Below are 42,639 nucleotides of genomic sequence, written 5' to 3'. Positions count from 1 at the left end.
ATGGAACTGGTCAAGAAGGTCAACGCCGGCGAAGCCGTCGAACCCCGCATCATCACCAAGGAAACCACCTTCACCCAGGAGCAGGCCAAGACCGTCCTGCCCGAACGCCAGTACTGACCCGACCACGGCCGCCCCACCCTCCCGCATGGGGTGGGGCGGCCACCCATCGCCGCTAGAAGGGCAGGCAGGTGACCGAGGCCATCCTGACGATGACGGGGATCAGCAAGGAGTTCCCCGGCGTCAAGGCGCTGAGCGAGGTCGACTTCCGGATGCTGCCGGGTGAGGTGCACGCCCTCATGGGCGAAAACGGCGCCGGCAAGTCGACGCTCATCAAGGTGCTCACCGGGGTGTACGACATCGACCAGGGCGGCATCGTGCTGGACGGGCAGCCGGTCTCTTTCTCCGGGCCGCTGCAAGCGCAACACTCCGGCATCAGCACCGTCTACCAGGAGATCAACCTCTGTCCCAACCTGTCGGTGGCGGAGAACATCTTCATCGGGCGCGAGCCGCGCTTCCTCGGCCACATTCGATGGTCCACTGTAGAAAGACGGGCGAGCGAGCTGCTGCGCCGCCTCCAGCTCGACATCGACGTGTCGGCGCAGCTCGGCACGTACTCGATCGCGGTCCAGCAGATGGTGGCGATCGCCCGCGCGATCGACATCTCGGCCAAGGTGCTGATCCTCGACGAGCCGACGTCCAGCCTGGACGCCGGCGAGGTGCAGCAGCTCTTCCGGGTCATGCGGCAGCTCAAGGACGAGGGCATCGCGATCCTGTTCGTCACCCACTTCCTCGACCAGGTCTACGAGATCGCCGACCGGATCACCGTGCTGCGCAACGGCCGGCGGGTCGGCGAGTACCGGACCAGCGAGCTGACCCTCATCGACCTGATCGGGAAGATGATCGGCAAGGAGCTCGAGGTCCTGGAGCGGCTCGAAGACCGGCCCAAGCGGTTCCAGGAAGACAACGTGCCGCTGGTCGACGCGCGCGAGCTGGGACGCAAGGGCGCGGTGGCGCCGTTCAGCCTCACCATCCACAAGGGAGAGGTGGTCGGCCTGGCCGGCCTGCTCGGCTCCGGCCGCACCGAGGTGGCTCGCCTGCTCTACGGCGCGGACAAGGCCGACCACGGGCAACTGGCCGTCGACGGCCGGCCGGTGACGATGCGCGGGCCACGCACCGCGATGGCCAAGGACATCGCCTTCTGCTCCGAAAACCGCCGCACGGAGGGCCTCATCGAGGAGCTCACCGTGCGGGAGAACATCATCCTCGCCATGCAGGCCACCCGCGGCTGGACCCGGCCGATCCCGCGCCGCCGGCAGGACGAGCTCGTCGACCGGTACATCAAGGCGCTGGACATCCGGCCGGCCAACCCGGAGGCCCAGGTCCGCAACCTCTCCGGCGGCAACCAGCAGAAGGTGCTGCTGGCCCGCTGGCTCATCACCGAGCCGCGGCTGCTGATCCTCGACGAGCCGACCCGCGGCATCGACATCGGCGCCAAGACGGAGATCCAGCGCCTCGTCGCGCAGCTCTCCGACGGCGGCATGGCCGTGCTCTTCGTCTCGGCGGAGCTGGAGGAGGTGCTGCGGCTGAGCCACAAGGTGGCGGTGCTGCGCGACCGCCACCTGATCGCCGAGCTGCCCAACGACGACACCCTCGACGTCGACCGCGTCATGGAAACCATCGCCAGTGGAGCCAAGCCGTGAACACCCTGGTCAAACATCGCCTCTTCTGGCCGGTCGCCATGCTGGTGGTCCTGCTGCTGTCCAACCTGATCTTCACGCCGAACTTCTTCAGCGTCGAGGTGCGCGACGGCCACCTGTACGGCAGCCTGATCGACATCGTCCGCTTCGGCGCGCCGCTGATCCTGGTGGCGCTCGGCATGACGCTGGTCATCGCCACCGGCGGCATCGACCTGTCGGTCGGCTCGGTGGTCGCGATCTGCGGCGCGTTCGCCTGCTGGCGGATCAGTGAGCAGGGCGACCAGAACAGCGTGGCCGGTGTGGCCGTCGCGGTCGCGCTGGCGCTCGGGCTGGCCCTGCTGCTCGGCGCCTGGAACGGCCTCCTGGTCGCGGTCATCGGCATCCAGCCGATCATCGCCACGCTCATCCTGATGGTCGCCGGCCGCGGCCTGGCCCAGCTCATCACCGACGGCCAGATCATCACGATCAACAGCTCGCCGTACAAGCGGATCGGCGGCGGCTACCTCTTCACCGTGCCGGTCGCGATCCTTATCGCGCTCGCGGTCACGGCGCTGGCCGTGCTGCTGACCCGCCGCACCGCGCTCGGCATGCTCATCGAGTCGGTCGGCGGCAACGCCGAGGCCAGCCGCCTCGCCGGCATCCACTCGCGGCGGATCACGATGATGGCGTACATCGTGGCGGGCCTGTGCGCCGGCATCGCCGGGCTGATGATCAGCTCGAACGTGTCCAGCGCGGACGGCAACAACGCCGGCCTCTGGTACGAGCTCGACGCGATCCTCGCCGTCGTCATCGGCGGCACGTCGCTGGCCGGTGGGCGGTTCTCCATCGCGGGCACCGTCGTCGGCGCGCTGCTCATCCAGACGCTCACCACGACCATCTACACCACGGGTATCCCGCCGGAGACCACGCTGCTGTTCAAGGCACTCGTCGTGACGATCGTGTGCCTGGTGCAGTCGCCGGCCTTCCGCGCCAAGGTCTTCCAAGGCCGGCGCCGACGACCCGCGGCGCCACCGGCCGGACCCACCGCCGCCACGACGGAGAAGGTCGAGGTGCCGGCATGACGACCTTCGCCGACGTGCGGTCCCGGCTGGCCCGGCCGCAGCAGCGCAAGTACCTGCCGCTCTACGCCACCCTCGCCCTGCTCGCGCTCATGTACGGCAGCGGTGTGGTGCAGTACGAGGCGTTCAGCGATCCGCAGGTTGTGTTGAACGTGTTCATCGACAACGGCTTCCTGCTCGTGGTCGCGGTGGGCATGACGTTCGTGATCCTGACCGGCGGCATCGACCTGTCGGTCGGCTCGGTGGTCGCGCTCACGACGATGGTGTCGGCCGCGCTGCTGGAGCAGGCGCACTGGCCTGCGCTCGTGGTGCTCCCGATCGCGCTGCTCATCGGCCCCACGCTCGGCTTCGCGATGGGCTGCATCATCCACTACTTCGAGATCCAGCCGTTCATCGTCACGCTCGCCGGCATGTTCCTCGCCCGCGGCCTCTGCTACACGATCGGCACCGAGTCGATCCGGATCAACGATCCATTCTGGACGAAGATGGCCGACTCGATCCACATCGGCGAGTACCGCATCTCCCCCAGCGTCATCATCGCGCTCGTGGTAGTGCTCGTCGCGGCGTACGTGCTGGCGTTCACCCGGTTCGGCCGCAACACGTACGCGATTGGCGGCAACCCGCGCTCCGCGCACCTGATGGGCCTGCCGATCGCCCGCACCCGCATCGGCGTCTACACGATCAGCGGCTTCTGCTCCGCCCTCGGCGGCGTCCTTTTCACGTTCTACCTGCCCTCGGGAAACAGCCTGCACGCGGTCGGCATGGAGCTCGACGCGATCGCCGCGGTCGTCATCGGCGGCACGCTGCTGACCGGCGGCACAGGGTTTGTGCTCGGCACCGTGCTCGGCGTGCTGGTGCTCGGGCTGATCCAGACCCTCATCACCTTCGACGGCCGGCTCAGCTCCTGGTGGACGAAGATCGTGATCGGCGCGCTGCTGTTCGCGTTCATCCTCCTCCAGCGGCTGATCACCCCTCGCAAGCGCTGAGACCCGCCGCCTTCGCGGCGGGTTTCTCGCGCGCTTCTGTGTTAGCGCAAACATACGGAGGTCTCGATGAAGCTCCTCCCCGCTCTCGCGCTCCTCGTCCCCTTCGTCGTCGCGACGCCGCCCGCCGTGGCGGCGGCCGACCCGGTCCTGCCGTCCGGTGCCGTGGTCGACGAGTTCGACGGCACCACGCTCGGCCCTGACTGGACGGTCCTGTCCCCCGACGACTCCCGTTGGTCGGTCTCCGGCGGCGCGCTGCGCCTGGAGACCCTCGCCGGCGACACGTACCAGGGCGTCAACACCGCCCGCAACCTCTTCCTCGTCGACATCCCGGCCGGCGACTTCGAGATCGTCACCCGGGTGAGCGCGCCGGTCGCGCTCGACTTCCAAAACGCCGGGCTGCTCGCCTGGCAGGACTGGGACAACTACGTGCGCGTCGGGCTCTGCCACGTCGGCTCCGCCGGTGGGCCGGTGATCGAGACCGACCGCGAGGTGGGCGCCGCGTTCAGCGCGAGCTTCGCGGCCCGGCCCGGCTCGACGGCCGAGACGCTCAAGTTGGCCCGCACCGGCGACGAGTTCGTATCGTCCTATTGGGACGGTGCCGCGTGGGTGGAGGCCGGGCGGGTGACCGCCGACCTCGACGTGCGGCAGGTCGGGCTGTTCGGCCTCTCGGCGCAGAACGGCACCGCGATCCGCGCCGACTTCGACTACTTCGCGGTCCAGGCGAGCCCGGGGCGACCGGTCACACCGGTGGGACCGTTCACACTGCGGGCGCCCGGCGTCAACCTGAGCGCCGACCGGTCCGGTGTGGTGCGGGTATCTTCCGATCCGCCGAAGAACGGCCTGGTGCTGACGCCGTCGGGTGGCCTGCTCAGGGACACCGCCAGCGGGCGGTACCTGCGCGCCGGCACACCGGTGCGGCTCTCCTCCACCGGTTCGGAGTTCCAGCTCACCGACGCCGGCGGGGGCAAGGCCGTGCTCACCTCCGGCGGCCTGAACGTCTCGGTCAGCGGCGGCCGCCTGGTGACCGGCACGGCGCCGCCGACCAAGTTCCGGGTCGAGGAGTTCGCCTCCGGGGACCTCACCGTGGACACCCGGTCCCGGGGCACGGCGGTCAGCCCCAACCTGTACGGCGTGTTCTACGAGGACATCAACCACGCGGCGGACGGCGGCCTCTACGCCGAGCTGGTGCGGAACCGGTCGTTCGAGTTCGACGCGAGCGACAACGCGTCTTATACGGGGATGACCGCGTGGAGCCCGGTGTCGCGCGGGGCGGCGGCTTCCCCCGTCGTCGCCGCGGAGGCTCCGCTGAACGCGAACAACCGCAACTACCTGCGGTTGGACGTTACCGGTGACGGCACCGCCGGGGTGAGCAACGCGGGGTTCAACCGTGGGCTGCCGCTGCGGGCGGGTAAGCGGTACGACCTGTCGCTGTGGGCCCGGCGGCCCGTCGACTCGGCTCCGCTGACCGTGACTGTCGAGGATGGAGGGTCGGTGCTCGGCACGGCCACCCTTCACGTGCGAGCCGGCGCGTGGGCGAAGTACACGGCCTCGTTCCGGGCGTCCGGCACCACCGACGCCGGGCGGCTCGTCGTCCAGGCGCCCGCCGGCCGGACCGACCTCGACATGGTCTCGCTGTTTCCGCGCGACACGTTCAAGGGGCGCAAGAACGGGCTCCGTGCCGACCTCGCGAAGATGGTCGCCGACCTCCAGCCGCGGTTCGTGCGCTTCCCCGGCGGGTGCGTGACCAACGTGGGCACCTACGACCCGTACTCGGTGAACCAGGACCGGCGCCGCATCTACCAGTGGAAGGAGACGCTCGGGCCGGTCGAGGAGCGGCCGACGAACTTCAACTTCTGGGGCTACAACCAGTCGTACGGCATCGGCTACTTCGAGTACTTCCAGTTCGCCGAGGACGTCGGCGCCGAGCCCCTGCCGGTGCAGTCGGTCGGCGTCAACGCGTGCGGGCAGAGCCGGCGGCTGACCGACGAGCAGAAGCTCGCCCAGTACGTGCAGGACACGCTCGACCTCGTCGAGTTCGCCAACGGGCCGGTCACCTCGCCGTGGGGCGCGCGGCGGGCGGCGATGGGGCATCCGAAACCGTTCGGCCTTGAATATGTCGGCCTGGGTAACGAGGAAGGCGACGAGTACTTCTTCACGACCTACCCGAAATTCGCCGCCGCGATCCGCGCCAAGTACCCGGACATCAAGATAATCAGCAACTCCGGCGCGATCTCGCAGGGCCCGTGGTTCGACCGGATGTGGCAGTTCGCCCGCGACCAGGGCGCCGACCTGGTCGACGAGCACTACTACAACAGCCCGAGCTGGTTCCTGGCCAACAACCACCGGTACGACACGTACGACCGGAGCGGGCCGAAGGTGTTCGTCGGCGAGTACGCCTCGCAGGGCAACACGTTCGGCAACGCGCTCGCCGAGGCGTCGTACCTGACCGGGATCGAGCGCAACTCGGACGTCATCGAGCTGGCCTCGTACGCCCCGCTGCTGTCCAACGTGGACTATGTCAACTGGACACCGGACCTGATCTGGTTCGACAACGACCAGTTGTACGGCTCGCCGAGCTACTACGTGCAGAAGCTGTTCTCCACGAACGTCGGCGAGCGGATCGTGCCGAGCGCGTTCCGCGGCGGCGGTGTGCGGCCGGTGCCCGACATCGCCGGCGCCGTCGGCCTCGGCTCGTGGAACACGCAGGTGCGCTACGACGACGTGAAGGTGACCGCGGCCGACGGCACGGTGCTCTTCGCGGACGACTTCTCCACCGGCGCCTCCCGGTGGACGCCCGGCCTGGGCACCTGGGCTGTGGAAGACGGCGCCTACGTGCAGACCGCGAACGTGACCGACGCCCGCTCGACGGCCGGCTCGGTCGACTGGTCCAACTACACGATGGAGGTGACCGCGCGGAAGACCGCCGGCGCCGAAGGCTTCCTGGTCATGTTCGGCGTACGGGACACCGGAAACTTCTACTGGTGGAACGTGGGCGGCTGGAACAACACCCAGTCCGCGATCGAGAAGGCCACCAACGGCGCGAAGTCGTCGATCGCCACCTCGGCCACCACGGTCGAGACCGGCCGCGACTACCGCCTCAAGATCCAGGTGACCGGTCGCACGATCACCACGTGGCTCGACGGACAACAGGTCAACAGCTTCGTCGACAGCGCCACGGTGGAGCCGCTCTACCAGGTGGTGTCCCGGGACGGGAAGGCGGTCACGCTCAAGGTCGTCAACGCGCAGGACACCGGCGTGCGCACCACCGTACGGCTCGACGGCCGCCGCGTGTGGCCGACCGCCACGGTGACGACGCTGACCGGCGAGCCGGGCGACGTCAACTCGCTCGCGCAGCCGACCCGGGTGTCCCCGGTGGAGCGCCGGGTCGGCGGCTTCTCGAACGGGTTCACGTACGACTTCCCCGCCCACTCGGTGACGTTCATCAGGCTGACGGAGAAGTGACCACGCGTCCGCGGGGCTGCCCGGTTGGTGGGCGGGTAGCTCCGCGGCGGGCCGCTGGGCGGTCCACCCCGCGCCCGGTTCGCCGGGCACCCCAGGTCGTCGGACGGGCTGACCGACCGCCTGCGGCAGGGAGTGGACCGCCCGGCGGCCACCCCCCGCACGGGCCCGGCCACCTGACCTTGGCATGAACGAGAGGTTGCCAGCGGGTGAATCGCTGTCCAGGATCGTGGGATGGCTGAACTTGACCGGCGTACCCTCCTCCGCGGCACCGCCGCCGCGGGCGGCGCACTGATCGGCGGGCCTTTCCTCGGGTTCGTCAACCGCGCTGGCGCGGCGGGCGCCACCGCACACGCGCCCCGGCTCGGGCCGATCCCCGACCTGCGCGACGGCAAGGTGCGACTCTGGCTGCCCGAGGGCTTCCAGTACCGCTCCTTTCACGACACCGAGTCACCCGTCACCCTCGACGACGGCACCGCGCTCCCCGGCCGCCACGACGGCATGGGCGCGTTCCGCGGCCGCGGCGGACGGTACGTCCTGGTGCGCAACCACGAGCTCAACAGCCCCGGGCCCGCCTTCGGCGACGCCACGCGGGCGTACGACCCGATGGCGCAGGGCGGCACCACCACCGTCGAGGTCACCCGGTACGGCGAGGTGGTGCACGCGTACACAAGCTGCAACGGCACGATGATGAACTGCTCCGGCGGCCGCATGCCGTGGGGCAGCTGGATCACCTGCGAGGAGACGGTCAACGGGCCCGACGTCGGGCCCGACTTCACCGGCACCTCCAACGTGCCGCTCACGCGGCCGCACGGCTTCGTCTTCGAGGTGCCGGTCGACGGACGATCCAGCGGCGAGCCGATCACCGCCGCCGGCCGCTTCGCCCACGAGTCCGTCGCCTACGACCCGCACAGCGGATGCCTCTACCTGACCGAGGACAACTTCGGCTGGCCGTCGGGCTTCTACCGGTACAAGCCGCGCCGCCACCCCCGCGGCAGCGGCCGGCTGGACAACCGGGGGCGGCTGCAAATGCTCGCCGTGCGCGGGCGACCCAACCTCGACCTCGCCGCCAGTCAGGCGCGCCGGGCCTCGTACAAGGTGGAGTGGGTGGACATCGACGACCCGGCGCCCACTTTCCCGTACACGCCCGGTCAGCCGGCGGCGACCACCAACGACACCGCGCTCACCCACGTCGCCCGGCAGGGCTGGGCCCAGGGCGCGGCGTACTTCTCCCGCCTGGAAGGCTCGGCGTACGACGACGGCGTCGTCTACTTCACCTCCACCCAGGGTGGCGGGCCGGCGGAGACGTCACTGGGCCCGATCGCCGACGGGTTCGGCAACGGCCACGGGCAGATCTGGGCGTACCACACCCGCTCGGCGCGGCTCCAGTTGCTCTACGAGTCGCCCGGCCCGGACGTGCTCGACTTTCCGGACAACGTCACGACCAGCCCCCGCGGCACGCTCGTCGTCTGCGAGGACAACGTCGCCGACAACTACGTGCGCGGGCTGACCAGCGGCGGGCGGCTCTTCGACATCGCCCTCAACCGGCTCACCAGCAGCACCGGCGCGGACCGGTCGAACGACGAGTTCGCCGGCTCCACGTTCAGCCCGGACGGGCACACCCTCTTCGTGAACATCCAGGCCAGCCGCGGGCTAACGTTTGCGATCTGGGGCCCGTGGCGCCGGATCGGCGTGTAGCCGCCGCTCCCGCTTTTCCTCCTCCTCGTCGACGGCCTCGGCGACCGCGGTCGTCAGGTCGTCGCCGGGGATGGCGATGCTCTCGGCCGTGTCTTCGAGCTGGTCGTCCGGGCGCCGGTCCGGCATCGTGCCCTCGCCCGCGTAGCCGTACGGGTTGGGCTCATGTGCTGTGCTCACCGCGCGTGGGTACCCTCCCCGACCGGCGATATGCGGCCGGCCCGACGAATCTGATCGCGGCGCGCGGGTAGCCATCCCCTGACCCGACGACGAGGGGGAACGCACGATGACTCAACACAAAGGGATCCGCACGGGCCCGGAAACCTCGCGGTCGCTGCGGTACGCGCAGGAGATCACCTCCCCGGACGACCGGCCGGAGCGCCCCGGCCGGAGCCTCGTCACCGCCGACCGCGCGGTGATCCAGCAGTGGGCGGACCGGCGCGACGCCGCACCGGCGACGGTGGACGGCACCGAACACGACGGGCGGGCCGGGGTGCTGACCTTCGTCTTCCCGCTGGGCGACAGCGACGGGCGGCTGCGCCGGATCAGCTGGGACGAATGGTTCAGGACCTTCGACGAGCGCCACCTCAACTTCATCTACCAGGAGGAGCGCAGCGACGGCCGGCAGAGCAACTTCTTCCGGCTGGAGAACCCCTGCCGCGAGGACGCCTGACCCGTGGCCGGGAGGCCCCGCGTGCTGCTCTACACCAGCGTCAGCGCGGTGGGCGGCGCGGAGGTCGCGCTGGGCCACCTCGTCGGCGGCCTCGGCGACGCGTACGACGTGCACGTGGCCGGCCTCCACGAACCCGTGGTGCGATGGCTGGCCGGGTACCGCCCCGGCGTGCCGGGACACGTGACCGGCGGCGGCGTGCTGGCGCACGCGCGGCTGCTGCGCCGCCTGCGCCCCGACGTGGTGCAGGCCAACCTCGAGGTGCCGTGGGCGTCGCCGACCATGCTGGGCGCGGCCTTGGCACTGCGGCGGCCGCGGGTCCTCGCCGTGCAGCACATGGCCGCGCGCACCGTCGACCTGGCGCTCCTGCTCCGCACGCGGGCGCTCGCGCTGCGGCTGGACGGCAACGTCGCGGTCAGCGGCGACGGGGCCAAGCGGATCGAGGACTTCTACGCCCTCGGCCGCGGCTCGGTGCACGTGATCCACAACGGCGTGCCGCCCCCCGTGGTCATAAGGACCCGCCCGCACCGCGATGTGGTCGTGGGCTGCGTGGGCCGCCTCGACCCGGTCAAGGGACAGGACGTGCTGATCGACGCCCTGACCCGGCTGCCGGGCGTGCGGGCCAGGCTGATCGGGTCGGGCGCCCAGGAGGCCGCGCTGCGTGCCCGCGCGGCGCGGCTCGGCGTCGCGGACCGGGTGGAGCTGACCGGCTGGAGCGACCGGGTGCCCGACCTCTTGGGCGATGTGGACATCTACTGCCAGCCGTCCCGCTACGAGACGCTCGGGCTGGCCCTCGTCGAGGCGATGGGCGCCGGCCTGCCCTGCGTCGCCAGCGCCACCGGCGGCGTGCCCGAGCTCCTCGACGGCGGCCGCTGCGGGCGGCTCGTGCCCACCGGCGACCCGGCCGCGCTCGCAGGGGCGATCGGCCGCCTGGCCGCCGACCCGGTCGCCCGGGAACGGCTCGGCCGGCGGGCCCGCGAGCGGACCCTCGCCGCGTTCACCGCCGCGCGGATGGCGGCGCGGTACGAGTCGCTCTGGGCGCGGACGCTCGCCGCTCCCCCGGCCGCACGGCTCCGCCCGCACCCGCCCAAGCCGTGAGTCACTCATAGGAGATCGCCCGCAGCACGTGACCCTGGCCGCGCGGGCCGCCGGGAGCAGCGGGCCCAAACCGGGCAATGCATTGACTGCCGTCGGCGTTCTGCCCTAGCCTTCGGAGGAGGAAACCGCTTTCTTCAGGAGGTGTATGGACGAAACGCCCTGGTCGACCCGCGTGGACGGTGCGATCCGTCCGCGGCTCTCCGCTCGTTGACCTGGGCACTCTTGCGCATTCCAGACCGGCAAGAGTTCCCACGGAAGGTCACGACAGACAATGTCAGTTCGAAAGATCAGTAGATGGCGTGGCGGCATCATCGTCGGGGCGGCCGCCACCGCGCTTGTCGTCGCCGGCATCGGCGGCGCGCACTTCGCCGCGGCCGACGCGCCACCCGCGACGGGTCAGGTGACGCTCACCGAGACCATGGCGGTCAGCGGCACGTTCGACGGCACCAACCGCCGCTTCATCGGCGGCGGCGACCTCGGCGGCGGGGGCCAGGACGAGGGGCAGGACCCGCTGTTCCGCCTCGCCAACGGCGCCACGCTGGAAAACGTCATCATCGGCGCGCCCGCGGCCGACGGCGTGCACTGCCAGGGCACCTGCACGTTGCGCAACGTGTTCTGGGAGGACGTGGGGGAAGACGCCGCCACCTTCCGGGGCACCGGCGCGACCGTCGTGATCGAGGGCGGCGGGGCGAGCGGCGCGGAGGACAAGGTGTTCCAGGACAATCGGGGCGCGGGCGGCTCGGTGACGATCCGCGACTTCGAGGTCGAGGACTTCGGCAAGCTGTACCGCTCCTGCGGCAACTGCTCCACCCAGGCCCGGCGCGACGTGGTGTTGAGCAATGTCACCGCCACCGCGCCCGGTGACGTGCTCGTGGGCATCAACGTCAACTTCGGCGACACCGCGCGGCTCTCCGGGGTCACCATCAACGGCGGTGACATCGGGCTCTGCGACCTCTTCGAGGGCAACGACAGCGGCGACGAGCCGGAGAAGGTGGGCGAGGGTCCGAACGGCACCAACTGCGTGGTCTCCTAAAGGGCCATCCCGCCGGTCCGGGCGCGATCACCCGGACCGGCGGACCAGCAGAACCGAAGCAACCATCACCCTGACCGGCGCGGCGGCAACCGAACCGATCGCCCGGACCGGCCGAGCAGCAGAGCCCAAGGAACCATCACCCGGACCGGCGCAGCAGCAGCCAGTTCACCGCCCACAGGCCGACCCCCGCGAGCAGCAGCCACAGCGCCAGCACGTAGATCGACGCCTCGCGCGTGATCGGCAGCAGGAAGACCGCCGAGACGAGGGCGCCCAGGACCAGTACCACCGTGGGGGCCCGGAAGTGCTGATGGGCGACCGGATCGCGGCGCAGGACCAGCGCGGAGGCGTTGACCAGCAGGAAGACCGCGGTCAGCAGCAGCACCGTGGTGTCCGACAGGTCGCCCAGGTCGTCGACGGTGGCCAGCAGCAGGATCGACAGGCCGCTCGTGAACGCGATCGCCACCCACGGCGTGCGGCGCGTGGACAGGCGGCCGAAGGCGCCGGGGAGTACGCCGCGGCCGGCCATGCCGTACAGCAGGCGGGAGGCCATCAGCATGTTGATCAGCATGGTGTTGGCGACCGCGAAGATCGAGACGGCCGAGAAGATCTCCTCGACGGGCAGGTCGGGCGCGCCGCGGCGGACCACCTCCAGCAGCGGGCCGGTCGACTCGGTGAGCACGTCGAGCGGGACGGTCATGGCGGCGGTGAAGGCGACCAGCAGGTACACGACGGCGGCCAGCAGCAGGCCGGTCACCATCGCGGGTGGGAAGGTGCGGCTGGGTTCCTTGGTCTCCTCGGCGAGGTTGACCGAGTCCTCGAAGCCGAGGAACGCGTAGAACGCCGTCGCGGCCCCGGCCAGCACGCCGGTCACCACGCCGAAGCCGGACCCGGCCAGCTCGAACGCCTGCGCGGGCGCGCCGTCGCCGCGGGCGAGCACGACCGCGCCGATCCCGATGACGAACAGCAGGCCGGCGAGCTCGACGACGGTGATGGCGATGTTGACGCGCACCGACTCGGCGACGCCCCACAGGTTGATCGCCGCGACCAGCAGGATCGCCGCGACGCCGATGAGCACGGTCGGCGGTGACTCGACGCCGGTCAGGCCGGTGAAGTAGTCGCCGCCAACCCGGCTCGCGGCGAAGGTGGCCGAGGTGACGCCCGAGGCCATGATGGCGAACGTGACGAGGAACGTCAGGAACGGCAGCCGGAACGCCCGGTCGGTGTAGAGCGCGCCGCCCGCGGCCTGCGGGTACTTGGTGACCAGCTCCAGGTAGGCGAACGCGGTCAGGAACGCGAGCGCGAACGCCACCAGGAACGCCAGCCAGATCGCGCCACCCACCTCGCCGCCGACCTCGCCGGTCAGCGAGTAGATGCCGGCGCCGAGGATGTCGCCGAGGATGAAGAACGCCAGCATGGGCCGGCTGATCACGCGCCGCAGGCCGGTGTCGGCCTCTGCCGTCGAGGTCACCTTCCCCTGGTACCCAATTAGGCGGCCGTCGATGCGGTCAGGTCAGGCGGACCGACAGCCCCTTGCCGCCGAACTCCTCGCATACGAACACGGGCTCGGCCGGCGTGCTCCGCTCCTCGTCGTACCGGTAGCCGATCTCGGCGAACTCGCGGATCGCGCCCTCCTTGACCCGCCCGGTCACCAGCCACCGCGCGAACGCACCACGGGCGATCTTGGCGTGCACGACCACGAACTTCGCCACCCCGGACGCCGCGTCCACGGTGAGGAACCGCGGCGTGACCACCCGCGCCGGGTCGACGTGCGGGAGGACGGTCCGGCTGTACTCGCCCGCCGCCAGGTTGACGATCCGCCCCTTCGCCGGCAGCTGCTCCGCGATCGCGGTGCCCCAGAAGGTGTAGAGGTTGCCGCGCGGAAGCCGGTAGCCCATCTCCAGCCGGTACGGGCTGATGCCGTCGAACGGGCGCAGGATGCCGTAGAGGCCGGAGAGGATGCGCAGGTGCTTGTCCGCGTACGCGCGGTCGGCCGCCGTGAACGTGTCGACCTGGAGCCCGCTGTAGATGTCGCCGACGAACGTGGCGGCCGCGGGCGCCTGGCGGTCCGGCTTGGTGCTCCACTCCTCGTGCGTGTCGCGCACCTTGGCGGCGAGGTCGGCGGAGACCTTCATGACCCGGGCCAGCTCGGCCGGCGAGAGGGTCCGCAGGTACCCGACGAGCTCCTCGGCCCGGTCGAGGAGGGCGGGCGTGCCGGTGGGGGCGAGCCCCGACGTGGGCGGGCGCATCGTCTTCGAGCTGTGCATCAAGATGATCATTTGGTTGGCGGTACCTCCCGAATCGAGGCTCATTATGCGGCCCGGACGGCCCGCTGCCCGGTCCCGGACACGGCCCACACCAGCGGCGGCGAGCCCTCCGCCGGATATCCGCACCGCCTCACCGTCGACGGCCGCTCGCCTCGTGCGTCCAGATGAGACAGTCGTGCCACACGTCCTGGGCCGGGTCGTCCGCCGCCCAGGTGCGGCAGTGGCGGGGCATCCGCTCCTCGTAGCGGTAGCCGGCGCTCTCCGCCAGCCGCAGCGAGGGCGCGTTGTCCGGGTCGATCTCCAGCCAGACGCGGGTCAGGCCGGCGTGCGCGTGTGCCCAGGCGGTGACCGCCCGCACCGCCCGCCGGCCGAGCCCTTCCCGGCGCCGCTCCGGCCGCACCCAGTAGGCCAGCTCCGCCGCGCCCGGCCCGGAGGGCATGAGGCCGAGCGCGGCGACCAGCCGCGGCCCGTCGAGCACGCCGTAGGAGACCTGCTCCGCCTCCCACGCGCGCAGCGCCGCCCGCGCGTCGTCCTGCGAGTAGGGACCGGCCGGACGCGGCCCCCACAGGGCGGGCCGCCGCTCCGCGCGGGTCGCCTCCACCACCAGGTCCGCGTCACCGGCGACCAGCGTCCGCACGCGCAGGCCGTCGAGGTCCAGGTCCATCGTCGGGTACACGTCACTGCGCCCGCGCGTACCGGGACGGCGGCTCGCCGACGAGGCTGGCGAAGTCGCGGGTGAGGTGCGCCTGGTCGGCGTAGCCGAGCTCGGCCGCCAGCGCCACGAGGTCGAGGGCGGCGCCGGACGCCGCGCGGGCGGCCGCCTCGTGCAGCCGGTGGCGGCGGATGACCCACTTGGGGCCGACGCCGACGTACTCGGCGAAGAGCCGCTGGAGCCGCCGCACACCCACTCCCACCACCGCGGCCAGGTCGTCGACGCGGGTGATGCCGGGCTCGGCCGCCGCGCGGGCGACGGCGCCCGCGACGAGTGTCGCCGCCGCGTCGGGATCGGCCGGTGCACGGGTACCCAGGAAGTCGTCCATGAGTGCGGCGGCGGCCGGGTCGCCGGCGGCGAGGACGGCGTCGGCGAGACCGCGCGCCTCCGGGCCGAAGACGGCCTCGACCGGCAGGAAGCGGCCGGTGATCGAGGAGACCGGCGCGCCGAGGAAGGGCCGGAACCCGCCGGGGTGGAAGCGGGCGCCGAAGACGCGACCCGCGCCGCGCAGCACCTCGGCGAAGCGGCCGCGCGGCACGCCGGCCACCCGGCAGCGGCCGGCGGTGAAGGTGACGTTGACCGCGGGGTACGGCAGGACGCGCTGCTCGTACGGCTCTTCGCCGCGCAGGTCCCAGCTCACGATCCAGTAGTGCGCGACGAACGGGCGCAGCGCCGGCGCCGGCTCCACCGTGCTGAACCGGAACTTGCGCAGGCCCGCGGCCGGGTGCAGGATCGCCGGCATCCTGGCAGGTTAGCAAGGTCGCGTTTGTTCAAGACCGGGCCGGGCGCCGGCGCCTAGCCTGCCGGGATGCGCGATGCACTGGAGAAAGCGATCACCGAGACCTCGGCCGTGCTGCGGGGCGTCGAGCCAGACCAGCTGGGGCTGCCGACGCCGTGCCGGGACTGGGACGTCCGGACGCTCGCCAACCACCTGCTCCAGGTGGCCACCGCACTCGGCCTGGCCGGGCGGGGCGAGCCGATACCGGACGGCGTGTGGGGCCGCGAGCTGATCGCGGACGGGTGGGCGGACCGTTTCGGGTCCCTCGCCGTGCCCGCCACCACGTCCGACTGGGCCGGCGCGGCACCGGTGATCGCGGCGATGCTGGCCAGCGACGTCGTGCTGCACGGGTGGGACCTGGCGCGCGCGACCGGGCAGGAGTACCGCTGCGACCCGGCCGCGGCCGAGGTGGCGCACCGGTTCGTGGCGGAGACCGGGGAGCAGGGCCGCCGGATGGGCATCTACGCCGAGCCGGTGCCGGTGGCGGCGGACGCGCCGGTCCTGGACCGGGCGCTCGGGCTGAGCGGCCGGGACCCGGGCTGGGTCCCGGCCGCCGCCGGCTAGCCGATCGGCACTCTCGGGCTGACCCGTGAACGCGACCACGGCGTCGGCTACATGACGGCGTACTCGATGGCGGTGGCGGCGGTGGCGAGCAGCTGCGCGCCGCCGGACACGACGGCGACCAGCGCCGCCCCGGCCAGTGCGGTGGACGCGACGGCGATGCGGCGCAGGCGCAGGCGTGCGGACATGGATGACTCCTTCCGGAAGGGGCTGCCGACAGCGTAGAAGCCGCGGCCGCAACTGTCCTGAGTAATCCGGGTGCCCGGTTAGGCTGCCGGTGAAAGCCCAGGTGAGGAGCGTTACGGATGTTCGACCGCAGCCGACTGACCGCGTTGCTGGCCCGCGAGCGGGCCGCCTACGCCGACCGCCACCCGCGCTCCGCCGCCGCGTACGCACGGGCCGGCAACCTCTTCGGCCGGGTGCCGATGACGTGGATGAACAAGACCGCGGCCGGCTTCCCGATCCACCTCGCGACCGCACACGGGGCGCGGGTGACCGATGTGGACGGTCACGAGTACGTCGACTTCTGCCTCGGCGACACCGGTGCGATGGCCGGCCACGCGCCCCCGCCGGTGGTCGAGGCGGTCACCCGGCGGCTGGCCGAGCGGGGCGGCCTGGCCACGATGCTGCCCACCGAGGAGGCGGCCGAGGTAGGCGCCGAGCTGGCGCGGCGCTTCAGAGTTCCACAATGGAGTTTCACGTTGACCGCGACGGACGCCAACCGGTGGGCGATCCGGCTGCTGCGCGCGGTCACCGGCCGCCCCCGCGTGCTGGTCAACAGCTACTGCTACCACGGCTCGGTCGACGAGTCGCTCATCGTGGTCGGGCCGGACGGGCGGGCGCGCAGCCGCGAGGGCAACGTCGGCGCGCCGTACGACGTCACGCGGACCAGCCGCGTCGCCGAGTACAACGACCTCGACCGCCTGGAGCGGGAGCTGGCGCACGGCGACGTGGCGGCGGTGCTGATGGAGCCCGCGCTGACGAACATCGGCATCGTCCTGCCCGAACCCGGCTACCTCGCCGGCGTCCGCGAGCTGACCCGCCGGCACGGCACATACCTCGTCAACGACGAGACGCACACGTTCTCCGCCGGGCCGGGCGGGGCTACCGCCGCGTGGGGCCTCGAGCCCGACGCCGTCACGATCGGCAAGGCGATCGGTGGCGGCGTACCGATCGGCGCGTACGGCCTCACCGAGGAGCTCGCCGCCGCGCTGAGCGGCCGCTCAGACCTCGACCTCGTCGACATGGGCGGCGTCGGCGGCACGCTGGCCGGCAACCCGCTGTCCCTCACCGCCGCCCGCGCCACGCTGGGCGAGGTGCTGACCGACGAGGCGTTCGCCGGGATGGTCGAGGTGGCGACCGGGTTCGCCACCGGAGCCCGGAAGATCATCGAGGGGTACCGGCTGCCGTGGTCGGTGACCCAGCTCGGCGCCCGGGTGGAGTACCGCTTCGCCTCCCCCGCGCCCCGCACCGGCGGTGAGTCGGCGGCGGCCGCGGACGGCGAGCTGGAGGACTACCTGCACGCCTACCTGGCGAACCGGGGGATCCTGCTCACCCCGTTTCACAACATGGCGCTGGCCTGCCCGCGGACCACGCCGGCCGACGTGGCCAGCCACCACGAGGTCTTCGCCGCCGCGCTGGGTGAGCTGGTCGGCTAGTGCGCTGACCGCGACCTTCACCTGGTGAGCGGCGGCCTTCGGCCACCGCTCACCCCGGGCCGGCGAAGCCGGCCAACGCTTGTGGCCCACCGCGCTCAGAGCACGTGGGTGGCGCCCTCGGCGGCGACCCGCCGGTCCAGCCCGTCGCGGTCCAGGTTGGCGCAGAGCACGATGGACGCTCCCGCCGCCAGCGGCGCGAGCAGCCAGGTCACCGGCTCGACGTGCGCGCCCGCGTCGACGAGGACGCGGTCGCCGGCGCGCAGCCCGAGCGAGCCGGCGATCTCGGCGGCGATGCCGCCCCACTGCCGGTAGCTGGTGCCGTCCGGGCTGGCCGCGTCGGTGTGACGCACCCGCGGCGCCGGGCCGTCGCCGGGATGGCGGCGCACCTCGGAAACGTAGTCGAGGTATCCCGCCGGCACGTCGTCGAAGGCGAGGGCCGCGCCGCCGGGCGCCAGGCCGTGCACGTAGCGGTGCCGTGCCTCGGGCACCTGCTCCAGCCAGCTCCCCAGGCGCTGTCGGGAGACGAACATGGCGTCGAACGGCCCGTCCTCGCCGGGCCCGACCTGTGGAAGGCCCGCGGTCGCCCACGACCGGTACGACACGGTGACGCCCACCGACCAGGCGCCGAGCAGCACGGCCGCGGTCTCCCAGTGCGGCGGCAGCAGCACGGCCGCCCGGTCGCCGGCGACCAGACCGCACCCGTCGCGCAGCAGCCCGGCCGTGCGGGCGGCCCACTCCCCCAGCTCGACGGCGGTCAGCGTGGTGCGCTCGCCGGTGGCCCCGTCGCAGTAGGTGATCAGGGCCCTGCCGGTGTCCGGCTGTGCGGTCAGGCTGGTCGGCAGCATGCCCGCCAGCCTAGGCCCTGTCTCCCGGGTCGGCGGGACAAGCCCTTGGGCAGTCTTCGCGGACCTCCGCCATCCTGACGCAGCGTCACCAGCCCGGGGCCGGGACTCCTGTTGCTTTCCGGATCGCCGATCCGGGAACAGACATTGTGGACAAACGCTGACCAGCGGCGGACGGGTGAGGCCTGCTCCTCGTCGCCGCCGGCGCGTTCGTGCTGACCCGCGCCGGACGACGCCGAGCGGCGCCGGACGACGCCGAGCCGCGCCGCATCCCGCCGCCCGGCGCTGAGTGACGGCTCAGTCGAGCTCGGCCGCGCGGCCGATCAGCGTCGCCAGTTCGTCCACGGCCCGGTCGCCGGTGTCCTCACCGGCCCGGCGCGCCACCGGGAGGAGCGCGTCGAACGACACCGTGCCGGTGCCGCGCAGCACCTCGGCGAAATACCCGGCGGCGTAACACATCCGCAGCCGCGGACCGGCGGCGTCGAAGCGGGCTCCCAGATCGGCGACGGTCAGCGACTCGTACGCCTCGGACGCCTCCCGCGACCCCGGATCCAACCAGCGCGCCCGCACCTGCGCCACCCGCGCGCCGCCGTCCGCCTCACCGGTGAGCCGCACCTCGTAGAGCGCGGTCACGCTGTGGCCCGGCCCCACCTCGCCGCCGTCGACCGCGTCGTCACGGAAGTCCTCGTCGGCGACCGCGCGGTTCTCGTAGCCGATCAGCCGGTACGACCGCACCGCCTCGGGCTCGAACGTCACCTGCACCTTGGCGTCCAGCGCGCGCACCGCGAGCGTGGCGGGCAACCGGTCGACGAAGACCTGGCGGGCTTGCGCGCGTTCGCTGACGTACACCACGAATCCGTCGCCGCGGTCGGCCAGCCGCTCCATCAGCGCGTCGCCGTACTCGCTGCCCACACCGACGCCGAGCAACGCGATCTGCTTGCCGGCCTCCTCGCTCACCCGCCGCAGGATCGCGTCGGCGTCGGTGTCACCGGTGTTGGCCAGCCCGTCCGACAGCACGATCACCCGGTTGGTACGCCCCGGCCGGAAGCCTTCCCGGGCCACCCGGTATCCGAGCACCAGCCCCGCCTCGAGGTTGGTGCTGCTGCGCGTACGCAGCGCGTCGACCGCCCGGTGCAGGGCACGTGCGTCCGAAGCCGGCGTCATCTCGGTGACCACCTCCGCCTCACCGCTGAACGCCACGACCGCCACCGAGTCGGTCGGCCGCAGCTCGTCGATCAGCGTGTGCAGCGAGTCCTTCACCAGGTCGAGCCGGCCGGGCTCACCCATCGAACCGGAGACGTCGACCACGAACGTCAACGCCGCGTCCTCCCGCGTCTCCGAGTCCTCGCCGCGGGTCCGTAAGCCCACCCGCATCAGCCGCGTGTCCGAGCCCGCCTCGTGGAACTCGGGCATCCGCGCACCGTCCACGTGCACCGCGAAGCCGTCACCGCGCGGCTCCGGATAGTCCTGGTCGAACGCGTTGACGAACTCCTCCGGCCGCACCGCCCCGGCCTCCGGCTTACGCCCGTCGGTGATGAGCCGGCGCGCGTAGCCGTACGACGCGGTGTCCACGTCGATCGCGAACGTCGACTGTGGATCGTCGCCCACGGCCGTCTCACCGTCACCGCACGGCCCCGCGCTGGGGGGCCGCTGCCGCCCCTGCTGCGGCGCCTCGGCGCCACTGCCGCCATCGCCTCCCCCGCACGCCGAAACGCCCAGCACCGCGGCGACCCCCAGGACCATCGTGAACCGTCGAAGCGTGACCATCGTGCCCTCCCCGTACCGGCGACCTGATGGCCATTGGACGGATCAATCGGCGTGTGGGACGCTGCCGTGGCCAAGCCGAGACCCAAGCGTGAGCCTCGTGACCAGCTCGTGCGTAACCCGTGACCCGCATATGGTTGCGATGTACACCAAGCGCCGAAGACCTTTCTCCAAAACGGATCTGCCCCAAATCTCAGACTACGAAGGCGGGGACCCGGGCGGGAGGAGCTCGGCGGCGCGGTCGAGGAGGGCGCGGCGTTCCGGCTCGGCGTGGGTTTCGGCGGCGGCCCGGCGGAAGAGAGCGGCGGCGCGTTCCCGGTCGCCGGCGCGGGCTGTGAGGTCGGCCTCGGCGGCGACGGCGAGCGGGTATCCGTCCAGTGCGCCGCCCGCCCGTGCCTCGGCGAGCAGCGCGAGCCCGGCCGCCGGGCCGTACGCATAGCCGTGCGCCACCGCGCGGTTGAGCGCGACCACCGGCGAGGGTGATTGGCGGGCAAGGGCGTCGTACCAGGTGGCGATCGCGGACCAATCGGTGGCGTCGAACGTCGGGGCGGTGGCGTGGCAGGCGGCGATGCGGGCCTGGAGCGCGTACGGGCCGCCGTCGCCGGCGCGGGACAGCACGCCCAGTGCCTCGGTGATCGCGGCGTGGTCCCAGCGGGTGCGGTCCTGCCGGTCGAGCGGCACGAGGTCGCCGGCGCTGTCGCGGCGGGCGGCGCGGCGCGAGTGCTGGAGGAGGCAGAGGGCCAGCAGGCCGGCGATCTCGGGCTGACCGGGCATCAGGTCGTCGAGCAGGCGGGCCAGCCTGATCGCCTCGTCGGCGAACGCCGGTTCGCCGCCGCCGTCGTACCCGCGGGTGAACAGCAGGTACAGCACGGCCAGCACGCCGGGCAGCCGCTCGGCGAGGGCGGGGCCGGCCGGCACCGCGTACGGGATGCGGGCGTCCGCGATCTTCGTCTTGGCGCGGGTGAGGCGGCGGGTCATGGTCGACTCGGTGACCAGGAACGCGCGCGCGATGTCGGCCGTCGGTATCCCGCAGATGGTGCGCAGGGTGAGCGCCACGCGGGCGTCGAGCGCGAGCGCGGGGTGGCAGCAGGTGAAGATGAGCCGCAGCCGGTCGTCCACGACCTCCTCCTCCCCCGCCGGCGGCGCGGCGTCGGTGGGTGCGAGCGCGGCGAGCTCGCGCAGCTTGCGGCGTTCGACCGTGGCGCGGCGCAGCACGTCGGTGGCCCGGTTGCGGGCCACGGTCATGAGCCAGCCGGCCGGGTTGGCCGGCACGCCGCCGGCCGGCCAGCGCTGGAGCGCCTGCACGAGCGCCTCCTGCGCGCAGTCCTCCGCGAGCGTCCAGTCGCCGGTCACCCGGATCAGCGTCGCGACGATCTGCGCGTGGGACTCCCGGGCGGCGGCCGCGGCGGCCTCGACCACCGCGTCCGCCGCCACGTCCCGATCCCTCACCGCGGCGGCCTCGACCACCGCGTCCGCTTCCCCGTCCCGACCCGCGGCCGGGGCGGCCTCCACCGCCTCGGCCGCCCCCGTCGGGGTGCCGGCCGGGTCAGTCAACGACCGCGTACGGGCGCAGCTCGATCCGGCCGCCCCGCGCCATCGGGTGGGTCCGCGCGACCTCGATCGCCTCGTCCAGGTCGGCGCACTCCAGCAGGTCGTAGCCCACGATCACCTCTTTGGTCTCGGCGAACGGGCCGTCCGAAACCAGCAGCTCGCCGTTGCGCACCCGTACCGTGGTGGCGGAGGTGTCCGGCGCGAGCTGGTGGCCGTCGAGGCGCCGGCCGCTCGCGTCGTTTTCCGCCACCCAGGTGTAGATGTCCGGCTTGTCGGGGCTCTTGTCGGTGTCCGGCTCGGTGTCGGTGCAGACGAACATCATGTACTTCATCTCGGCACTCCCTCTCGTCTGGATCTCACCACCCTGACGAACGGCCGACGCGATACCGGACAGCCCGCGCCGAAAAATCTTGGCGCTACTCGGCCGGCGGCTCGAACAGCGGCCGCACCTCCACGCCGCCGTCGATGGTGGCCGGGTTGAGCTTGGCGATGGCGAGCGCGCTGTCGAGGTCGGGCGCCTCCAGGATGAAGAACCCGGCGACGACCTCCTTCGCCTCGATGAACGGCCCGTCGGTGACCACGTCGCCGCGGATCGAGGTGGCGGTGGTGCTCGCCTGGAGCGCGAAGCCGGTGTCCACGGTGCCGCCGAGCGCGGCGACCTGTGCGCCGTAGCCTTCGAGGCGCTCCATGTACTCGGCGGAGATGCTCATCGGGTCGGCGGGCGCGGGCGAGTAGATGAGGACGGCGTACTGGGGCATTTGTCTGCTCCTAGATCTCGTTCGTGTGTTCCTACGTCTCCCCGACGTGCGACCTCCGCCGGAATCGACAGCCACCCGAAAAAAGATCCTAGGCGCGGACCGGGGCACGGCCGGCGGGGAGGCCGGCCGTGCCCCTGGTGCCCCGAAGAAGCTAGCTGGTGCTGCCGGTGACGTTGCTCCCCGACTTGGTGACGTAGTAGGTGGCCGTCGTGCCGCTCCAGAAGTGGAACGTCAGCGTCACCCGCTGCCCGTCGTTGACCTCGGCGAAGAACTCGGGCTTGAGCGTGATCGTGTTGGCGCTGTAGTTCGGCGCGAACGTCACGTCGTACTCCTTGAACGAGGTCCAGTTGTGCGGGCCGGCGTTGCTGCCGTCCGCGTACTTGGCCTCCATCGTGGCGAGCTGGTCGCCGCGGAACTGCGCCGGCACGTTGAACGACCCGGTCTGCCCGGTGGCGTTGGACAGCACCGGCGGGTCGTACGTGATGACGTTGATCCGCCACGGCACGCCGGCCGAGAAGCGGGCCTGGATGGTCGCGTTCACCCCGTACGCCCGGGAGCCGACCAGCCGGGTGACCGCGGCCGGGGTGAGCGTGAGGGTGCTGCCGGAGACCGTGTAGTCGGTGCCGTTGGCCAGGTCGGTGCTGCCCTGCCGCAGCCCCTGGAACGACAGCCCGTTGAGGTTGAGCGTCAGGCTCTTGGCGGTGATCGCCCCGGTGCGCGGCACGTAGATCTGGTCGCTGGAGGCGGTGCCGGAGCGGGTGGTCCAGCTCGACTTGATCTGGTTGATCAGCTCCGGGTCGCTCCACTGGAACGAGGTGCGGCCGAAGTGCTGGCCGTTGTCCCACAGCTGGGTGGTGATCCGGCGGCTGCGCGCGTAGTGGCCGAAGAACTCGAAGAACTTCAGCTTCTCGCCCTGCTGGATCGTGCCGGTGTGCCGGTCGAAGCCGAGCAGGCCGTACTCGCCGACGATGACCGGGATGTTCCGGTTGACGAACGCGTTGAAGACGCGGTCGAACGCGCCGGTCAGATCGGCCTGCGCGGTGGCGTCGAAGCGGGTGCCGCCGGCCACGTTCACGCTGAACGGCCAGTACCCGTAGTAGTGCACGGTGGCGATCAGGTTGGGGTCGTTCGCGGCCTGGAACCAGGCCAGCGCCGGGTCGACCCGGGCCGCGTCGGCGCTGGTGTGCAGGGTCGGGATGACCAGCAGCCGGGTCGCGTTGCCACCGCCGGAGGCGCGCACGATGTTGCGGAACGAGGTGTTGAGCTCGTTGAGCAGCGAGATGCTCTGCGCCTCGTCGGACGCGCCGGTGAACTGCGGCTCGTTGACGCTCTCCAGCGTGAGCTTCGGCGACGCGTCGCGGAACGCGGCGGCAAGCTGGGTCCACAGCGCGTTGTAACGGGCGAGCACGTTGGTGCGGTCGGTGGGCATCGTGTTGATCCACTGCCACGAGTCGTGGTGCAGGTTGATCATCACGTAGAAGCCGTCGGCGAGGGCCCAGTTGACCACCTCGCGGATCCGGTTGAGCCAGGCCGCGTCGATCGTGTAGTTGGGCGCACCGCCGTGGTGGTTGCTCCACGTGACCGGGATGCGGATGCTGTTGAAGCCCTGCGCCCGGATGTTGTCCAGCAGCGCCTCGGTGACCCGCGGGTTGCCCCACGCGGTCTCGTCGGCGCCGACCGCGTCGAAGGAGTTGCCGAGGTTCCAGCCCGGCTGCATCGCGGCCACGGCGGCCATCGCGTTACCGGCCGGCGGCGGCGTGGTCGGCGAGGTGGTCGGTGGCCGGGTCGTCGGCGTCGAGGAGGTGGGGGGTGGGGTCGTGCCACCCACGCTCCCCGTGCAGGTGACCCCGTTGAGGGCGAACGACGTGGGCGCCGTGTTGGTGCCCGTCCAGGATCCGTTGAACCCGAACGACACGGTCGCGTTGGTGGCGAGCCCGCCGTTGTAGCTGACGTTGGTGGCGGTGACCTGGTCGCCGGAGGAGGTGACGTTGGCGTTCCACGCCTGGGTCACCCGCTGCCCGGCCGGGAAGGTCCAGACCAGGCTCCACGCGCTGATCGGGTCGCCGAGGTTGGTGATGCCCACGTTGGCGGTGAACCCGCCGGGCCACTGGCTGCCGGCCGTGTAGGTCACGCGGCAGCCGACGGCCGCCTGCGCGCTCGTGGCCATGATGATGCCGGTCGCGGCCACGAGTCCGGCGGTGGCCGCCGCGACGACTCCGTGCCGCCAACGTGTTCGCCTCATTGGGGTGCCCTCCTCTGTGTCCAGGCGCACGCGGATGCCGGGCGCCACCCGCGCGCGCCGTGAACACTAAGTTGGACGTCCAAACTTTGTCAATTGGCCGTCACCGATACGTGAGGTCCGAGCTGGAGTAGAAGCAGTTGGTGCTGTCCGCACCGGTGCCCACCTGGCTCGGTTCGTCGCCGCTGTTGTTGCCCTGGTACTTGCGGCAGATGACCATCGCGCGCGACGAGTCGTTGACGATGGTGATCCCGCTGAAGCGCGCGGTGTCGCCGTAGTTGACGTTGATGCCGGCGACGGTGTTTCCGGGCCGGGTCAGCGTCACGTTCCGGATGACCACGTGGCGCCCGTGCTGCGTGGAGCAGTTGCCGCAGGACCGGTAGAACGTGCCGAAGTTGGTGGCCTGGAAGTTCTGGATCGTCAGCGTGCCCGGTCCGTTGTGCTGGAAGACCTTGTCGCCGGCGCTCCGCGCGCCGCCGCCGTCGACGAGGAACTGCGGCGAGCCGCTGCCCCGGAACGTGGCCGCGTCCTCGCCCACGTCCTCCCACCACACGTTGCGCAGGGTGCACGCGCCGGCGCAGTGCACGCCGTCACCGGCCGGACCGCCGATGATCACGTTGGACAGGGTGGCACCGGCGGCGAGGCTGAACATCGGGTCCTGGCTCTCCTCCTGCCCGCCGTCACCGATGCAGCAGTAGCGGCGCATCCCGCCGTCCAGGCCGCTGGCCGGCACGTTGATGGTGCCGTTGACCGCGACCTGCCCGGTCGGCGTCGGCCAGCTGCCCGACGGCGGTGGCCCGGTCGTCGGCGTCCCGCCGCCCACGTTGATCAGCTGCCATTGCTGGTTCCACCCGTTGAGATCGGTGAACTGGGCGATCGGCGCCCCGTCGGCGGTGGACCACTCCCACAGGTCCAGGGCCTTGTTGCTGTGCCGGCTGATGAACCGCACGTACCCGCTGTCGGAGTCGACGAGCCGGAAGTGCTGGCGGGTGTTGTTGTTGTCGGTCATCTGCACCAGGCGGGCACCGTCGGTGGCGTTGGGGACCTCCAGCACCTTGCCGCTGTGCGCGGACCTGACCTTGTAGTAGCCGCTGCCCGCGTCGACGAAGCGCCACTGCTGGACGGCGAGGTTGTTGCGGGTGAACTGGGTGATCGGCGCGCCGTCGTTCGTGGCCCAGTTGTACAGGTCCATCGCCTTGCCGCTGTGCCGGTTGACGAACACGTAGTTGACGCTGGTGCTGACGGTCGCCGCCGACGCCGTGGTGACGCTGACGGTGGTGATCGCGCCGGCGGCGACGAGGGCGGTCGCGCCGGCGACGAGCGCGAGGCGACGCCCGCTGCCGGTGCGTCTCAGTTGGATCATCGCGTGGGCTCCTCTGTGGTAACGGTGAGCGAGATGGTGGACCAGTACTCCGGTAGACGCCCAAGGGCAAGAACAAACAACGAAAATCCTCGATCTGGGTACAGGAATACGCTTACCTAAGGAGTTATGCAAGAGATAGTTGAGCGTCTTTACTTACTAACCTCGTTGTGTCACCATCGTGCCGGCCGGATCGATCGGTAGTGAGCGGTGCAGCCATGACGCAGAGTGAGATCCAGGCCGCCCCCGACGTCACCGCGCTCGTGATCGGCGCGCAGGCCGGCGACCGCGACGCGCTCGACACGCTCATCGCGACCCATCTGCCGGTGATCTACAACGTCGTCGGCCGCGCGCTCGGCGGCCACGCGGACGTGGACGACCTCGTCCAGGACACCATGATCAAGGTGATCCGCGGCCTGCCCGGACTGCGCGAGCCGGACCGGTTCCGGGCCTGGGCGGTGACCATCGCGTACCGGCAGGTGCAGCGCCACCTGCGGGACCGCCGGCGCAGCCTGCTGCGGGTCCGGGACGTGCCCGGCGAGCTGCCCGACCCGCGCGCCGACCTCGCCGACGAGGCGGTCAGCGCGGTCACGCTCACCGGGCAGCGGCGGGAGCTGGCCCAGGCCGCCCGCTGGCTCGACGACGGCGACCGCCAGCTGCTCGCCCTCTGGTGGCAGGAGGCGGCCGGCGAGCTGACCCGCGCGGAGGTGGCGACCGCTCTGGCCGTCGACGCCAAGCATGCCGCGGTACGCCTCCAGCGCCTGCGCGAGCGGCTCGACGCGGCCCGGGGCGTGGTCCGGGCGCTCGGCGCCCGCCCGCGCTGCCCCGAGCTCGCCGGCCAGCTGCGCGGCTGGAACGGCGCCACCGCTCCGCTGTGGCGCAAGCGCCTGGTCCGGCACACCCGCGACTGCGCCCGCTGCGCCGGCCACCGCCACGGGCTGGTGCCGGTGGAGCGGCTGCTGCTCGGCGCCGCCCTCCCGGTGCCGGCGGCACTCGCCGCGGGTGTGCAGGCGGCGGCCGGCACGTCGTTTTCGGCCGGCCCGGGACTGCTCGGCTACCTCCAGAACAAGCTGCTGGTCGCCGCGACGGTGACGGCGGTGGCGGGCGGCGGCTTCACGTACGCGGTGCTGGAGACACCGCTGCCGGCCGTCGAAGAGCCGGCAACCGTCGCGACACGGGCCGCGCCGCCGCCGCCGGGCGAGGGACCGATCGTGGTGGCGCCCGACGGATCGGACCGTGGTGACGGGAGCCTGGCCCGGCCGTACGCCACGCTCGCCAAGGCGGTCGCCACCGTCCGACCCGGACAGACGATCGCGCTGCGCGGCGGCACGTACCGGCCGGCGCGGGGCACCGTCATCGAGACCGACGGCGAGCCGGGGCGCCGCATCACGCTGACCAACTACCGCGGCGAGCGCCCGGTCATCGACGCGAGCGCGATCCCGGCCGGCCAGTGGGCGGTCACCCACCACGGCGACTACTGGACCGTGCGCGGGCTGGAGATCAAAGGCTCGTCGAGCCACGCGTACGTCTGCCGCTCGTGCCGCGGCAACGTCTTCACCGGACTGTCCATCCACGACAACGTGCGCTCCGGGCTCACGCTGCGCGACGAGGGCACAGTGGACAACCAGGTGCTGGACAGCGACTTCTACCGCAACTACGACCCGAAGGACAAGGGCCGCTCGGGCGTGGGCCTGGCCGTCAAGTTCGGCGGCGGCACCGGCAACCTGGTCCGTGGCTGCCGCGCCTTCGACAACGCCGACAGCGGCTTCGACGTCGGGCACTTCGCCGACCCGGTGCGGCTGGAGCGCAACTGGGCGTACGGCAACGGCGTCAACCGGTGGAACGCGGCCGAGTGGCAGGCCAACGCCGACGGATTCCACCTCGGCGGCGGCAGCCCCGCCCCGCCCGCCGCGCACGAGCTGCGCGACAACGCCGCGTGGGACAACGTGGGGCACGGGTTCAGCGACGGCGGCAACCCGGGCGCGCTCCGGCTGGCGCACAACACCGCGTTCCGCAACGGCGACATCGGCTTCCACCTGCCCACCGCGGCGGCCGTGCTGACCGGCAACGCCGCCGCCGGCAACGGCACACCCACCGAGATCGGCGACGACGAGGCCCGGTCGGAGGGCAACACCTGGGACGGCGCGGCGGTCCGGTTCCGCTCCACCGACCCGGCCACGGCACAGGGAGGCCGGCGCCCGGACGGCTCCCTGCCGGCCACCCGCTTCCTGACCACCGACTCAGGCATTGGCGCGAAGACGGGCTAGTCCACAATGGAAGGAGCTTCGGCGATGAAAATCCTCATGACCGTCGCCCTGGTGGTCACAGGTGCGACCGCTACGGCAGAACCACCCTCCCTCGAACCGCGCCTCGTCGCGAGCGTCGACACCAGCGCGGGCGGCACCGGGGCGCGGCTGCTGATGGGCGACGTGAGCGGCGACGGGCGCCTCGACATCGTCACGATGCAGCCCACCTACTCGGCCGACGACCGGTTCATCGGCCGCCAGGTGCAGGCGCTGGCCGCGTTCGACGTCGAGGGCGGCCTGCTGTGGCAGGTCGGCACGCCGGACCCGCGGGTGACCAACAACGGCACCGACATCCCGGCCGAGATCTACGACCTCGACGGCGACGGCGACAACGAGGTGCTCGCCGTGATGGAGGGCGAGTTCCGGGTCTTCGACGGGCGGACCGGCGAGCTCACCCGCGCCTTCCCGGTGCCCGGCCCGAACGCGTGGGACACCATCGTCATCGCCAATACGCGCGGGCTGGACCGGCCGCGGGACATCGTGTTCAAGGACCGGTACGAGCAGGTGTGGGTCACCGACAGCGAGGGCGACCTGCTCTGGACGCACCGCGGCACGGTCGGCCACCGGCCGTACCCGCACGACTTCGACGACGACGGCCGGCAGGAGCTGCTGGCCGGGTACGACTTCGTGACACCCGACGGGGAGCTGGTCTGGACCGCGGACATGGCGGACCACCCCGACTCGATCGCGGTCGGCGACATCGACGGCGACGGGAGCGAGGACATCGTCTTCGGCGGCGCCGGGCTGGGCGGCGACAGCACCAACGCGTACCGGTCGGACGGCACCGTGCTGTGGAAGAACGTCGACGCGGTCGAGGCACAGCAGATCGGCCTCGGCGACTTCCGGCCCGACCTGCCCGGACTCGAGGTGGCCGGCCTCGACCGGGTCGACCGCACCGCGACCACCGGCAAGGACTCGCTCTACCTCGTCTCCGCCACCGGCGAGACGCTCTGGAAGGAGACGCGGAGCACGCTCGGCTGCTGGGGCACCGTGCTGGAGCCGCTGCACAACTGGGACGGCACCTACCGCGACCTGCTGCTCGCCTGGAACCGCGGCTGCGGCGAGGTGGCCGGCATCTGGGACGGCGCCGGCCAGCGGGTCGCGACGTTCGGAGTCGACGGCCGCATGGTGCGCGCGGACGTCTGCGGCGACGACCGCACCGAGGTGGTCGACTACGTGATGGGCGACCGCGCGTACCTGTACGCGAGCGACGTCTGCGACCTCGCCGCGAAGGTGACCGGCCGCCCGCTGCCGCAGGCGAAGAAGCACTACAACTACAGCCGGTACACCGCCGAGGAGATCCCCACCGACCACGCCAAGGGGCGGCGCTGGACGGCGGCGCCGGCCGGCTGGCGGGTGGACCTCGGCCGGCTGCGCGAGCTGACCGGCGTGCGGGTCGCGTTCGCCACCCGCCGGCACGCGGCCGAGTACCGCGTGGAGACCTCTGTGGACGGTCGCAGGTGGACGGTGGCGGCCCGGGACACGACCGACACGGCGGGCCTCGGCCGGGTGGAGTTCACCGGGCTCGGCCGGCACGTGCGGGTGGCCGTGGACCGGTGCGCCGGCCCGGCCCGCCTGACCGCCGCGTCCGTCCTGGGCACCCGCTAGAGCGGCCACGGCGGACATTGCGGTAGCTCGCATCCGGTTCGAACAAGGGCCGGCGGCCGAGGCACCCGCTAGACGAGGTCCTTGCCGAAGGAGCGGACGTCCGGCTCGTCCTTGTAGAAGCCGAAGTCGGCGATCCGGCTGTACCCCGCGGTGAGGTACAGCTGGATCGCCTCGGGCTGGCGGCCGCCGGTCTCCAGCACGATCCGGCTCCGTCCGGACGCGCGGGCGGACCGCTCGACCTCGGCGAGCACCGCCCGCGCGATCCCCCGCCCACGGGCCGCCGGCGCGGTGTACATCCGCTTGACCTCGGCGGTCGTGCCGTCCGTGCCGTGGCCGCGCCACGCGCCGGACGCCACCGGCTCGCCGTCGAGGTAGGCGACGAGGAACGCGCCGTGTGGCGGGTCGAAGTCGGTCGGGTCGATCGGGGTCGCGTCGCCGTCGCCGTCGTCGTACCGTTCGCGCAGGTCGGCCAGCGCCGCCGCGACCAACGCCTGGGCGTCCGGGTCGAGGTAGCCGACGGGCCTGATGTCGATCTTCTCCACCGGCCCATCCTGCCTGGTCGCATGCTCGGTTCCGGTACCGGGAATGGTGTCGGGTACGTCATACACCGGCCCGCCGTCGCTCCCCGCGCGGACGGTGGGTGCGGCCGTGCACCCGCGGCCGGTCAGGCGTCGAGCACCGCCGCGAGCGCGCGCCGCAGGCGGCCGCGCCAGCCGCCGCCCATGAGGCGGCGGGCGAGCTGCTGGGTCGGGTCGTCCGGGTCGAAGCCGCTGTGCTCCAGCAGCACCCGGGTGCCGCTGCCCTCGGCGGCCAGCGTCCACGACACCTCGGTACGCGCCGCGTCCGCGTGGGCGGCGTCGGCCCAGCTGATCCGCAGCCGGCGCGGCGGGGTCACCTCCAGCACCTCGCAGGCGATCACGCCGGAGAACCCGGTCGCGCCGACCGGCCGGGCCCGGAACGTGAACCGGTGCCCCGGCTCGGGCCGGAAGTCGTTGGGCATCAGCCACTGCGCCATCAGCTCGGGCGTGGTCAGCGCCCGCCACACCTTGGCCGGCGGATGCGGAAGGAACTGGTCGACCCGGATCGCCTTCAGGTCCTCAGTCATCGCGCCTTGCCCACCCCGCTCCGTCGCTCGGCGCTCGTCCGCCGTCGTGCTCGAGGTCCGTAGCCTCGCGACTCTCGCTCATCCGGTCGACGACGTCGCCGAGTGCGGCCAGCCGGTCGCGCCAGAAGCGCTCGTACGGGCTCAGCCAGTCGACCAGGCCGGCGAGGGGCGTGGCGGTGACCCGGTAGATCCGCCGCCGGCCCACCGCCCGCTCCTCCACCAGCCCGGCCTCGCGCAGCGCCCGCAGGTGCTCCGACACGCTCGGCCGGCTCATCTCGAACAGGCGGGCCAGGTCGCCCGCGCTCCGGTCGCCGTCGAGCAGCGCGTCGAGGATGTCCCGGCGCGTCGGGTTGGCCAGCGCACCGAAGAGCTGGTCGAGCGGGCTTTCCTTGACGCGTCGCGGCACCGGGCCAGCATCTCACCCGTGGAGGACGTACCCGTTGCCGTCCGGGTCCGCGAACGTCGCCTGGCGCCCCCACGGCGTGTCGCTCGGGCCGTCGACGTCGACCCCGGCCGCCCGCAGCCGGGCCACGTCGGCGTCCACGTCCGAGCTGGCCAGCATGGTCCCCTGGCCGGTGCCGGCGGTCGCCCCCGGGAAGGGTTTGTGGAGCACCAGCGCCGTGCCGGTCGCCGGGCCGACCTCGAGCCACCGGTTGGGGCCGAAGCTCTGGTCGGTCTTCACCTCGAAGCCGAGCACGTCGACGTAGAAGTCGCGGGCCTTGTCCTGGTCGGAAACGAAAACGGTCATCGTTCGCACGCTGTCGATCATCATGCCGGAGACGATACGTAGGAGATTTCCTACGCGTCAACCCCGTCGCGCGGGGTACACGTTCCCTATGAAGCTGGATGCCGCGGGTGCCCTCCTCGAGGCCGACGTGGCCGTGCCCCCGGAGCCCCGGGGTTTGGTGCTCTTCGCACATGGCACCGGCAGCTCGCGGCTAAGCCCGCGCAACCGCCTGGTCGCCACCCAGCTCGGCGCCGCGAGCTTCGCGACGGTGCTGACCGACCTGCTCACGCCCGAGGAGGAAGACAGGCGGTTCGACGTCGACCTCCTCGCCGGCCGGCTGACCGGCATCCTGGACCGGCTCGCCGAGCTGCCCGAGGTACGCGCGCTGCCGGTCGGCCTCTTCGGCGCCAGCACCGGCGCCGCCGCCGCGCTGCTGGCCGCCGCCGCCCGGCCGCAACGGGTACGCGCCGTGGTCTCCCGGGGTGGCCGCCCCGACCTGGCCGGCGCGCACCTGGCCGGGGTGACCGCGCCGACGCTGCTGGTCGTCGGCGAGCGGGACGCCGAGGTGATCGCGCTCAACCGCGCGGCGGCCGCCCAGCTCACCGGCGAGTGGGCGCTGCGGATCGTGGCCGGCGCGGGCCACCTCTTCGAGGAGCCCGGCGCGCTGGAAGAGGTGGCGAACGCCGCACGCGCGTGGTTCGGCGTCCACCTCGGCCGCGGCCGGGACGACGCGGGACCGGAAGGCGTCGTCATGGAGGGCGGCGGCCATGCGTGAGGCGAGGTTCGCCGATCGCGACCAGGCCGGCCGGGCGCTGGCCGAGGCGGTCGCCGCCGAGGCACCCGAGCTGGTCGGGCGGGACACGCTGGTGCTGGGCCTGCCCCGCGGCGGCGTACCCGTGGCCCGGCATATCGCGGAGGTGCTCGGCGGCGAGCTCGACGTGCTCGTCGCGCGCAAGATCGGCCTGCCCGGACAGCCCGAGCTCGGCATCGGCGCGGTCACCGCCGGCGGCCCGCCGGTCTTCGACCACGACGCGCTGCACCATTTCGGCCTCGACCCGGAACGCCTCGCGCCGGCGGTCGAGCGGGAGCGGGCCGAAGCCGAGCGGCGGCTGCGCCGGTACCGCGGCGACCGCCCGCCGCCCCGGGTACGCGACCGCGTGGTCTTGGTCGTCGACGACGGCCTCGCCACCGGCGTCACCGCGCGGGCCGCGCTGCGGGCGGTGCGGGCCGGCGGGCCGGCGCGGCTCGACTTCGCCGCACCGGTCTGCGCCGCCGACGCCGCGTCGGTGGTGGCCGGGGAGGAGGCGGACGGCGTCTTCTGCCTGCTGCGGCCGGTGGACCTCACCGCGGTCGGCGCCTGGTACCTGGACTTCGCCCAGCTGACTGACGCCGACGTGGAGAAGGCCCTGGTCAGCCCTGCGTAGACAGGAACCCGACGGCCGTCGCGGTCCACCAGCCGGCCTGCGACAGAAGCGCGGCCAGCCCGCCGGCGGCCAGCACCGTCCACGGTGGACGCGACTCGGTGTACGCGGCGAGCCGGTGCTGGAGCCGCCCGACGCAGAGCCCGTTGAGCGCGACGGCCAGGACGGCGGCGAGCTTCACCCGGGTCAGCGTGGCGTCGGTGTCGGGGCCGAGCAGCGCACCGCTCGCGACGAGGCCGGCGAGCCCGAGCCAGACCAGAAGGTGGGCGTTGTGGGTGGTGCGCAGCAACGTCGGCAGGTCCAGCCGGCGCAGCATCCACTGTAGACCGAGCCAGTCCATGGCGAGCACCGCGCCGAAGCCCACGACGAGCGCGGCGAGGTGGCAGAAGAGGGCGAGGCGGTGCACTTCGGCGCTCACCTCGATGTGCGGGGCGGTCCAGACGACCGCCACCCAGACGACCGTGATGGCGGCGGCCGCGCGCAGGAAGATCGGCCGCGCCCGGCCGAGCGTCACTCCGGCGTGCCGGGGTGTGTAGGGCTGGTCCTCGGGCGGAGCGGGGGTGGCTGTGGACATGCGCGCCTCCGGCGGCGACCGCGCCACTCCACGAGGCGGAGCGGCAACCTGGATTTGTGGGTGCCCAGATGTCGCCCGTTCCCGCCCCGCCAGCCTAGACATATAGATGACGGTAAATCAAGGTTGTTGAGCGGTTGACTAGCTCTACTCGCGCAGGAAGCCCAGCAGGGCCGGGTTCACCTCCTCCGGGTGGGTCCAGCCGATGTTGTGCGGGCCGCCCTCGACCGGCACCAGGCGGAGGTCTTTGACCAGACCGGGCAGTCGCCGCGCGGTGTTCGGGTACGGCAGGATCCGGTCCTCGGTGCCGTGCACGACGAGCACCGGCACGTCGATCTTCGGCAGGTCGTCCCGGAAGTCGGTCAGCCAGGTGTCGACGCACGCGTACGACGCGTACGGCGAGCCGTCGGCGGCCACGTTGAAGCTGGCCTGCCACGCCTGCGGGCTGATCCGTTTCGCGTCCAGCTTGTCGGTGTTGTAGAAGTCGTCGAGGAATGCCTTGAAGTAGGCGTACCGGTCGGCGAGGACCGCCTTCTTGATGCCGTCGAAGACCTTCCCGTCGACACCGTCCGGGTTGTCGCCGGTCTTGAGCAGAAACGGTGGGATCGCGCCCAGCAGCGCCGCCTTGCGCACCCGCGCCGAGCCGTACGTGCCCAGGTAGCGGGTCACCTCGCCGGTGCCCATCGAGAAGCCGACCAGCACGGTGTCGGTGAGGTCGAGGTGCTCCATCAGCGCATGGAGGTCGCCGGCGAACGTGTCGTAGTCGTGGCCGAGCGTGGGTCGGCTCGACTCGCCCCAGCCCCGCCGGTCGTAGGCGATGACCCGGTAGCCGGCCCCCAGCAGCTCGCGGTGCTGCCGCTCCCACGAGCGCCCGTTCAACGGGTACCCGTGGATCAGCACCACCGGCTGCCCCTGACCGTGGTCCTCGTAGTAGATCTCGATGTCGGCGCCGTTCTCGGTGCCGACCTTCAGTCGTGACATGACGGTCCTGCCCTTTCCTCGTAACGGCCTCCGCCCATCGTGCGTGCGGGCCCGTCCCGATTTCCGGCGTTCGACCGCCTTTCGGATTCTCCTGCGCGCCTTGCCGGCGGGACGCGATACTGCGCGCGGCGTCGCGTCCCGCCCGCGGGCCTCAGAGCCGCGCGTCGAGGGTGGCCAGGCGGCCGGTGGTGACCCGCACGTTCGGGTACACCGCGTCGGGACGCACGTCGTCGGCGAGCGTGCCGGTCGGGAGCAGCACCTCGTCGAGCAGGGTGGTGCCTCCGGCGGTGACCCCCACCGGGTCGGCGGTCCGTTCGGTGCGCTCGCCGGTCGCCCACTGCACCTGGCCACCGGACTGGTACATCACCTTGTACGTGCCGGGCCACACCATCCTGAACCACGTGCCGTCCGCGGCGGTGGCCTCCAGCGGCCACGTCCATGTAGTGCGCCGTCGCTCGATCGGCTATGCGTTGGCGTTACGGCCCCGTCTTCTCGATCGCGTTTACGGCACCGTCATCTCGATCGCGTTACGGCACCGTCTTCTCGATCGCCGCGGGCCCCTCCTCGGCCAGCCGCCGCCGCGCGTCCTCGACGTTCTCCGGCGTGGGATCCTTCCCCTCCGCGACCACCAGATCCTCCGGCTCCCACGGCTGCTCAGCCCCGGTCCGCACCCGCTCCTCCGGCGCCCGCCCATCCCTACTCTCGGTCATACGTTGCCCCTTACCCCCGCGCGCCCGCTCCACTCCCGCACGGACAGATCGTGGTACATCACCGCGGTGATGGCGACAGTCGAGTACCACGATCAGGGGCGCCAGCCGGCCGCAAACAGCGCGGCCTTTACCTGGTCGACCACCTCGTCCGGCCTGTGCCGGATCATCCACGCGGGAAAGCGGAGCAGCCGCTCACCGGCGATCGCGATCTCGTTGTGCTGGCGCATGTCGGCGTACCACGACCGGACGTCCATGTGCTGGGCGCCGTCGATCTCCACGTGCCCAGGACGGCCAACGCAGATGACCCACCCAGCAACGCGGGCGGGCCGAGCCCGATGGCGAGCGCGGCGACCCAGAGGCGCTGCCGCACCGCCATCGGCCCACTGTGGGTGAGGTAGACCCCGGGATGGGCGACCTGCCACCGCCCCGTCGCCAGACGGTGCCGGACCGCCCCTTCGGACAGACGAAGCAACGCCTGACGGCGGCTAATCACCCGTCCTGCACGAACAACAGAAAGTCCAGATCCGCCACACCAGAAGCCTGTCGAAGGTGGACGGTAGGCGCGAGGGCTGTGGACAACGGCAGATCGTGGTACCTGACCGCAGTGATAGCGACAGTCATGTACCACGATCTGGGTTGGGTTTGGGCCCTTAGCCCGCTGCGCAGGAGCGGATTTGGGGGCGGGCGGCGCTGTTGCCGTTCATCATCGTGGTGAAGCCGAACGTGTTGCCGCTGCCGTTGGAGCGCACCGTCATCACGGTGCCGCCGCCGTCCCAGCTGAACGTGCCGTTCCAGGTCGTGGTGACGCGCTGCGGCGAGGTCAGGCCGACCACCACGGTCCAGTTGCTGGCGCCGCTGACCGTCACCGACGTGTTGTAGCGGTCGCCCCAGACGTTGGGGTAGGACGCCGTCGCGGTGCAGGTGCCGCCACCCGGCGGCGGGGTGGTCGGGTTGCCCGGGTTGCCGCCGCCGTCGGGAGCGACCGCGCGGCCCGTCGACGGCGAGATCATGCCGGGGCACAGGTTGCGGCTGGAGAGGTTCGCCATGATCTGCGGGATGGCGTCGCGGGTGTTCTGGATGCCGTCGTGCATGAGGATGACCTGGCCGTTCTGGAGGCGGCCGGCCGCGGACACGATCGCGCTGACGCTCGCGCCGTTCCAGTCCTGCGAGTCGACGTCCCAGATCACCTGGCGCAGGCCCAGCGACGAGGCGACCGACTGGAGGGTGGAGTTGGTCTCGCCGTACGGCGGCCGGAACAGCTGCGGCCGCACGCCGGTGGCCGACTGGATCGCCGAGTTCGTCTGGGACAGGTCGGACTGCATCTGCGCCTGGCTCATCGAGGTCATGTGTGCGTGGTTCCAGCTGTGGTTGGCGACCCACATGCCGGCGGCGACCTGGGCCTGCGCGACCGACCGGTTGTTCTGGACGTTCTGCCCGACGTTGAACATCGTGGCCCGCGCGCCGTTGTCGCGCAGCACGTTGAGCAGCGCGGTGGTGCTGCCGGTGGGCCCGTCGTCGAAGGTGAGCCCGACGTAGCCGTTGCAGGCGGCGGCGCTGGACGGGACCGCGGCGGTCGCGATGGCGACGCCACCCATCGCGATGGCGGTGGCGAGGACGGCCAGCCGGGCGGTGTGGCCCAGCCGGCGGGGACTGCCGGACTTACCGAACATCTCGATGCCCTTCTTCGGTGGGTGATGCGCGGGCAGTGGCGCCCAGCGTGGGGTCCGGGCGCGTGTCGACGGCGCGACGCAATATCGATGAGTCGCGATCCTCTGGAACGTTTCGAAGTATGACCCGGAGGTTTTCGGAGCACAAGACCCTTGTATGTCAGCGGTATTCCGGCCACGGGGCGTCGCCGTGCGTGAAGCGGAGCCGAGCGATGGAGAAGTCGATACCGCAAGTCTTCCGGAAGGCCGGTGCGATATCTTCACGCATGCGTTTGTGGCTCCTCCGGTGGCTGGCGCGGGTCGCACCGCGGCGGTACACGGGACGGTTGATCCCGGCCCTTCGGCGGCGCTCGGTCCGGGCGGCGGCGCGTGCACGCCGGCCCGAAGCCGTCGCGGCGGCCCTGGAGACGGTGGCGGCGGCACGCCGGCCCGGAGTCCCGGCACCTACCCTTGTCGTGGCTCTCGCCACCGCGTCGCTGGGGCTGCGCGAGGCGGGCGAGGCGGACCGGGCCGCCACGGCGCTCGACGAGGCGCTCCACCTCGGCGCACAGCCCGCGTCGACGGAGGACGGAGCGGCCCTGAGCGCCCTCGCGACGGCGCTCTTCGCGGCCGGCCGTCCGGCGGAGGCGCTCGACGCCGCGGAACGGGCGGTCGCCCGGCTGCGCGGCCACGCCTCGGCCGACCTCGCCGGAGCGCTGGCCCAGCTGGGCGTCTGCCTGAGCTGGCACGGCCGGCACGAGGAGGCGGTGGCCGCGCATCGCGAGGCGGTGGACCTGTACGGGCGGCAGCCGGTCCGGCGCTGGCTGGTCCAGGCCGGCTGGCAGCTGTTCGCGGAGCGCCGGCTGGCGTTGGCGCTCGCCGAGACCGGCCGGCACGAGGAGGCGCTGGCCGCTGTCTCGCACGTGATACCCCTGCTGGCCTGGGAGGCGCGGTTCAACAAGGGCAATCCCATGCCCGGCCCGCTGCTCCGCTCCGTCGCGAGCTGGCAGGCCGCGCTCGGGCGCACGGACGACGCGCTGACCAACGGCCGGCGAGCGGTCGAGGCGCTCCGCGGAAACGTCGCGGTACACGGCGTGGCCTACGAGCCGGAGCTGGCGCGGGCGCTGACCGATCTCGGCGAGCGGTTGCGCCACGCTGGGCAGCCGGGCGAGGGCGAGCCGCTGGTGCGTGAGGCGGTCGCCCTGTGGCGGCGCCTGCCCGACTCGGACGCGGGGCTGCTGGGGGCCTTGGGGGTGCTCGGCGACCTGCACTGGTCGGTCGACCAGGACCGCGGGCACGCGACCCAGCGGGAAGCCGTCGACGTGGCGCGGCGCCTGGCGGTGGATCCGTCGTACGAAACCACGCTCGCGCGGCATCTAGTCGTGCTCGCCGCCCGCGCGTCCCGGATCGGGCTGCGCGCGGACGCGCTGGCGGCGGGCGAGGAGGCGGTCGCCCTCGCCCGGCGGCCACCGGTCGAGCCGGCGACCCTGGCCTTGTGCCTGGCGGAGCTGGGCGCGCTGCTGCTACGCGTGGGCCCGGTCGAGGACGCCGAGCCGCCGCTCGAGGAGGCGGTCGCGCTGCTCCGGTCGCTCGCCGCCGACGATCCCGACACCCACGAGCCGTCGCTGGCGAAGGCACTGGGAAATTTCGCGCTCGCCCGCACCGGCCCGGCCGAGGTGCCCACACTGGACGAGGCGGTCGCGCTCTACGAACGGATCGGCCGCGACGGCCGCGTGGCGGCGCGGACGCCGCTCACCGTGCTGTTCACCAGGCTCGCCCGCGTACACGCGGCGGGCGGCCGGCCGCCGGAGGCGGTCGCGGCGGTGGCGCGGCTCGCCGCCGTCGCCCCAGGCGCGGAGCTGACCGAGTCACGCCGCGCGGAGATCGCCCAGGCGCTCCGCGACGTGAGCGAGGTCGCGCCCGGCGAGCCGGCGCCGCCGGCACTGGTGGCGCTCCTGGAAGGAGCGAGCCGCCGGGAACAGCCGGCATGACGGACAAGCGGCAACTGTCCGGTTGTCCGAACTCGACCGTCCCCGAAGCGACAACGGTGGTTGTCCATGGCCGTGGGGTGGAATAACGTCCTTTCGTTGCCCGCGTATTCGGTTGGATGCGTGGAGTGACCGAGCTCGTGCAAGGACGCGCGAGAAAGGGGAGGACCTTGTTAGGCCGTGGATCCAGCGGGGCGACTATGTGGACAAGTAGGAAAAGACGGGCGTTAGTTTCCATACCAGTGCTGGTCATCGCCGTGGCCGGTGTGTCGGTCACCTCGGCCGGCCCGGCGGCGGCCGACCGCCCCGCCAACTTCACACCCACCGACCGTGACTTCTACATCAACTACGTCGACCCGAAGGTCGAGCGCACCACCGACGGCCGCGAGGTCGTGACCACGGAGGGCAAGCGCAAGGTCAAGCGGGCGCTTCCCGACCCGGTCGCGGAGTACGGCCGCAAGTTCTCCGAGGGCAACCCGGTCGCCGCCCGCGGGCTGGCCAAGACCGAGGCCGAGGCGATCCGCACCGGCAAGAACCCCCGGGACATCCGCTACAAGCAGGCCGACCAGACCCAGGTCGCCAAGCTGCTGACCATCCTCATCGAGTTCAACCCGAACGCCAACGACGACTTCAGCGGCGTGATGGTGCCGCAGGCGACGTTCGACGACGCCACGACACCGCAGAACGAGCGGGACTGCGTGCCGGGCAACGTCCAAAATGGACCGCTGCACAACAACATCCCCAACCCGGCCGAGGCCTCGCACCCGGACAACAACAGCTTCTGGGTGCCCGACTTCTCGCCGGAGCTGTACAACGACATGCTGTACACAAAGGACGGCATCACCGAGCGGGTGCGGCCCGACCTGCGCGGCCCGGACGGCAAGAAGGGCATCAACCTGCGCGGGTACACGATGAGCAACATGTACCTGGAAATGTCCAAGGGCGCGTACACCGTGGACGGTGAGGCGACGCCGTGGGTGACGGTGCCGCACTCCGAGGCGTGGTACGGCGCGGACACCTGCACGCAGAACGCCGAAGGCGTGTGGGAGGCCGGCGCGAGCCAGGACATGAACGGGCACCCGGACAACCCCTCCGGCCCCGGCGCGCTCGGCGTCGACGCGGTGAACGTCCTCGCGGCCCAGAACCCGGACTTCCCGTGGGCCGACTACGACATCGAGGACGTGTCGGACGCGGACGGCGACGGCAACGTCCTCGAGCCGGACGGCGTCGTCGACCACCTCGTGCTCGTGCACGCCGGTGAGGACAAGTCGGGTGGCGGCGGCGCCCAGGGCCCCTACGCGATCTGGGCCCACTCCTCCGCCATCGTGCCGGGTCACACCGTCCCGGGTACCGACGTCCAGATCAGCAACTACATCGTCCAGCCCGAGGACTCCGGCGTCGGCGTGTTCGCCCACGAGTACGGCCACGACCTCGGCCTGCCCGACTGGTACGACACCGCGTCCGGTGGTGACTCCGATGTGGACTTCTGGGACCTGATGGCCTCCGGATCGCACACCGGCCCGATCTTCCAGGGCATCCCGACGCACATGGGCCTGTGGGACAAGTTCGTGCTCGGCTGGGCCGACCCGCTGATCCTCAACCCCGGCGACGACCCGGCGAAGGTCAAGATCGGACAGACGTCGCGCACCCCGGTCGGCACCGAGGACGGCGTGCGGGTCAACCTCCCCACCAAGGAGGTCACCCTCTCCACGCCGCACAGCGGCGCCAACCAGTGGTGGACCAACAACGACCAGTCCTGGGCGGACGTGCGGCTGACCCGCGAGATCGCGGTTCCGACCGGCACCGACGTGCGGTTCTGGCTGTGGGACAACTACTCGATCGAAGAGGACTGGGACTTCGGCTTCGTCGAGGTGTCCACCGACGGTGGCGCCACGTGGGCCGAGCAGAAGATCTTCGACGCGGCGGGCAACCTCGTCTCCACCGACGACGACTACGCCGACCCGAACGGCCGCATGCACGACTACGGCGACAAGAAGTACGGCCTCACCGGCTCCACCGGCGGGCAGTGGCGGCACGACTACGTCAGCCTGAACGCCTTCGCCGGCCAGACCGTCCAGCTGCGCCTGCGGTACGCCACCGACGCCGGCTTCGAGGACACCGGCTGGTTCGCGGACGACTTCTCGGTCACCGCGGACGGCACCACCACGTGGTCCGACGACGTCGAGAGCGGCACCAACGGCTGGACGCCGACGGTCGAGACGTTCACCAACACCACGGGCACCGGCTGGGGCATCTCGCCCGGCGAGTTCTCGTTCGCGCACTACTACCTCGCGGAGTGGCGCAACCACGACGGCTTCGACGAGGGCCTCAAGTACGCGTACAACACGAACTACCTGCGCGACGGCGCGTGGAAGGTCGACCGGGTGCCGTACAACGCGCCGGGCATGCTGGTGTGGTACCGCGACACCAGCTACGGCAACCTCAACCACGTCCTCAACAACGTGTTCGACCCGCCGAGCATCGGCGCCAAGGGCGGCCTGCTGATCGTCGACTCACACTTCGACCCGCTCCGCCGCAAGGGCGTGGCGGCCGACAAGGACCCGTCGGCGCTCAACAACCTCCCGTCGCGGCCGCAGTCCTCGAACGCGGCGTTCGGCTTCGGCAACACGTACCCGTTCAAGGAGTGCTTCGAGGCGCCGGGCGAACCGTTCAGCGGATACTGCACCAGGTTCGGTCCGCAGGCCCCGGTCAAGGGCTTCACGGACGCGAAGGGCTGGTACCCCGGCATCGAGTACCGGCCGGACCTCGACCCCGAGGACCCGCTCTTCTTCCGTGACGCCGACGCGTCGGTCGTGGTGCCCTCCGTTGGCGGCGCGCCGTACACCGTGCGGATCGTCAACAAGGATGGCAAGCGGGCCACCGGCCAGTTCGGCATCGACCTGGGCGGCGGAGTCCTGACCGGCACCGGCAACCCGGGCGACGCCAACGTCGAGTTCGGCGTCGGGTTCCGGCTGGTCTACCCCGGCTACCAGAACAAGTGGGCCACCGTCCTGGTGACCCCACCGGCCGCCGCGCCGTAACCCACCACTTTCCGAAAGGGACCGCCGCCGGCATCCGCCGGCGGCGGTCCCGCGTTTAGCACCGCTGAAGGCGGGATGTAGCAGCGTGCGCTACTACTGAACCTGTCTCTGGGGGATGATCGGCCCATGACCGAGTACCGGGCGGCCTTCGACGCCGACGTGACCTTCCTCAACGGCGGCGGGCTGCAAGTGCGGGGCTTCCGGCTCGACGTCCCCGGCGCCGACGTCGCCGAGGAGGCGCTCGCCGACCTGTTCGTCCGCGAGCTCGGCCTGCTCATGGTCGGCGAGGTGCGGCTGCGCGACGTGCGGGTCCTCGCCGAGGCGCACAAGGGCCTGCGCACCGCCGACGCGG

At 71.9% G+C, this 42,639-nt stretch carries 39 protein-coding genes and 1 pseudogene (1 of these 40 running past the window's edge); 17 read left to right on the top strand and 23 right to left on the bottom strand.

All coding sequences use genetic code 11. The features are described from left to right. Nucleotides 1–209: 209 nt before the first annotated feature. The 5 genes from AC5L36_RS26500 to AC5L36_RS26480 all read left to right on the top strand — a co-directional run bounded on the left by AC5L36_RS26500 (nt 210) and on the right by AC5L36_RS26480 (nt 8,898). Complete coding sequence (locus AC5L36_RS26500; RefSeq protein WP_441221444.1) at nt 210–1,700, top strand: sugar ABC transporter ATP-binding protein; 1,491 nt, start codon at nt 210–212, stop codon at nt 1,698–1,700. Nucleotides 1,701–1,738: 38 nt separating this feature from the next. Further along, the gene (locus tag AC5L36_RS26495) at nt 1,739–2,758 is read left to right on the top strand and encodes an ABC transporter permease (RefSeq protein ID WP_441221442.1); all 1,020 of its coding nucleotides are present in this window, start codon (nt 1,739–1,741) and stop codon (nt 2,756–2,758) included. Beyond that, the gene (gene yjfF, locus AC5L36_RS26490) at nt 2,755–3,741 is read left to right on the top strand and encodes a galactofuranose ABC transporter, permease protein YjfF (protein ID WP_441221416.1); all 987 of its coding nucleotides are present in this window, start codon (nt 2,755–2,757) and stop codon (nt 3,739–3,741) included. Before AC5L36_RS26495 ends, yjfF begins: the two co-directional genes overlap by 4 nt. Before the next feature lie 66 nt (nt 3,742–3,807). After that, nucleotides 3,808–7,203 carry an alpha-L-arabinofuranosidase family protein gene (locus AC5L36_RS26485; protein ID WP_441221414.1) on the top strand — a complete coding sequence of 1,132 codons (3,396 nt, stop codon included), beginning with the start codon at nt 3,808–3,810 and terminating at the stop codon, nt 7,201–7,203. 231 nt (nt 7,204–7,434) lie between these two features. Beyond that, nucleotides 7,435–8,898: a PhoX family protein gene (locus AC5L36_RS26480; protein ID WP_441221412.1), complete on the top strand. Its 1,464-nt coding sequence runs from the start codon at nt 7,435–7,437 to the stop codon at nt 8,896–8,898. On the opposite strand, the gene AC5L36_RS26475 is transcribed toward AC5L36_RS26480, so the two are convergent. Continuing rightward, nucleotides 8,854–9,075 carry a hypothetical protein gene (locus AC5L36_RS26475; protein WP_441221410.1) on the bottom strand — a complete coding sequence of 74 codons (222 nt, stop codon included), beginning with the start codon at nt 9,073–9,075 and terminating at the stop codon, nt 8,854–8,856. The two genes, AC5L36_RS26480 and AC5L36_RS26475, sit on opposite strands and share 45 nt — an antisense overlap. Nucleotides 9,076–9,199: 124 nt before the next feature. Here AC5L36_RS26475 and AC5L36_RS26470 point away from each other — a divergent pair. From AC5L36_RS26470 to AC5L36_RS26460, 3 genes and pseudogenes are all read left to right on the top strand, one after another. Then, a pseudogene (locus AC5L36_RS26470) lies at nt 9,200–9,568 on the top strand (hypothetical protein); the annotation flags it as partial. 21 nt (nt 9,569–9,589) lie between these two features. Then, nucleotides 9,590–10,663: a glycosyltransferase family 4 protein gene (locus AC5L36_RS26465; protein ID WP_441221408.1), complete on the top strand. Its 1,074-nt coding sequence runs from the start codon at nt 9,590–9,592 to the stop codon at nt 10,661–10,663. Between the two features lie 271 nt (nt 10,664–10,934). Then, nucleotides 10,935–11,696, top strand: a complete 762-nt coding sequence (locus tag AC5L36_RS26460; protein ID WP_441221406.1) for a pectate lyase — start codon at nt 10,935–10,937, stop codon at nt 11,694–11,696. A gap of 136 nt (nt 11,697–11,832) precedes the next feature. On the opposite strand, the gene AC5L36_RS26455 is transcribed toward AC5L36_RS26460, so the two are convergent. The 4 genes from AC5L36_RS26455 to AC5L36_RS26440 all read right to left on the bottom strand — a co-directional run bounded on the left by AC5L36_RS26455 (nt 11,833) and on the right by AC5L36_RS26440 (nt 15,414). Continuing rightward, on the bottom strand, nt 11,833–13,164 hold the full coding sequence (locus AC5L36_RS26455; protein ID WP_441221405.1) for an APC family permease: 1,332 nt from the start codon (nt 13,162–13,164) through the stop codon (nt 11,833–11,835). A gap of 37 nt (nt 13,165–13,201) precedes the next feature. Next, nucleotides 13,202–13,972 (bottom strand): YaaA family protein, encoded by a 771-nt coding sequence (locus AC5L36_RS26450; RefSeq protein ID WP_441221403.1) that lies wholly within the window; start codon nt 13,970–13,972, stop codon nt 13,202–13,204. 118 nt (nt 13,973–14,090) lie between these two features. Beyond that, nucleotides 14,091–14,624: a GNAT family N-acetyltransferase gene (locus AC5L36_RS26445; protein ID WP_441221401.1), complete on the bottom strand. Its 534-nt coding sequence runs from the start codon at nt 14,622–14,624 to the stop codon at nt 14,091–14,093. 13 nt (nt 14,625–14,637) lie between these two features. Further along, a complete protein-coding gene (locus tag AC5L36_RS26440; protein WP_441221399.1) occupies nt 14,638–15,414 on the bottom strand; it encodes an AraC family transcriptional regulator in 777 nt (258 codons plus the stop codon). Nucleotides 15,415–15,480: 66 nt separating this feature from the next. Here AC5L36_RS26440 and AC5L36_RS26435 point away from each other — a divergent pair, with 66 nt between their 5' ends. Continuing rightward, nucleotides 15,481–16,014: a TIGR03086 family metal-binding protein gene (locus tag AC5L36_RS26435; RefSeq protein ID WP_441221397.1), complete on the top strand. Its 534-nt coding sequence runs from the start codon at nt 15,481–15,483 to the stop codon at nt 16,012–16,014. 47 nt (nt 16,015–16,061) lie between these two features. On the opposite strand, the gene AC5L36_RS26430 is transcribed toward AC5L36_RS26435, so the two are convergent. Beyond that, nucleotides 16,062–16,199, bottom strand: coding sequence for a hypothetical protein (locus AC5L36_RS26430; RefSeq protein WP_441221395.1), 138 nt, complete (start codon nt 16,197–16,199; stop codon nt 16,062–16,064). A gap of 117 nt (nt 16,200–16,316) precedes the next feature. Between AC5L36_RS26430 and AC5L36_RS26425 the strand changes: the two genes are divergently transcribed. Then, a complete protein-coding gene (locus AC5L36_RS26425) occupies nt 16,317–17,669 on the top strand; it encodes a transaminase (RefSeq protein ID WP_441221393.1) in 1,353 nt (450 codons plus the stop codon). 95 nt (nt 17,670–17,764) lie between these two features. On the opposite strand, the gene AC5L36_RS26420 is transcribed toward AC5L36_RS26425, so the two are convergent. From AC5L36_RS26420 to AC5L36_RS26390, 7 genes are all read right to left on the bottom strand, one after another. Beyond that, nucleotides 17,765–18,514 carry a TIGR03089 family protein gene (locus AC5L36_RS26420; RefSeq protein ID WP_441221391.1) on the bottom strand — a complete coding sequence of 250 codons (750 nt, stop codon included), beginning with the start codon at nt 18,512–18,514 and terminating at the stop codon, nt 17,765–17,767. A 294-nt stretch (nt 18,515–18,808) separates the two neighbouring features. Next, on the bottom strand, nt 18,809–20,278 hold the full coding sequence (locus AC5L36_RS26415) for a vWA domain-containing protein (protein ID WP_441221390.1): 1,470 nt from the start codon (nt 20,276–20,278) through the stop codon (nt 18,809–18,811). 195 nt (nt 20,279–20,473) lie between these two features. Continuing rightward, nucleotides 20,474–21,724: an RNA polymerase sigma factor gene (locus AC5L36_RS26410; protein ID WP_441221440.1), complete on the bottom strand. Its 1,251-nt coding sequence runs from the start codon at nt 21,722–21,724 to the stop codon at nt 20,474–20,476. A 97-nt stretch (nt 21,725–21,821) separates the two neighbouring features. Beyond that, entirely contained in the window at nt 21,822–22,157 is a 336-nt protein-coding gene (locus AC5L36_RS26405) for a YciI family protein (RefSeq protein ID WP_441221388.1), read from the bottom strand. An 85-nt stretch (nt 22,158–22,242) separates the two neighbouring features. Beyond that, a complete protein-coding gene (locus AC5L36_RS26400; RefSeq protein ID WP_441221386.1) occupies nt 22,243–22,584 on the bottom strand; it encodes a YciI family protein in 342 nt (113 codons plus the stop codon). A 151-nt stretch (nt 22,585–22,735) separates the two neighbouring features. Further along, nucleotides 22,736–24,826, bottom strand: coding sequence for a cellulase family glycosylhydrolase (locus AC5L36_RS26395; protein WP_441221384.1), 2,091 nt, complete (start codon nt 24,824–24,826; stop codon nt 22,736–22,738). 100 nt (nt 24,827–24,926) lie between these two features. After that, complete coding sequence (locus AC5L36_RS26390) at nt 24,927–26,186, bottom strand: pectate lyase (protein ID WP_441221382.1); 1,260 nt, start codon at nt 26,184–26,186, stop codon at nt 24,927–24,929. 215 nt (nt 26,187–26,401) lie between these two features. Here AC5L36_RS26390 and AC5L36_RS26385 point away from each other — a divergent pair, with 215 nt between their 5' ends. Continuing rightward, nucleotides 26,402–28,450 carry a sigma-70 family RNA polymerase sigma factor gene (locus AC5L36_RS26385; protein ID WP_441221380.1) on the top strand — a complete coding sequence of 683 codons (2,049 nt, stop codon included), beginning with the start codon at nt 26,402–26,404 and terminating at the stop codon, nt 28,448–28,450. A 24-nt stretch (nt 28,451–28,474) separates the two neighbouring features. Further along, nucleotides 28,475–30,097 carry a galactose-binding domain-containing protein gene (locus AC5L36_RS26380; RefSeq protein ID WP_441221378.1) on the top strand — a complete coding sequence of 541 codons (1,623 nt, stop codon included), beginning with the start codon at nt 28,475–28,477 and terminating at the stop codon, nt 30,095–30,097. Nucleotides 30,098–30,165: 68 nt separating this feature from the next. Here the strand turns inward: AC5L36_RS26380 and AC5L36_RS26375 are convergent, their stop codons facing one another. The 4 genes from AC5L36_RS26375 to AC5L36_RS26360 form a co-directional block, all read right to left on the bottom strand. Next, the gene (locus tag AC5L36_RS26375) at nt 30,166–30,639 is read right to left on the bottom strand and encodes a GNAT family N-acetyltransferase (RefSeq protein WP_441221376.1); all 474 of its coding nucleotides are present in this window, start codon (nt 30,637–30,639) and stop codon (nt 30,166–30,168) included. Between the two features lie 122 nt (nt 30,640–30,761). Further along, the gene (locus AC5L36_RS26370) at nt 30,762–31,202 is read right to left on the bottom strand and encodes an SRPBCC family protein (protein WP_441221374.1); all 441 of its coding nucleotides are present in this window, start codon (nt 31,200–31,202) and stop codon (nt 30,762–30,764) included. After that, entirely contained in the window at nt 31,195–31,608 is a 414-nt protein-coding gene (locus AC5L36_RS26365; RefSeq protein WP_441221372.1) for an ArsR/SmtB family transcription factor, read from the bottom strand. The genes AC5L36_RS26370 and AC5L36_RS26365 overlap by 8 nt, the downstream gene beginning before the upstream one ends. Before the next feature lie 12 nt (nt 31,609–31,620). Further along, nucleotides 31,621–31,950, bottom strand: a complete 330-nt coding sequence (locus AC5L36_RS26360) for a glyoxalase superfamily protein (protein WP_441221371.1) — start codon at nt 31,948–31,950, stop codon at nt 31,621–31,623. 88 nt (nt 31,951–32,038) lie between these two features. Here AC5L36_RS26360 and AC5L36_RS26355 point away from each other — a divergent pair, with 88 nt between their 5' ends. After that, a complete protein-coding gene (locus tag AC5L36_RS26355) occupies nt 32,039–32,704 on the top strand; it encodes a dienelactone hydrolase family protein (RefSeq protein WP_441221369.1) in 666 nt (221 codons plus the stop codon). Further along, on the top strand, nt 32,697–33,353 hold the full coding sequence (locus AC5L36_RS26350; RefSeq protein WP_441221367.1) for a phosphoribosyltransferase family protein: 657 nt from the start codon (nt 32,697–32,699) through the stop codon (nt 33,351–33,353). The genes AC5L36_RS26355 and AC5L36_RS26350 overlap by 8 nt, the downstream gene beginning before the upstream one ends. Here AC5L36_RS26350 and AC5L36_RS26345 read toward each other — a convergent pair. The 6 genes from AC5L36_RS26345 to AC5L36_RS26320 all read right to left on the bottom strand — a co-directional run bounded on the left by AC5L36_RS26345 (nt 33,340) and on the right by AC5L36_RS26320 (nt 37,282). Beyond that, a complete protein-coding gene (locus AC5L36_RS26345) occupies nt 33,340–33,924 on the bottom strand; it encodes a hypothetical protein (protein ID WP_441221365.1) in 585 nt (194 codons plus the stop codon). The genes AC5L36_RS26350 and AC5L36_RS26345 overlap by 14 nt on opposite strands. Nucleotides 33,925–34,068: 144 nt before the next feature. Further along, nucleotides 34,069–34,902 (bottom strand): alpha/beta fold hydrolase, encoded by an 834-nt coding sequence (locus tag AC5L36_RS26340; RefSeq protein WP_441221364.1) that lies wholly within the window; start codon nt 34,900–34,902, stop codon nt 34,069–34,071. Between the two features lie 151 nt (nt 34,903–35,053). Next, on the bottom strand, nt 35,054–35,293 hold the full coding sequence (locus AC5L36_RS26335) for a hypothetical protein (protein WP_441221362.1): 240 nt from the start codon (nt 35,291–35,293) through the stop codon (nt 35,054–35,056). Nucleotides 35,294–35,429: 136 nt separating this feature from the next. Then, nucleotides 35,430–35,612 (bottom strand): hypothetical protein, encoded by a 183-nt coding sequence (locus tag AC5L36_RS26330; protein ID WP_441221446.1) that lies wholly within the window; start codon nt 35,610–35,612, stop codon nt 35,430–35,432. Between the two features lie 92 nt (nt 35,613–35,704). After that, the gene (locus tag AC5L36_RS26325) at nt 35,705–35,890 is read right to left on the bottom strand and encodes a putative endonuclease domain-containing protein (protein WP_441221360.1); all 186 of its coding nucleotides are present in this window, start codon (nt 35,888–35,890) and stop codon (nt 35,705–35,707) included. Between the two features lie 372 nt (nt 35,891–36,262). Beyond that, entirely contained in the window at nt 36,263–37,282 is a 1,020-nt protein-coding gene (locus tag AC5L36_RS26320) for a polysaccharide deacetylase family protein (RefSeq protein ID WP_441221358.1), read from the bottom strand. Between the two features lie 263 nt (nt 37,283–37,545). On the opposite strand from AC5L36_RS26320, the gene AC5L36_RS26315 reads away from it, so the two are divergent. From AC5L36_RS26315 to AC5L36_RS26305, 3 genes are all read left to right on the top strand, one after another. Beyond that, on the top strand, nt 37,546–39,249 hold the full coding sequence (locus AC5L36_RS26315; RefSeq protein WP_441221356.1) for a tetratricopeptide repeat protein: 1,704 nt from the start codon (nt 37,546–37,548) through the stop codon (nt 39,247–39,249). A gap of 239 nt (nt 39,250–39,488) precedes the next feature. Further along, a complete protein-coding gene (locus AC5L36_RS26310) occupies nt 39,489–42,287 on the top strand; it encodes an immune inhibitor A domain-containing protein (RefSeq protein ID WP_441221354.1) in 2,799 nt (932 codons plus the stop codon). 126 nt (nt 42,288–42,413) lie between these two features. Continuing rightward, nucleotides 42,414–42,639, top strand: partial view of a cyclase family protein gene (locus tag AC5L36_RS26305; RefSeq protein ID WP_441221352.1) — the beginning only. Its footprint extends 677 nt past the window's final position; 226 of the gene's 903 nt are visible here — the first part of the coding sequence; it begins with the start codon at nt 42,414–42,416; its stop codon lies beyond the right edge, outside the window.

It is taken from the genome of Phytohabitans sp. LZ39 (assembly GCF_059359075.1).
This window is presented reverse-complemented; position numbering and strand designations above follow the sequence as displayed.

Coding starts and splice junctions, on each gene's coding strand:
- AC5L36_RS26500 (WP_441221444.1), top strand. CDS start 210: ATGACGGGGATCAGCAAGGAGTTCCCCGGCGTCAAGGCGCTGAGCGAG.
- AC5L36_RS26495 (WP_441221442.1), top strand. CDS start 1,739: ATGCTGGTGGTCCTGCTGCTGTCCAACCTGATCTTCACGCCGAACTTC.
- yjfF (WP_441221416.1), top strand. CDS start 2,755: ATGACGACCTTCGCCGACGTGCGGTCCCGGCTGGCCCGGCCGCAGCAG.
- AC5L36_RS26485 (WP_441221414.1), top strand. CDS start 3,808: ATGAAGCTCCTCCCCGCTCTCGCGCTCCTCGTCCCCTTCGTCGTCGCG.
- AC5L36_RS26480 (WP_441221412.1), top strand. CDS start 7,435: ATGGCTGAACTTGACCGGCGTACCCTCCTCCGCGGCACCGCCGCCGCG.
- AC5L36_RS26460 (WP_441221406.1), top strand. CDS start 10,935: ATGTCAGTTCGAAAGATCAGTAGATGGCGTGGCGGCATCATCGTCGGG.
- AC5L36_RS26450 (WP_441221403.1), bottom strand. CDS start 13,972: ATGATCATCTTGATGCACAGCTCGAAGACGATGCGCCCGCCCACGTCG.
- AC5L36_RS26445 (WP_441221401.1), bottom strand. CDS start 14,624: ATGGACCTGGACCTCGACGGCCTGCGCGTGCGGACGCTGGTCGCCGGT.
- AC5L36_RS26440 (WP_441221399.1), bottom strand. CDS start 15,414: ATGCCGGCGATCCTGCACCCGGCCGCGGGCCTGCGCAAGTTCCGGTTC.
- AC5L36_RS26435 (WP_441221397.1), top strand. CDS start 15,481: ATGCGCGATGCACTGGAGAAAGCGATCACCGAGACCTCGGCCGTGCTG.
- AC5L36_RS26430 (WP_441221395.1), bottom strand. CDS start 16,199: ATGTCCGCACGCCTGCGCCTGCGCCGCATCGCCGTCGCGTCCACCGCA.
- AC5L36_RS26425 (WP_441221393.1), top strand. CDS start 16,317: ATGTTCGACCGCAGCCGACTGACCGCGTTGCTGGCCCGCGAGCGGGCC.
- AC5L36_RS26420 (WP_441221391.1), bottom strand. CDS start 18,514: ATGCTGCCGACCAGCCTGACCGCACAGCCGGACACCGGCAGGGCCCTG.
- AC5L36_RS26415 (WP_441221390.1), bottom strand. CDS start 20,278: ATGGTCACGCTTCGACGGTTCACGATGGTCCTGGGGGTCGCCGCGGTG.
- AC5L36_RS26405 (WP_441221388.1), bottom strand. CDS start 22,157: ATGAAGTACATGATGTTCGTCTGCACCGACACCGAGCCGGACACCGAC.
- AC5L36_RS26400 (WP_441221386.1), bottom strand. CDS start 22,584: ATGCCCCAGTACGCCGTCCTCATCTACTCGCCCGCGCCCGCCGACCCG.
- AC5L36_RS26395 (WP_441221384.1), bottom strand. CDS start 24,826: ATGAGGCGAACACGTTGGCGGCACGGAGTCGTCGCGGCGGCCACCGCC.
- AC5L36_RS26390 (WP_441221382.1), bottom strand. CDS start 26,186: ATGATCCAACTGAGACGCACCGGCAGCGGGCGTCGCCTCGCGCTCGTC.
- AC5L36_RS26385 (WP_441221380.1), top strand. CDS start 26,402: ATGACGCAGAGTGAGATCCAGGCCGCCCCCGACGTCACCGCGCTCGTG.
- AC5L36_RS26380 (WP_441221378.1), top strand. CDS start 28,475: ATGAAAATCCTCATGACCGTCGCCCTGGTGGTCACAGGTGCGACCGCT.
- AC5L36_RS26370 (WP_441221374.1), bottom strand. CDS start 31,202: ATGACTGAGGACCTGAAGGCGATCCGGGTCGACCAGTTCCTTCCGCAT.
- AC5L36_RS26360 (WP_441221371.1), bottom strand. CDS start 31,950: ATGACCGTTTTCGTTTCCGACCAGGACAAGGCCCGCGACTTCTACGTC.
- AC5L36_RS26355 (WP_441221369.1), top strand. CDS start 32,039: ATGAAGCTGGATGCCGCGGGTGCCCTCCTCGAGGCCGACGTGGCCGTG.
- AC5L36_RS26350 (WP_441221367.1), top strand. CDS start 32,697: ATGCGTGAGGCGAGGTTCGCCGATCGCGACCAGGCCGGCCGGGCGCTG.
- AC5L36_RS26345 (WP_441221365.1), bottom strand. CDS start 33,924: ATGTCCACAGCCACCCCCGCTCCGCCCGAGGACCAGCCCTACACACCC.
- AC5L36_RS26340 (WP_441221364.1), bottom strand. CDS start 34,902: ATGTCACGACTGAAGGTCGGCACCGAGAACGGCGCCGACATCGAGATC.
- AC5L36_RS26335 (WP_441221362.1), bottom strand. CDS start 35,293: ATGGTGTGGCCCGGCACGTACAAGGTGATGTACCAGTCCGGTGGCCAG.
- AC5L36_RS26330 (WP_441221446.1), bottom strand. CDS start 35,612: ATGACCGAGAGTAGGGATGGGCGGGCGCCGGAGGAGCGGGTGCGGACC.
- AC5L36_RS26320 (WP_441221358.1), bottom strand. CDS start 37,282: ATGTTCGGTAAGTCCGGCAGTCCCCGCCGGCTGGGCCACACCGCCCGG.
- AC5L36_RS26315 (WP_441221356.1), top strand. CDS start 37,546: ATGCGTTTGTGGCTCCTCCGGTGGCTGGCGCGGGTCGCACCGCGGCGG.